The sequence below is a fragment of the Aquitalea aquatica genome (assembly GCF_013911085.1).
GTDB classification, from domain to species: domain Bacteria; phylum Pseudomonadota; class Gammaproteobacteria; order Burkholderiales; family Chromobacteriaceae; genus Aquitalea; species Aquitalea aquatica.
This window is the reverse complement of the sequence record NZ_JACERN010000001.1, coordinates 1-57097: the sequence shown is the minus strand read 5'-3', so window position 1 is coordinate 57097 and position 57097 is coordinate 1. Positions and strand designations below refer to the sequence as shown.

Annotated in this window: 52 protein-coding genes and 2 rRNA genes (1 of these 54 cut by a window edge); 18 read left to right on the top strand and 36 right to left on the bottom strand. The window is 59.6% G+C overall.

Annotated features, from left to right (window positions below; genetic code table 11):
- From H2Z84_RS00270 to H2Z84_RS00200, 15 genes are all read right to left on the bottom strand, one after another.
- Positions 1–406: the 5' portion of an FkbM family methyltransferase gene (locus tag H2Z84_RS00270; protein WP_181834194.1), read on the bottom strand. It extends 302 nt beyond the left edge of the window; only the first 406 of its 708 coding nucleotides appear in the window; it begins with the start codon at positions 404–406; the stop codon falls past the left edge of the window.
- A gap of 49 nt (positions 407–455) precedes the next feature.
- Positions 456–1619 (bottom strand): FkbM family methyltransferase, encoded by a 1164-nt coding sequence (locus tag H2Z84_RS00265; protein ID WP_181834193.1) that lies wholly within the window; start codon positions 1617–1619, stop codon positions 456–458.
- On the bottom strand, positions 1601–2905 hold the full coding sequence (locus tag H2Z84_RS00260; protein ID WP_181834192.1) for a glycosyltransferase family 4 protein: 1305 nt from the start codon (positions 2903–2905) through the stop codon (positions 1601–1603). Before H2Z84_RS00260 ends, H2Z84_RS00265 begins: the two co-directional genes overlap by 19 nt.
- Positions 2906–3931, bottom strand: a complete 1026-nt coding sequence (locus H2Z84_RS00255) for a radical SAM/SPASM domain-containing protein (protein ID WP_181834191.1) — start codon at positions 3929–3931, stop codon at positions 2906–2908.
- A gap of 10 nt (positions 3932–3941) precedes the next feature.
- Complete coding sequence (locus H2Z84_RS00250) at positions 3942–4793, bottom strand: NAD-dependent epimerase/dehydratase family protein (protein ID WP_181834190.1); 852 nt, start codon at positions 4791–4793, stop codon at positions 3942–3944.
- Positions 4790–5347 carry a dTDP-4-dehydrorhamnose 3,5-epimerase family protein gene (locus tag H2Z84_RS00245; protein WP_181834189.1) on the bottom strand — a complete coding sequence of 186 codons (558 nt, stop codon included), beginning with the start codon at positions 5345–5347 and terminating at the stop codon, positions 4790–4792. Before H2Z84_RS00245 ends, H2Z84_RS00250 begins: the two co-directional genes overlap by 4 nt.
- 26 nt (positions 5348–5373) lie before the next feature.
- Positions 5374–6438: a CDP-glucose 4,6-dehydratase gene (rfbG, locus tag H2Z84_RS00240; RefSeq protein WP_181834188.1), complete on the bottom strand. Its 1065-nt coding sequence runs from the start codon at positions 6436–6438 to the stop codon at positions 5374–5376.
- Positions 6435–7208, bottom strand: a complete 774-nt coding sequence (gene rfbF, locus H2Z84_RS00235; RefSeq protein WP_181834187.1) for a glucose-1-phosphate cytidylyltransferase — start codon at positions 7206–7208, stop codon at positions 6435–6437. Before rfbF ends, rfbG begins: the two co-directional genes overlap by 4 nt.
- A 31-nt stretch (positions 7209–7239) precedes the next feature.
- Positions 7240–8205, bottom strand: coding sequence for a glycosyltransferase family 2 protein (locus H2Z84_RS00230; RefSeq protein ID WP_181834186.1), 966 nt, complete (start codon positions 8203–8205; stop codon positions 7240–7242).
- A gap of 42 nt (positions 8206–8247) precedes the next feature.
- Positions 8248–9804 (bottom strand): lipopolysaccharide biosynthesis protein RfbH, encoded by a 1557-nt coding sequence (gene rfbH, locus H2Z84_RS00225; protein WP_258869240.1) that lies wholly within the window; start codon positions 9802–9804, stop codon positions 8248–8250.
- Between the two features lie 73 nt (positions 9805–9877).
- Complete coding sequence (locus H2Z84_RS00220) at positions 9878–10603, bottom strand: S-methyl-5'-thioinosine phosphorylase (protein ID WP_181834185.1); 726 nt, start codon at positions 10601–10603, stop codon at positions 9878–9880.
- Between the two features lie 181 nt (positions 10604–10784).
- Positions 10785–11252 (bottom strand): DUF3592 domain-containing protein, encoded by a 468-nt coding sequence (locus H2Z84_RS00215; RefSeq protein ID WP_181834184.1) that lies wholly within the window; start codon positions 11250–11252, stop codon positions 10785–10787.
- A complete protein-coding gene (locus H2Z84_RS00210; protein ID WP_181834183.1) occupies positions 11245–11757 on the bottom strand; it encodes a DUF3592 domain-containing protein in 513 nt (170 codons plus the stop codon). The genes H2Z84_RS00215 and H2Z84_RS00210 overlap by 8 nt, the downstream gene beginning before the upstream one ends.
- 11 nt (positions 11758–11768) lie before the next feature.
- On the bottom strand, positions 11769–12206 hold the full coding sequence (ruvX, locus tag H2Z84_RS00205; RefSeq protein WP_103522786.1) for a Holliday junction resolvase RuvX: 438 nt from the start codon (positions 12204–12206) through the stop codon (positions 11769–11771).
- A complete protein-coding gene (locus tag H2Z84_RS00200; RefSeq protein ID WP_181834182.1) occupies positions 12190–12750 on the bottom strand; it encodes a YqgE/AlgH family protein in 561 nt (186 codons plus the stop codon). The genes ruvX and H2Z84_RS00200 overlap by 17 nt, the downstream gene beginning before the upstream one ends.
- A 105-nt stretch (positions 12751–12855) precedes the next feature.
- Here H2Z84_RS00200 and smc point away from each other — a divergent pair, with 105 nt between their 5' ends.
- From smc to H2Z84_RS00185, 3 genes are all read left to right on the top strand, one after another.
- Positions 12856–16371: a chromosome segregation protein SMC gene (gene smc, locus H2Z84_RS00195; protein WP_439823294.1), complete on the top strand. Its 3516-nt coding sequence runs from the start codon at positions 12856–12858 to the stop codon at positions 16369–16371.
- 124 nt (positions 16372–16495) lie between these two features.
- Positions 16496–17875: an MFS transporter gene (locus H2Z84_RS00190; protein WP_181834180.1), complete on the top strand. Its 1380-nt coding sequence runs from the start codon at positions 16496–16498 to the stop codon at positions 17873–17875.
- 8 nt (positions 17876–17883) lie between these two features.
- Positions 17884–18561: an energy transducer TonB gene (locus H2Z84_RS00185; RefSeq protein ID WP_181834179.1), complete on the top strand. Its 678-nt coding sequence runs from the start codon at positions 17884–17886 to the stop codon at positions 18559–18561.
- A 264-nt stretch (positions 18562–18825) separates the two neighbouring features.
- Here H2Z84_RS00185 and H2Z84_RS00180 read toward each other — a convergent pair whose 3' ends face one another.
- Genes H2Z84_RS00180 through H2Z84_RS00165 form a run of 4 tightly spaced genes read right to left on the bottom strand, consistent with a single transcriptional unit; the run spans position 18826 to position 20995 of the window.
- Entirely contained in the window at positions 18826–19398 is a 573-nt protein-coding gene (locus H2Z84_RS00180; RefSeq protein ID WP_124644412.1) for a YceI family protein, read from the bottom strand.
- A gap of 20 nt (positions 19399–19418) precedes the next feature.
- Positions 19419–19970, bottom strand: a complete 552-nt coding sequence (locus H2Z84_RS00175; RefSeq protein ID WP_258869239.1) for a YceI family protein — start codon at positions 19968–19970, stop codon at positions 19419–19421.
- 25 nt (positions 19971–19995) lie between these two features.
- Complete coding sequence (locus H2Z84_RS00170) at positions 19996–20541, bottom strand: cytochrome b (protein ID WP_181834178.1); 546 nt, start codon at positions 20539–20541, stop codon at positions 19996–19998.
- Entirely contained in the window at positions 20528–20995 is a 468-nt protein-coding gene (locus H2Z84_RS00165; RefSeq protein ID WP_181834177.1) for a MarR family winged helix-turn-helix transcriptional regulator, read from the bottom strand. The genes H2Z84_RS00170 and H2Z84_RS00165 overlap by 14 nt, the downstream gene beginning before the upstream one ends.
- A gap of 257 nt (positions 20996–21252) precedes the next feature.
- Here H2Z84_RS00165 and moaA point away from each other — a divergent pair, with 257 nt between their 5' ends.
- The 6 genes from moaA to H2Z84_RS00135 all read left to right on the top strand — a co-directional run bounded on the left by moaA (position 21253) and on the right by H2Z84_RS00135 (position 29005).
- The gene (moaA, locus tag H2Z84_RS00160; protein ID WP_181834285.1) at positions 21253–22227 is read left to right on the top strand and encodes a GTP 3',8-cyclase MoaA; all 975 of its coding nucleotides are present in this window, start codon (positions 21253–21255) and stop codon (positions 22225–22227) included.
- Positions 22228–22324: 97 nt separating this feature from the next.
- Positions 22325–23506 carry a cell division protein ZipA C-terminal FtsZ-binding domain-containing protein gene (locus H2Z84_RS00155; RefSeq protein WP_103522793.1) on the top strand — a complete coding sequence of 394 codons (1182 nt, stop codon included), beginning with the start codon at positions 22325–22327 and terminating at the stop codon, positions 23504–23506.
- Positions 23507–23561: 55 nt separating this feature from the next.
- On the top strand, positions 23562–25997 hold the full coding sequence (gene ligA / locus H2Z84_RS00150) for an NAD-dependent DNA ligase LigA (RefSeq protein WP_181834176.1): 2436 nt from the start codon (positions 23562–23564) through the stop codon (positions 25995–25997).
- Between the two features lie 9 nt (positions 25998–26006).
- On the top strand, positions 26007–27446 hold the full coding sequence (locus tag H2Z84_RS00145; protein WP_181834175.1) for a tetratricopeptide repeat-containing glycosyltransferase family protein: 1440 nt from the start codon (positions 26007–26009) through the stop codon (positions 27444–27446).
- An 80-nt stretch (positions 27447–27526) separates the two neighbouring features.
- Positions 27527–28396 (top strand): UTP--glucose-1-phosphate uridylyltransferase GalU, encoded by an 870-nt coding sequence (gene galU, locus H2Z84_RS00140; protein WP_181834174.1) that lies wholly within the window; start codon positions 27527–27529, stop codon positions 28394–28396.
- Positions 28397–28462: 66 nt separating this feature from the next.
- Positions 28463–29005, top strand: coding sequence for a hypoxanthine-guanine phosphoribosyltransferase (locus tag H2Z84_RS00135; RefSeq protein WP_103522797.1), 543 nt, complete (start codon positions 28463–28465; stop codon positions 29003–29005).
- An 80-nt stretch (positions 29006–29085) separates the two neighbouring features.
- On the opposite strand, the gene H2Z84_RS00130 is transcribed toward H2Z84_RS00135, so the two are convergent.
- From H2Z84_RS00130 to H2Z84_RS00085, 10 genes are all read right to left on the bottom strand, one after another.
- Positions 29086–30552: an amidase gene (locus H2Z84_RS00130; RefSeq protein WP_181834173.1), complete on the bottom strand. Its 1467-nt coding sequence runs from the start codon at positions 30550–30552 to the stop codon at positions 29086–29088.
- Positions 30549–31880: an MFS transporter gene (locus H2Z84_RS00125; protein ID WP_181834172.1), complete on the bottom strand. Its 1332-nt coding sequence runs from the start codon at positions 31878–31880 to the stop codon at positions 30549–30551. Before H2Z84_RS00125 ends, H2Z84_RS00130 begins: the two co-directional genes overlap by 4 nt.
- Before the next feature lie 335 nt (positions 31881–32215).
- A complete protein-coding gene (locus H2Z84_RS00120; protein ID WP_181834171.1) occupies positions 32216–32569 on the bottom strand; it encodes a DUF2834 domain-containing protein in 354 nt (117 codons plus the stop codon).
- A gap of 353 nt (positions 32570–32922) precedes the next feature.
- Entirely contained in the window at positions 32923–33870 is a 948-nt protein-coding gene (gene ylqF, locus H2Z84_RS00115; protein ID WP_181834170.1) for a ribosome biogenesis GTPase YlqF, read from the bottom strand.
- A 4-nt stretch (positions 33871–33874) separates the two neighbouring features.
- The gene (locus tag H2Z84_RS00110; RefSeq protein WP_059285267.1) at positions 33875–34087 is read right to left on the bottom strand and encodes a DUF3820 family protein; all 213 of its coding nucleotides are present in this window, start codon (positions 34085–34087) and stop codon (positions 33875–33877) included.
- Between the two features lie 352 nt (positions 34088–34439).
- Positions 34440–34778: a DUF4870 family protein gene (locus tag H2Z84_RS00105; RefSeq protein WP_181834169.1), complete on the bottom strand. Its 339-nt coding sequence runs from the start codon at positions 34776–34778 to the stop codon at positions 34440–34442.
- 22 nt (positions 34779–34800) lie between these two features.
- A complete protein-coding gene (locus tag H2Z84_RS00100; protein ID WP_181834168.1) occupies positions 34801–35412 on the bottom strand; it encodes a hypothetical protein in 612 nt (203 codons plus the stop codon).
- A gap of 329 nt (positions 35413–35741) precedes the next feature.
- Positions 35742–37361, bottom strand: coding sequence for an electron transfer flavoprotein-ubiquinone oxidoreductase (locus tag H2Z84_RS00095; RefSeq protein WP_181834284.1), 1620 nt, complete (start codon positions 37359–37361; stop codon positions 35742–35744).
- A 105-nt stretch (positions 37362–37466) separates the two neighbouring features.
- Entirely contained in the window at positions 37467–38657 is a 1191-nt protein-coding gene (locus tag H2Z84_RS00090; protein WP_181834167.1) for a CaiB/BaiF CoA transferase family protein, read from the bottom strand.
- 181 nt (positions 38658–38838) lie between these two features.
- On the bottom strand, positions 38839–40026 hold the full coding sequence (locus tag H2Z84_RS00085) for an acyl-CoA dehydrogenase (protein ID WP_103522807.1): 1188 nt from the start codon (positions 40024–40026) through the stop codon (positions 38839–38841).
- Between the two features lie 191 nt (positions 40027–40217).
- Here H2Z84_RS00085 and H2Z84_RS00080 point away from each other — a divergent pair, with 191 nt between their 5' ends.
- A complete protein-coding gene (locus tag H2Z84_RS00080; protein ID WP_181834166.1) occupies positions 40218–40991 on the top strand; it encodes an IclR family transcriptional regulator in 774 nt (257 codons plus the stop codon).
- 60 nt (positions 40992–41051) lie between these two features.
- On the opposite strand, the gene H2Z84_RS00075 is transcribed toward H2Z84_RS00080, so the two are convergent.
- Both H2Z84_RS00075 and argB read right to left on the bottom strand, forming a co-directional pair.
- Positions 41052–41486 carry a CBS domain-containing protein gene (locus H2Z84_RS00075; RefSeq protein ID WP_181834165.1) on the bottom strand — a complete coding sequence of 145 codons (435 nt, stop codon included), beginning with the start codon at positions 41484–41486 and terminating at the stop codon, positions 41052–41054.
- 174 nt (positions 41487–41660) lie between these two features.
- Positions 41661–42533, bottom strand: coding sequence for an acetylglutamate kinase (gene argB / locus H2Z84_RS00070; protein ID WP_103522820.1), 873 nt, complete (start codon positions 42531–42533; stop codon positions 41661–41663).
- 139 nt (positions 42534–42672) lie between these two features.
- Here argB and H2Z84_RS00065 point away from each other — a divergent pair, with 139 nt between their 5' ends.
- The 6 genes from H2Z84_RS00065 to gabD all read left to right on the top strand — a co-directional run bounded on the left by H2Z84_RS00065 (position 42673) and on the right by gabD (position 51894).
- Positions 42673–43341, top strand: a complete 669-nt coding sequence (locus H2Z84_RS00065) for a TetR/AcrR family transcriptional regulator (protein WP_258869238.1) — start codon at positions 42673–42675, stop codon at positions 43339–43341.
- A gap of 14 nt (positions 43342–43355) precedes the next feature.
- Entirely contained in the window at positions 43356–44441 is a 1086-nt protein-coding gene (locus H2Z84_RS00060) for an efflux RND transporter periplasmic adaptor subunit (RefSeq protein WP_181834163.1), read from the top strand.
- A complete protein-coding gene (locus tag H2Z84_RS00055; protein WP_181834162.1) occupies positions 44441–47503 on the top strand; it encodes an efflux RND transporter permease subunit in 3063 nt (1020 codons plus the stop codon). The genes H2Z84_RS00060 and H2Z84_RS00055 overlap by 1 nt, the downstream gene beginning before the upstream one ends.
- Positions 47500–48804, top strand: coding sequence for a TolC family outer membrane protein (locus H2Z84_RS00050; protein WP_181834161.1), 1305 nt, complete (start codon positions 47500–47502; stop codon positions 48802–48804). The genes H2Z84_RS00055 and H2Z84_RS00050 overlap by 4 nt, the downstream gene beginning before the upstream one ends.
- A gap of 272 nt (positions 48805–49076) precedes the next feature.
- Positions 49077–50342: a 4-aminobutyrate--2-oxoglutarate transaminase gene (gene gabT, locus H2Z84_RS00045; RefSeq protein WP_181834160.1), complete on the top strand. Its 1266-nt coding sequence runs from the start codon at positions 49077–49079 to the stop codon at positions 50340–50342.
- A 91-nt stretch (positions 50343–50433) separates the two neighbouring features.
- Positions 50434–51894 carry an NADP-dependent succinate-semialdehyde dehydrogenase gene (gene gabD, locus H2Z84_RS00040; protein WP_181834159.1) on the top strand — a complete coding sequence of 487 codons (1461 nt, stop codon included), beginning with the start codon at positions 50434–50436 and terminating at the stop codon, positions 51892–51894.
- Positions 51895–51965: 71 nt separating this feature from the next.
- Here the strand turns inward: gabD and H2Z84_RS00035 are convergent, their stop codons facing one another.
- The 3 genes from H2Z84_RS00035 to H2Z84_RS00025 form a co-directional block, all read right to left on the bottom strand.
- A complete protein-coding gene (locus H2Z84_RS00035; protein WP_181834158.1) occupies positions 51966–53405 on the bottom strand; it encodes a hypothetical protein in 1440 nt (479 codons plus the stop codon).
- A 92-nt stretch (positions 53406–53497) separates the two neighbouring features.
- On the bottom strand, positions 53498–54253 hold the full coding sequence (locus H2Z84_RS00030; protein ID WP_181834157.1) for a GNAT family N-acetyltransferase: 756 nt from the start codon (positions 54251–54253) through the stop codon (positions 53498–53500).
- An 8-nt stretch (positions 54254–54261) separates the two neighbouring features.
- Positions 54262–54651 (bottom strand): rhodanese-like domain-containing protein, encoded by a 390-nt coding sequence (locus tag H2Z84_RS00025; protein WP_181834156.1) that lies wholly within the window; start codon positions 54649–54651, stop codon positions 54262–54264.
- A gap of 48 nt (positions 54652–54699) precedes the next feature.
- Between H2Z84_RS00025 and pdxR the strand changes: the two genes are divergently transcribed.
- Positions 54700–56208, top strand: coding sequence for a MocR-like pyridoxine biosynthesis transcription factor PdxR (gene pdxR, locus H2Z84_RS00020; RefSeq protein WP_220272636.1), 1509 nt, complete (start codon positions 54700–54702; stop codon positions 56206–56208).
- Positions 56205–56705 (top strand): 2-thiouracil desulfurase family protein, encoded by a 501-nt coding sequence (locus H2Z84_RS00015; protein WP_181834155.1) that lies wholly within the window; start codon positions 56205–56207, stop codon positions 56703–56705. The genes pdxR and H2Z84_RS00015 overlap by 4 nt, the downstream gene beginning before the upstream one ends.
- Before the next feature lie 75 nt (positions 56706–56780).
- Here the strand turns inward: H2Z84_RS00015 and rrf (H2Z84_RS00010) are convergent.
- Positions 56781–56895, bottom strand: a 5S ribosomal RNA gene (gene rrf / locus H2Z84_RS00010).
- Between the two features lie 97 nt (positions 56896–56992).
- Positions 56993–57097: ribosomal RNA gene (gene rrf, locus H2Z84_RS00005) — 5S ribosomal RNA — on the bottom strand; the annotation flags it as partial.

The window sequence follows — 57097 nt, the reverse complement described above, 5'->3', positions numbered from 1 at the left end:
AGCTGCTTAATTGGCTTAGCTGTTTTAAAGCGAGATAATCTGCCCCTTCGATATCAATTTTCAGATAAAAAGGCAGGCCGAAACGCGCAGTAATATCGGCCAAACTGGCTGAATCGACTTCAACCTCATCAATAGAGTCGGTCTCGCGGTTGGCCCAGTCCAGATACAAGCTGGCCAGATTCTCGAAATGACGTGGAATATAGAAAGTCTGAGGTCCCGGCACATCAGAAATGGCCAGATTCAAGATAACCAAGCGCTCATTTGCCAGGTATTCGGCAAACTTCACTCGCCCCTGACGGCACAACTCCGGGTTCGCATCGATAGCCACAACGCGATAGCCTTTGCGCAGGTAATACTCGGTATCACTGCCATCATGCATACCCAAATCGAAAATCAGTTTTTCCATATCACCGCTCCGGGCCATCCGGTAGGCCTCCGCTAAAAAGTACGACGATTCAGCAGCATGCTGCCGCATATCGCTCTGCAGGAATGCAATAAATCAGGGCAGCGGTGCCGCACCAGCCATGCAAACGGAACAGCAAACGATAGTCGGGCAGATGTGCCGCGAGCCATGCTGGCAGCTCGGCCATGCCCTGACGGTTATGATAGGCAGTAATCATGAGCACGGGTCTTTGCTGTATCAAGGTTTGCTGCGCACCACGCAAAGCCGCCAGCTCATGTCCTTCCAGATGCATTTTGATGATGCTGGCTGGCAAGTGGAGGCTGTCGAGCGTGACTTGCTGCAGCTGTTCGCTTGCCAACGCCGTCACTTGCGAGGCATAGCCTTGACCGCCCAGAAAGGGCTGTGCACGGTTGCTGTCGCCCACGCAAAGGGGCAATAGCTCAAACGACGGGCATTGCTGCCGGATGACTTGTGCATTGGCCGGATCGGCCTCGATCAGGATAAAGCGGTCGTCCGCGCCCTGGCGTTCCGATTGGATGCGCAGGCTGACTTCACCGTGATGCGCCCCCACATCCAGCCAACATTCCCGTGGCTGCCAGCAGGCACGCAGCTCGGGAATGAAATAGCGCTGTTCTGGCTGCACGGGATAGCTGGCATCAACCCAATCTTCGCGCAAACAGCGCCAGGCAAGAAACTGCAGATAATGTGCACGCGAGTGTGCATCGTCCCATCGTGCCAACGCTTGCTGCATGCCCTGTATTTCCTGCGGACTCAGCCTGTCGGCAAACCAGCCATTGCTTAGCGGATGCCGGTCGCGATAGGCCTCGGCCACATCATAAAACGGCACTACATCGTTCCAGCCGGCTGCCAATAATTGCTGTTGCAACACGCTGAAGGACAATGTGGAAATGGTTACGGCCAGCAGCCCTTGCTGCTGATCGGTATCGCTTAGCTCATCAGGTGTATATAGGGCGATTCCCTGCCAATCATCCTGCCCGCGCCAGTGTTCGGCCTGGCGGTCGACAACACCGGCCACCGGGATGCCCAGCCACTGCAGATAGGCATAGGCCATCCGCCCCAGATTACCTGCGCCATAAAGCCATAGCGGCTTGTCCACCTTGCGCGGGGCGGCAGGCACGACGCCGCGGCAGATCTCGCGCAGTAGCTCCTGCGCATGAACCAGGTCATCCACGCCACTCAATTCGCGCTGATACATGCCAATGCCTTACTCCAGCAGCTCAACTGCTCATTATCGGGAAAACAGTCATGAAAATGAAAAACACTTCCCTTGGTTTGCTCCAGCACGGCATAGCGTCCATCTCCACTTAGCAGCTGACCCCATTGCTGCTGTAGAAATTGCTGAGGCTGCGGCTGGCAACTGAGAAACCACTGTGCGGGCTGGCTGCCGATAGCCTGGGAAAATGCATGTGTGCTTTTGTCTTGCGACAGCAGGTCCTGATAACACGCAGCAAAGGCTTGTGCCATGGCCTGATCGGTGAACTGTGCGCGCACCTGCCGGGCTGCAGCCAGACCCATTTCGAGCCGCCGTTCCGGATTCTGCTGCAGCAAGTGCAGTACGTCGGCCATGTCCTGGGCGCTCTCGATGACAAAGCCGGTCTGGCCGTGCTGCACAATCGCCTGCTCTGCCGCATTGGCCAACACGATGGGCAGCACCCCCATGGCCATGGCTTCCAGCAAGGCATTTTCTGCTGTGCCGTAATGCGTGGGATTCAACAAATAGGGCAGCACGTTGATTTGGGACAGGAATTCACCGGGGCGGCTGGTAAACCCTTCGAACTGCAACAAACCCGGCCGGCCAATGCTGGCGGCCTGCGCTTGCAACAGCGTCTGATTCAAGACATCGCCCGCCATGCGGATGGCCAGCGTTTGGTCGGCCACCAGATGGAAATACTCGACATAGCGCGGATGCAGTTTGGAAAAATTGAGGCTGCCCAGATAACCGGCGCGCAAGGGCTGATTGGCCGAGCGCTGCGGTACGGCCTGATTGGCCAGCCCGCTACCGCTCGAGATCACTCTAAACCGATGTGGGCGCTCGGCCTGCAACTTGGCAACCCCCTCTGCCTGCAGCGAACAGGCTGATGTCAGCACCACCTGATCGCACACCTCCAGCAAACCCAGCGGCAAGACCGGGTTGAACAAGCCAGACACATGACACCAACTCACCAGCCGCATCGGGATGGCATCCAGGCCAGCGAGGCAGTGCAGCGTAGCCGGATGATTCCACCACTCCAGCTGTACCACGTCCGCCTGCTGCAGAATGTGCACCAGTTGCTCCCGGTCCGGACAAACCGACACCAGCGCCCCCAGCGCGCGCAACTGCTCAATCCACACTTGTTTTTCCGGGCGTTCCAGGCAAAGAAAGTGGTGCTTGACCCCCTGCCCGCTCCCGGCGACCAGACTGCACATGGCCTTGCCAACCCCGCCCCCAAGATGGGCAGTAAGATGCACGATGGTCAGCATGTCGCTAACAGCACGGGACAATTACTGGCTCCGCCCCAGAAAACGCTGCATGCGCTCCAGCAGCATCGGCGCGTGGGCATCGATATTATCCGGCAGGCAATGCGATAGCTGACCACACTTGCCGCACACCGGATGTTCCTTGCGCTTTCCTTCCAGATGCAGAATGCGCAAATCGTTCATCGCGGGCGAATTCCAGATATCCACCAGCGCTTGCTCGCGCACATCACCAATCAGCAGCTTGCGCCCCCAATCCAGGAAGCAGGAGCTGACCTGACCATCGGCATTCACCGACATGGAATAAAAAATGTAGGGGCAGGTATTGGTTTCACTCACATCCTGGTCGTAAATACCGCGGCTGATCTGGATGCCGGTACGGGCCTCGACATCGAACTCCGGCCAGCACGGGGCAAAGTTCTCGATATAGATGCGGTCGGCGATCTCGCCAAAAATATCCAGAAACTGCTGGCGCTGCGCGGTGGTGATCAGTTCCGACGGAATCTTGATGAACACCTCGCAATCGCCGCGGTTCTCATACAAATGGCGGATATTGGCCACCATCTGTTCGAAATCGATATCAAACTTGGTAAAGCGCAGGTATTGCTCGCGGTTCATGCCGTCAATGGAGATATTGATACGGTCCAGACCAGCCTCGATGACCGGCAACACACGTTCGGGCTCCAGCAAAGAACCGTTGGTGGTGGTGTCGATATAGGCGGCGCGGCCACTGCGCCGCGCATAGTCCACCATCTGCGCCAGATTCTTGTTGAGGAAGGGCTCGCCATCCTTGTACAGCCGCAGCACTTTCAAGGGCTGGGGGAAGGCCGCCAGGTCGTCGATGATCTTCTGGAACACTTCCAGCTTCATCCGGCCCTGAAAGCGGCCAGTGTCCTTGATCAGGCTGCGGTCTCCAGTGGGGCAGAAGGTGCACTGGAAATTGCAGGCACTGGCCGGATCGACATTCAGAATAAAGGGGGTGGATAACGGGATCACCGTTTCCAGTGGGGTTCTGTCATCCAGATGGATGCGGGGTTTGACCACGGCTTTCACGGCACACTCCTCATATATTCTCGGGCCCGAACCTGGCCGGGACACCCCAGAAGGCCATTGGCTCATGTTGCGGATAAGGGTAATGACCCAGGTTCAAGTCTATGTTCCAGCCCTGCTCGGCAATCCAGCCTTCGACCAGGCGCCTTACCGATACCGGCTGGCCGGAACAGATATTACACAGCGCCGGCTGGCCTGGCGTGCGGGTCAGCATCAGCAGCTGCCGGGCAACTTCGCCCACCGGCAGATAGTCCCGCAGTTGCTCGCCACCCGACATATTGAAACGTGTCTCGCCTCTTGCCACCGCGGCCTCCAGCTGTGACCACAAGGTCTGCGGCGGCTGGCCACTACCATGCATGTAGAACAAGCGCGCCCAGCTCAGGGCTACCCCGGTTTGCTGCGCCAGAAAACACAGCTGCTGATGCAGGACATGTTTGGCCAGCGCATAGGGCGTCGCTGGTTGCGGCCACTGCGCCACGGACAGCGCGCCTGACTGCAAGCCGTACTCGAAGCAAGTGCCGGCCACCACCAGCGCCGGCAGCCCCTGTGCGATCAGCTGGCTTAAAAAAGCATATTGCCGTGGCAGCTCCTGCTCGAAATGGTGCAAGGACTGATAATTGGGCAAACCCTGCCATGCCAGGTGCAGCAAGACATCCGGTCGGCCCATCTGCTCATAGGCATCGGCGGGGGGATTGGCGTGATCCAGCTGCAGTACTTCCACCCGTGGCTGCCACTGCTGCAGCCGGGCAGGATCACGGCACAACGCAACAATCTCGTCATCGCCATGCTGCAAGGCGGCCAGTACGTGCTGGCCAATAAAACCACTGGCACCGCTAATCGCGATGCGCCGCACGGCCTTGCTCATAAGCACACCGCCTGAAAGTCTGGCAGCAGCGGGTAAGTGCGGTCACGTTCCGACATTTCGCTGACAGGCAATGGCCAGTCAATCGCCAGGGCCGGATCGAGCGGGTTCAGGCCGGCATAATGTTGCGGATCAAAAAATTCGTCCACGAAATACAAGGTTTCTGCATCATCAACCAGGGTCTGGAAACCATGGGCGAACCCCTGCGGCACAAGCATGCAGGCATGGTTCTGTTCACTCAGAATCTCGCCATGCCATTGCAGATAAGTTGGCGAACCGGCACGGATATCGACGATCACATCGAAAATGGCACCGCGCAGGCAGGACACCAGCTTGACCTCAGCCCGGGGCTGATACTGAAAATGCATGCCACGCAGAGTGCCGGCACGGGTGCTGAGCGAGCGGTTGATCTGGGCAAGCGGCCTGCCAATCAATGCTTGCAGCTCATCGGCACAATACAAGCGTTCAAACAAACCCCGATTATCAGCGACTGGCTGGCGACTTAGCCGGTAAGCGCCCGCCAGCGGCAGGGCCTGGATTTCAAATTTGCTGCTCACGGTATTCCTTGCTACCCGGTCAGCGCTCAGCTGCGGGCTGACAGGACGAGATAATCTGCGATCTGCTGTTCGGTGAGAACGCGTGCCAGATCAGGTGCTGCAACGGCCTGGCGGTACCAGTCGGCAGTCCACTGCAAACCCTGCTCCAGGCTCAAGGCCGGCCGCCAAGCCAATTGCAGATTGGCCCGCGTGGCATCCAGTGCCAGCAGCGCGGCTTCATGCAAGGGCGATTCGTCGCCCAGCTCCCAGCGCAGTGCCGGCCAACTGGCCTGCAAGGCCTGCAAAACATGCAGCACTGTTAGGTTATCGGCAGCAGCAGGGCCAAAGTTGAATGGCTGGGCCAGATTTCTTTCTCCAGCCAGCAAGCGCTCGGACAGGGTAAGGTAACCATCCAGGCAGGAAAGAACATGCTGCCAGGGCCGGGTGGCACCAGGAAAGCGAATGCGCGCCGGAGTGGAGTGCTGCATGCCGCGCACGATATCAGGGATCAGGCGGTCCTCGCTCCAGTCGCCACCGCCGATGACATTGCCCGCACGGGCAGTGGCCAGCAAGGGGCCTGTCGTCTCGAAATAACTTTGCCGATAGCTCTGCACCACCAGTTCGGTAGCGGCCTTGCTGGCACTGTAGGGGTCATGGCCACCTAGCGGATCCGACTCGCGATAGCCCCATTGCCAGTGCTGGTTTTGATAGCATTTGTCCGAGGTCACCACCAACACAGCTTGCACCGAAGGACAATGGCGCGCTGCCTCCAGCAAATGGGCGGTTCCCATCACATTGCTTGACCAGGTTTCCAGCGGCTGGGCGTAGCTGCGCCGTACCAGCGGCTGGGCCGCCAGATGAATCACCAACTCGGGGCTGAATTGCTGCATCACCTGCGCCAGCATGGCGGGATCGCGCACATCCTGCTCGGCATGCAGCTCGAACAAAACGTCCAGCCCAGCCTGACGAAACAGGGAAACCGGCTCTGCCGGCAGGGCATAGCCGGCCAGCCGGGTGCCAAAACCAGCCAGCATCAGGCTAAGCCAACTGCCCTTGAAACCGGTGTGCCCGGTCAGCAAGACCTTGCGGCCGTGCCAGAACTGCGGATTCATTGCCAGACTTTCCACGGGGCTCGACCCGAGCGCCACAAATCATCCAGCTGCGACTTTTCACGCAGGGTGTCCATCGGCTGCCAGAAGCCATTATGCTCAAATGCCATCAATTGCTGATGGCGGGCCAGTTCGGCCATGGGCTCGCCTTCCCAGCTGGTTCCATCGTTGTCGACAAAGTCGATGGCCTCTGGCTGCAAGACAAAGAAGCCACCATTGATCCAGCCGCCATCACCTGGTGGTTTTTCGCGGAATCCGGTCACCATGGCGCCATCCGTCAGCAAAGCACCATAGCGTCCGGGAGGCTGTACGGCGGCCACCGTGGCCAGCTTGCCGTGCTGGCGATGAAAAGCGACCTCGGCGGTAATATCGATATCGGCCACCCCATCGCCGTAGGTGAAGCAGAAGCTTTCGCCCGCAGCCAGATAATTGCGCACCCGCTTCAGCCGTCCACCAGTCATGGTGTCTTCTCCGGTATCCAGCAAGGTGACACGCCAGGGCTCGGCATGTCGTTCGTGCACTTCCATCTGGTTATTGGAGAAATCAATCGTCACGTCTGACATGTGCAGGAAGTAATTGGCGAAATACTCCTTGATGACATAGCCCTTGTAGCCCAGGCAAATGATGAAGTCATTGATGCCATGCGAAGAGTAGATCTTCATGATGTGCCACAAGATCGGCTTGCCACCGATATCGATCATCGGCTTGGGCTTCAAATGGCTTTCTTCGGATATTCTCGTCCCCAGGCCACCCGCCAGAATCACTGCTTTCATTGTTGTTCTCCATCAGCCATAGCTGTTGACCTCAGGCGATGTGGCCGTAGCGCTCGCCGAGCAGGATATCCACGAAATTGGCCATGTCTTTTTGCACTGTCAGGTACTGCGCCAGGATTGGCGAGGTCTGTTCGCCGATCTGGGAGAAATCGAGTCCATAACATTGCAGGGTATTGCGGTATTTGAGCAGGCAGCAGTTCACCACGTTATTGATGAACATGTCGCGATCAATCCCCTGCGGCAGGTTGCGCCGGATGACATCCACGTAGGCATTGATCTGGTTTTCGAAACTCTGGAATCCATCCACGCCGTCCAGCATCAGCTTGCGCTTGTAGGCTTCCGGATCACCAAAGTCGTGTGCCTGGCGCAGGAAAAACAGCACTTCCGGATTGTGGGCAAACTCACCCAGGCTGGCCATTTCAAACAGCATGACGTGATCGATCCCCATGATGGGCATTTGCACATCGCGATACTGCACCTGGCGGAAGGCCGACATCCGGTTCAGGCCATACAGCTGGTAGGCAAAGGTCAGGCCCCATACCACCACGGTCATGCGGGAAAGCTTGTCGACGCCACGGGTATCGTAAGCACCGCCAATCACCGAACCTACGCCACTCTCGTTGAACCAGGCCGTGGCGGCGGTAGCCAGCACCACGTTGGGATTGTCATCCAGCTGCTGTGCACAGCGCTCGATGAAACTGGCGTGATACAGGTCATGGCCGGCAGCAAACATCATGTATTCGCCACGCGCCCGTTCAAAAATGCGGTAGAAATTCTGCGGGGCGGCAATGGTCTGCTCGGTACGCAGCAACTGGATACGGCTATCCATGCTGGCATAGCGCTCGGCGATTTCGTAAGTACCATCATCCGAGCAATTGTCGGAGATGATCAGTTCAAAATCGCCGAATGTTTGTGCCAGCAGCGACTGGATGGTCATGTCCAGGTAGCGGGCTTCACGGTAAATCGGCATCCCGATGGTGACACGTGGAGTCGTCATGCAGTCTTCCTTGAAACGAAAACGGTTGAGTTCTGGCCCGGACTAGTCGAATACACCCAGATAGCTGTGCAACTGCTGCACCGTCCAGTCCAGCGCAGCCGTACCCAGGCCAGGATACAGTCCGATCCAGAAGGTATCGTGCATGACGGTATCGGTTTGCTCCAGACCACCACTGACGCGATGCGGCACGCCTTTCATATAGGGTTGACGCAGCAAGTTGCCACCAAACAGCAGACGGCTGCCAATCTTCTGGCTATCCAGATAGGCCAGCAAATCCACCCGCGCCACCCCGGCTTCCGGGCGCAAGGTCAGCGGGAAACCAAACCAGGACGGCTCACTGCCCGGCGTGGCTTGCGGCAGGATCAGGCGATCGGCCAGTGGCTGCAGCGCCTGGCTCAGGTAGTCAAAATTCTGTTGGCGCGCAGTAATGAAACCTGGCAGACGCTCCATCTGCGCCAGCGCACAGGCCGCCTGCATATCGGTAATTTTCAGGTTATAACCGACATGGGTGTACACGTATTTGTGGTCGTAGCCGAAGGGCAGATCGCCAAACTGCCAGCCAAACCGCTTGCCACAGGTATTGTCACAGCCGGTTTTGCAATAGCAGTCGCGGCCCCAGTCGCGGAAGGATTCGACAATGGCCATCAGCTCGGCCGATTGGCCAAACACCGCCCCGCCCTCGCCCATGGTGATATGGTGCGCCGGATAAAAGCTGACCGTAGCCAGGTCGCCAAAAGTACCGACATGCTGGCCATTAAAGCGCGCCCCCAGGGCATCGCAGCAGTCTTCCACCAGCCACAGGCCATGCTTGTCGGCCAGCGCCTTCACCGCCGCGACATCAAACGGGTTACCCAGGGTATGAGCCAGCATGATGGCGCGGGTTCTAGGGGAAATGGCCGCCTCGATACGGCTGACATCGATATTGTAAGTAGGCAGCTGGATATCGACGAAAACCGGAATGGCACCAAACTGGATGGCCGGATTGACCGTAGTCGGGAAGCCGGCAGCCACGGTAATCACTTCATCGCCCGGGCGGATGGCACGCTCACCCAGCCGTGGCGAGGTCAGGGCCATGAAAGCCAGCAGGTTGGCCGAAGAGCCCGAGGCGGTGGTGAGCACGTGCGGCACCCCGACAAATTTCCCCAGTGCCTGCTCGAAGCGGGTATTGAAGCGGCCGGTGGTCAGCCAGCCATCCATCACGGCATCGGTCATGGCCAGCAGCTCCGGCGTGCCAATCACCTTGCCGGATGGCGGAATCGTCGTTTGCCCGGCGACAAAAGGCGGGGCCTGGTCGAACTTGCTGGCACCATGCCGCGCCACCCAGTAGCGGGCCGCCCAGCGGTGCACTTGTTCCAGCTGCTGCTGTGTCAGGGCATGCAAGCCCTGTAGTTGCGAGGAATCCAGCTGAAATAGTTCGGCCAGCGCGGGGGCAGTGCCGGCAGACAGGCTGGCCAGCAAATCGACCAGCGGCAATGGCAATTTCATGACCTGACATTGCTGACCGACCTGCTCCAGCACCAGGACTTCCGCTTCTGTCGCGCGCCCATTGACCGGATCAAAATACCGCGCCAAGGCCAGTTGCCCTGCAAACTCACTCATTGTTTACCTTTCAATCCATCCATGCTTGCCGTGGCTACAGCAAACCGCTTTGCGGTGATGGCCAGTACCGTGCTTAACGCAGCATGGCCAGCAGCACCGCCGTGACATCGCTAATGCCAGCCTCGGCCGTGGCCGGATCGAAATCTACCGTGGCGCTGCCACCCTTGCCGGCGGCCCAGTTCACCACCAGGCACAGGTGGGCATAGGGCAGGTTCATTTCGCGGGCCAGGCAGGCTTCAGGCATGCCGGTCATGCCGACTATATCGGCACCATCGCGCTCCAGCCTGAGGATTTCTGCTGCGGTTTCCAGCCGAGGGCCTTGGGTACAGGCATAGATACCTTGGCTCACTGCCTGCTTGCCAGTGGCATTGACGGCCTCAATCACCTTGCTGCGCAGGGCGTCGTCGTAGGGATTGCTGAAATCCACATGCACGACAGGCCGCTCCGGGCCATCAAAGAAAGTGTGCTTGCGGCCCCAGCTGTAATCGATGATGTTGTCCGGCACCACCAGCGTACCTGGCCCCATGTCGGCGCGGATGCCGCCGACCGAGCCGATGGACAGAATGCCTTTCACACCCTGGTTGTGCAGGGCCCAGATATTGGCGCGGTAATTGATTTCATGTGGTGCCAGCGAGTGGCCATGGCCGTGGCGGGCAATGAACACCACGTTTTGCTCACCGATGCGGCCGAAAGTCAGCGCGCAGGATGGATCACCGTACGGCGTTCTCACCACTTGGCGATGGGTTACTTCCAGAACCGGCAGCTTGGCTAGACCGCTGCCTCCGATAATGGCCAACATAGTCGATCCCCTTGTTATGGCACGGCATGGATGCAAATGCCATGCAGCTTGGTTTTGCAGGCATTATGGCTTAATCGGGCGGGGGGATAAATTGCTTTATCCGGTAAGACAGTCGATTTGCATGGAAAAACCTGATGGCAAGGGTCGTGGTGGTCCGATGCCCGCTGTCAGCGCAGGCGCTTCAGCTTTGTCCGCGCCACAACAAGCAGGCCGCCACGACAACCATCAGCAGCGCAATCGCCTTGCCCACCCAGGCCGTCCAGTGCTGGCCGGTTTCCAGACAGGCTTCTGCCGGCTTGGCCGGGTTGTAATACACCCGGACCTGCGCACCGGCCGGATAGCGCGCCAGGATGTCCGCCACTTCCTGCTGGCTGCGGCTGTAACCGGGGTTGGGGAAGCGCCGGTTGGCGGATTGATAGTCCTGCCCCTGCACCTGGTAGTGGTAGCTGATGTGGGGGAAGTATTCCCAGGTATTATCGCGATCACCACCGGCATTGACCTGGCGCTGCTCCAGCCGGCTTTGCTGCACGATGCCGACGGCACTGGGCCAGCTGCTCGAGGCATCGCCCTTGGCCCCCAGCCACCACAGATAGCCGAAGGCGGCCAGTCCAGCCAGCAGCATCAGGCTTTGCAGCAGTTTTTCAACCATGCGATACCACCCGTTTGCCACGCCCCAGCCGCCAGCGCTGCAGCAATCGATCCAGCAAGGCCCAGCCAAACAGGGTGCTGAGCGCCGCCAGAATGAACTGACCGCTGCCGATGCTGCTGTCACCTGCACGCATCAGCACGGCGCGGGTTGGTTCTTGCGGGTTGTAATACACCACCACCGCCTTGCCGGCGGGAAAGCGGCGGGTGATGTCTTCGGCACTGCTGTGGTCGCCAGGCAGGCCGGCAGCCACTGCATACAACTGGTCACCGTGGTAAAGCTCACCGTTTACCGTGTACAGGTATTGCACATAGGGCTCCCAGTGGATCTGGTCGGGATGCTCGGGCGGGCTGCTCACCAGGATGCGGCTGGATTCGACATGCCCTGGGGCCGGCTGCCAGTGGCTGACACTGCGCGCCGGGTCCAGCAGCAGGTAGACCAGCCCGGACAGACTGAGCAGGAAGGCCAACATCAGGATGGATGTCTGCAAACGGGGGGATAGATGCATGATGATGGGATTCAGACGGCGATGCCGGGGCTTTCAAACCAGGTAGCGAGAATAGCCTGGGCAGCCACTTGGTCCAATGCCGGTTTTTGCTTGCGGCCTCGGACACCAGCCTCTTCCAGCATGGATTCGGCGATCACCGAAGTCAGCCGCTCGTCCACCAGCCATACCGGTAGGCCGAAGCGACCCTTGAGACGGTTGGCAAAGCGGCGCGCCAGCTGGGTCATCTGGTGTTCGGTGTCGTCCTGGTGCATGGGCAGGCCCACCACTAGTTGTGCCGGCCGCCACTCGTCGATCAGCTTGCCGATAGCGGCGAAGCGGGCGTCGGTGATTTCGGTATCGATGGTCAACAGCGGATGGGCAATGCCCAGCATGGTTTCACCCATGGCCACGCCGATGCGCCGTTCGCCAAAATCAAAAGCCAGTACGGTTCCCTCAGGCATGGCCGACATCTCCCGACAGCAAGGAGGGATCAAATCCCAGCAAGGACATGGCGGCGTCGTAGCGCAGCTCTGCCGCCAGTTCAAACAGGATGGAAGGCTCGGCCTTGACGGTCAGCCAGCTGTTGTCGCTGATTTCCTGCTCCAGCTGCCCGGCGGTCCAGCCGGCATAGCCCAGGGTAATCAGCATGCGCTCCGGCGCCCTGCCTTCGGAAACGGCAATCAGCACATCCTTGGAGGTGGTCAGCGCCATGCCATCCTTGACCTGCAGGCTGGACTGCCAATGCCCGGCCGGCGCATGTAGCACAAAGCCGCGGTCGGGCTGCACCGGCCCACCGAAGTACACCGACTCGCCACGTAGCGGATCTGTCTCCAGCGGCAGGTCGATCTGCTCGAACAACTGCGCCATGGCGATGCCGGATGGCTTGTTGACAATCAGGCCCATGGCACCGTGTTCGCCGTGTTCGCACAGGTATACCAGCGAGCGGGCAAACAGCGGATCAGCCATATTGGGCATGGCAATCAGAAAGTGATCGGTCAGCGATAACGGTTCCATGCGGGCATTATGGCACAACAAAGTTGACAACAGCGCTTACAACTCTTGACGCAGATTGACGCTTGATCTGCAGCAAATCCGACCAAATGGCGCCACCCTGATAAAATGCCGCCGTTGCTTCATTCACCCTGCGAGGACGCCTTGCGCCTGACCCACGTCAAACTCTCCGGCTTCAAGTCATTTGTCGACCCCACCAGCATCCCGGTCCCCGGCCAGCTGGTAGCGGTGATCGGCCCCAATGGCTGCGGCAAATCCAATGTGATTGACGCGGTGCGCTGGGTGCTGGGCGAATCCAGCGCCAAGCAGCTGCGTGGCGAGTCGATGCAGGACGTGATCTTCAACGGCTCGTCCACCCGCAAGCCGGTCAGCCGTGCTTCGGTAGAACTGGTGTTCGACAATGCCGACGGCCAGCTCACCGGCCCGTGGGGCCAATATGCCGAGGTGGCCATCAAGCGCGTGCTCACCCGCCAGGGCGAATCCAGCTACTACATCAACAACCAGCAAGTGCGCCGCCGCGACATCACCGACCTGTTCCTCGGCACCGGCGTGGGCGCGCGCGGCTATGCGGTGATCGAACAGGGCATGATCTCGCGCATCATCGAAGCCCGCCCGGAAGAGCTGCGCGCCTATCTGGAAGAAGCCGCCGGCGTCTCCAAATACAAGGAACGCCGCCGCGAAACCGAACACCGTATCGCCGACACCCGCGCCAATCTGGAGCGCATTGAAGACCTGCGCCAGGAGCTGGAACGCCAAGTCGAGCGCCTGAGCGAGCAGGCCGAAGTGGCCGCCCAGTACCACGACCTGCGCGGCACCCTCACCCACAAGCAAAACCTTCTGGCGCTAGCCCGCCGCGAAGAAGCCAGCCGCAACGAAGCCTACGCCCGCGCCGAGCTGTCGCGCATCGAAACCGAAGAAGCCGCCATGGAAGCGGCGCTCACCCATCTGGATACCGAGCTGGAAACCGTGCGCGAAAGCCACTACGCGGTGAGCGATGCAGTGCACGAGGCCCAGCAGCGGCTGTTCGAAGCCAATGCGGCACTGGCACGACTGGAAGAACAGCAACGCCACCGCCAGCAAAACCAGGTACGGGTGGAGCGTGAACTGGCCGCCGCCCGCAGCGAACGCCAGCAATTGGCCGAAAACCGCCGTCAGGCCGGCATGGAGCTGGACGACTGGCTGCCACGGCGCGAAGAAGCGCAGATGCGGCTGGAAGAAGCACAAATGGCACTGGAAGACGGTGCCGACCAGCTGCCCATGGCCGAAGCCGAATTCCGCGCCCGCGACCAGCTGCAGGCACAACTGCTGGCACAGCAGGCCAACCTCACCCGTGAACGCGACCTGGCACGGCAAAAGGCCGAACACCAGCGCCGGGCACTGGAGCAACTGGCAGGTCGTGAGCAATCACTACAACGTGAACTGACCGAACTCAACCTGCCCGACCACGCCCAGCAGGCAGCAGCACAAGCCGAAGTGGAGCGGGCGCGCTCGGCGCTGGAGGCCGTACGCGCCCGCGTGGTGGCCGACGAAGCCAAGCTGGCTGATCTGGCCTCGGAACGGGAAAAGCTGGACGAACAACTAGCCAGCCAGCGTGCCGAACTGGCGCGGGCAGAAGCCGAAGTCGCCGCCCTCACCGCCGTACTGGAACGTGAAGCCGCCGGTGAAAAGCTGGCTGACTGGCTGGAACAACAAGGCCTGAGCCACAGCGCACAGCTGTGGCAATCGGTGCAGATCGATCCGCAGTGGCAAGGCGCACTGGAAGCGGTATTGGGTGAGCGGCTCACCGCCCGTGCCGCCCATTGCACAGAGCAGCCACCGGCAGCGCTGACCGTGGTGGATGGCCAACAGCCCGCGGCCACGGCCACCCAGCCCTGGCCGCGCCTGCTAGACAAGATCAGCGCCAGTGCGCCCTTTACCGCCGCGCTGGCCGACTGGCTGGACGGCGTGTATCTGGCCGATGACCTGGCCCAGGCCATCGCCCGCCGTGCGCAGCTGCTGGCCGGCCAGTGCCTGCTCACTCCGCAGGGCCACCGGGTCAGCGCCAGCAGTGTCAGCTTTCACAGCGAGGCCAGCGGTGCCGGCGTCATGCTGCGCAAACAGCAACTGGAAGCGGCCCACAGCCGCCAGCAGCAATTGGCACCCGACATCGACAAGCTGCAAAAGCGCCGTGAATCACTGCAAAGCATGAACGGCATGCTGTCCGAAGCCGTGCGGGCGCAGAAAGGCTCACTCACCCGGCTGGAAGCCGAGCTCAACGCGGTGACGCTGGAGCACGTGAAGCTGGACCAGGCGGCCCGCCAGGGGGCGGCACGCTTGTCCTTCATCGAAGCCGAGCGCTTGCGCATCCGCCAGGAGCAACAGCAAGCGGCGCTGGAAATTGAAGAAGGCGAACTGCTGAGCGAAGAGTCGGCCATGACACTGGAAGAGCTGACCGTGCAGCTGGAAGAGGTGCGGCTGGACCGCCTGAATGCCGAAACCGGCCTGCAACTGGCCCGCAACAAAACCCGCGATGCCGAACGGCAACTGCATGAAATCCGCCTGGAACTCAACACCGCGGAACAGAAAGCCGGCGAACTGGCGCGCCGCGCCCGCGAGCTGGACGAACGCGACCAGCAGTTGGCCGAGCGGCTGGAGACCCTGGCCGAAGAAGCCGAGACGGTTGACGACACCGTACCGGAAGAGGCCATGCAGCAAGCGCTGGAACTACGCGAACAGCACGAAGCCGCACTGGCAGCCACCCGCGACCGCCTGAACGGCATGACCGAGCAGCTGCGCCAGTTGACCCAACGCCAGCACGAGGTCAACGCCGCCCTACCCGCCCTGCGCGAGGGGCGTTCCGACTGGCTGCTCAAACACCAGGAGGCCCGTCTGGCGATGGAGCGTTTTGCCGAAGAACTGAAAGAAGCCCAGGCCGACGAAGCCGTGCTGCTGGCCGACCTCACCGACGCCATCAAGCCTAATGCGCTGGCGGCGGAAATCGCTCGCCTGGCACGCGCACTGGAAGGCTTGGGGGCGGTCAATCTGGCTGCGCTGGAAGAACTGGAAGAAGCCCGCAAACGCGGCGAGTATCTGGGCAGCCAGGCCGAAGACCTGAACCAGGCCATGGCGACGCTGGAAGAAGCCATCCAGAAGATAGACGGCGAAACGCGCCAGATGCTGCAAAGCACCTACGAAGCGGTCAATGGCAAGATGCGCGAGTTTTTCCCCACCCTGTTCGGTGGCGGCCGCGCCGAGCTGGTATTGACCGGCGAAGACCTGCTGGACTCCGGCATGCAGATCATCGCCCAGCCGCCGGGCAAGAAAAACAGCACCATCCACCTGCTGTCCGGCGGTGAAAAGGCGCTGACGGCGATGAGCCTGGTGTTCTCGCTGTTCTCGCTCAATCCGGCGCCGTTCTGTCTGCTCGACGAAGTCGATGCGCCACTGGACGATGCCAACACCAGCCGCTTCTGCGATCTGGTCAAGCAAATGTCCGAACGCACCCAGTTCCTGTACATCTCGCACAACCGCCTCACCATGGAAATGGCCGAGCAGCTGGTGGGCGTCACCATGCAGGAACAAGGTGTCAGCCGCATCGTGGCGGTGGATATTGTCGAGGCACTGAAGATGCGCGAAATTGCATGACGCATCTACGCAAGTTTCAACATGGCGCAGTTGATGCATCGCAATCTATGCTCGACAGGTGGCGCTCATACTGCGCGACTTGCGTCGAATCGGCGCGTCATTCTTCGCAATCAGGACATCGGGCATGACGGTAAGCATCAAACGCTGGGAACCGGAAAACATCATTTTCTGGCTGACTCGCGGCCGCAGGATTGCCAATCGCAATCTGCTCCTTTCCACCCTCGCCCTGCATCTGAATTTCAATGTATGGATGATGTGGAGCATCGTGGTCAGCAATTTGCCAGCAGTCGGCTTTGCCATGACCGGCCAGCAGCAATTTCTGCTGGTTTCCATTCCGCCACTGGTCGGCGCCATCATGCGGCTGTTTTATGCCTGCATCTGGAGCTGGGTGGGCGGTGGCACCTGGCTGGGCATTTCCACCTTGTTCCTGCTGATTCCCGCGCTGGGCGTGGGCTGGCTGGTGCAGGACATCAGCGCACCCTTCCCCTTGCTGTTGCTGGTGGCCGCCTGCTGCGGCATTGGTGGCGCAGCGTCTTCGTCACACTTGTCCAACACCAGCTTTTTCTTTCCCAAGTCGGCCAAGGGCTTTGCCATGGGGCTGAATGCCGGCATGGGCAATCTGGGGGTCTCCGTGGTGCAGATCGTAGTGCCCTTGGCCATTGCCGTCCCCATGTTTGGCAGCCTGGCCGGCGAGCCGCAAATCTGGGGCCGTGGTGCGCAGGTGCATCCGATCTGGCTGCAGAACGCCGGCTATATCTGGATCATTCCCATCCTGCTGATCTCCACGCTCTGCCTGCTGTATGCACACGACCTGCCCAAGCTGCGACTGACCCTGAACGACCAGTGGCTGATGATGAAGGAGCGCCACACTTGGTATATCTGCCTTTTGTATCTGAGCAGCTACGGCACCTTCATCGGTTTTTCCGCCGCCTTTCCACTGCTGGCCCATGCACTGTTCCCGCTGGTCAATGCCACACCCTATCTGTTCATGGGGCCGATGATCTGCGCGCTGGCCCGCCCCATCGGCGGCTGGTGTGGCGACCGCATCGGCGGCGGCATCACCACGCTGGTCTGCAACGCGTTAATGGTGGCCGGCACCCTGCTGATCCTGGCCAGCCTGCCTGGTGAGCTCGACGGCGGCAGCTTCAGCCTGTTTTTGTGTGCATTCTTGCTAATGTTTTTTGCTGCCGGTGTTGGCAATGGTTCGTCCTACCAGCTGTCACCCAAGGTTTTCTTGATAGAAGCAGGCCGGCAGGCCAAGAGCAGCGGCGAGAGCATTGCCACCGCCTATGCCCGTGGCGGACGACGCGGCGTGGCCGCAATGAGCATCAGCTCGGTTTCGGCCACGCTGGGCGGCTTCTTCATTCCTAAGGCCTTTGGCAGCGCACTGGACTGGTTTGCCAGCTTCGTGCCCGCCTTCATGCTGTTCCTGGTTTTTTATCTGGTATCGATGGCGGTGGCCTGGTGGCAGTACGCCCGCCCGACCGCCAGCATGCGCTGCTGAGTAACGGAATGCCGCGACTGTCACACCTGCCCCTGCTCACCGCCCTGCTGCTGTCGCTATTGCTGCATGCCGGGCTGCTGGGTTATGGACAAGCGGTCAGGCCGACAGCAGCCCCGCCAGCCCCGGCCGGCTTGCTGATGCGATTACAGGCAGCACCAGCACAAATACAGCAGACGCAACACAGCAGCATGCCGGTAAATCACGCCCAGACCGCCACGCGCCCCTTGCTTAGCACGGCGGCAGTGCAAACACCCAGCCCACGCTTACCGGTCAACGGCACACCCCAGCCAACAGTAGCCAGCCGGCCAGCGGCGACTCCGGCCAGCAGCCCATCCAGTGACAGCGCACCCACAACTCCGGGCAAAGCCGCCAATACCCAGGCCGCCAGCGGCGCAGAAAATCATCCCGCGCTATATCGCACGGCCTATCTGCACAACCCGGAGCCACCCTATCCCGATCGTTCACGCGAACTGGGCGAACAAGGCAGGGTCGTGCTGCGGGTGCTGGTCAGCGCCGAAGGCCGCGCCAGCCAGATCGACATCGTTGACGGCAGCCACTCGCGCCGGCTGGACGAGGCAGCCCGCACCGCCGTTGCCGACTGGCGCTTTGTCCCGGCCCGCCAGGATGGCACGGCCATTGCATCGCGCATTCTGGTGCCAATCAGCTTCAGCCTGCAGTCGCACTGAGCACCCCACACAATGAAAAAAGCCCGCATGGGCGGGCTCAAATTATTGACAACCTCCTCTCGCTTTCTGGAAAGAAAGCGAGGCTCCCTTCTTCAATTGACAAGACAAGGGCGGGGGAAAGCGGAATAGATGGGAAGGCTGCGGAATCGATAACTTAGCAGAAAGGCCCGGCTTTGCCGGGTCCAGTACAATCGCACCAAATAACTTTGTCAGCAGCAGAAAGCCCGCATATGCGGGCTTTTGCTTGCTATAGCAACCGTTGGATTACTGTGCCTTGACGGCTTCGATGCTCACTTTCAGGGTGACATCGTCGGCAATCGCCGGCAGGAAAGTCTTCATGCCGAAATCGCTACGCTTGATGGTGGTTTCGGCGTTGGCACCGTAGGTTTCCTGGCCGCTCATCGGGTTCTTGCCGCCACCGAAGTTGGTCACGGTCAGGGTAACCGGCTTGGTCACGCCCAGAATGGTCAGGTTGCCGTTAACGGCAGCCAGCTTGTCACCAGCAAATTTCAAGTCGGTCGACTTGAAGGTGATGGTGGGGAACTGGGCCACATTGAAGAAATCCTTGCTCTTCAGATGGGTGTCACGTGCAGCCAGGTAGGTTTGCAGCGAGTTGGTATCAATGGTGATATCTACCGCGCCCTTCTTGGCCTCGGTATCCAGCACCACATTACCGGCAGTCTTGGTGAATACACCGGTTTGTACCGAGAAACCAAGGTGACGCACTTCGTACTGGGCCACGGTGTGGGTCGGGTCCACGCTATAGCTCACCGGAGCGGCCAGGGCGGCACCAGCAAAGGCGGAAAACGCAACGGCGAACAGGGCTTTCTTCATCATGACTTCAACTCTCCTGAGTGTTATTTGCCGGCCGGAATGGCCACTTTGAACTTGATCTGCACTTCATCGGCTACCGTGCCGGTATCGGCCCAGTCGCCCTCACCAATCTTGTAAGCCAGCCGCGATACCGGCAGTACGCCTTCCACCACAGTCAGGGCACCTTCCTGACGCGCCGTGAAGGGAGCCGTCACATCACGGGTATTGCCCTTGATGGTCAGCTTGCCTGCCACCTGCAATTTGCCACCGCCCAGGTTCTTGATGCTGCTGCTGACAAAACGGGCCGACGGGAATTTCGCCACATTAAACCAGTCGGCCTTCTTGGCTTCGCCTACCGCCTCTGCAGTAGGCAGGCTGATGCTGGCGGTGTCGATGCTGATGTCGGCCTTGCCGGTTTCAGGCTTTTTCAGGTCCAGCACCACAGTGCCGCTGAATTTCTTGAAGCTGCCGGTTACCGGTACATTCAGCTGCTTCATGGTGAAATTGATCTGGCTCTTGCCTGTGTCCAGCGGCGCGGCCTGCAACAGCGGGGCAACCAGCAGCAATGCCGCAGGAATCAGTCTCAGTTGTTTCATGCTCGTTCTCACTTCAGGTAAGGGTTTATTGACGCGGGCCACGCAGGCTCATGCGGTACAGCATGCCGTCCTTATCGATGACATGGTGCTTGATGGCGGCCAGCACATGGCCGGCCACACAGGCAGCCATGATCCAGTTCAGGGTTTCATGCACAGTCTTCAGGGTGGCGGCCAACTGTTCGTTCTGGGCGACCAGATCAGGCAGTTGCACCACTTTGAACAGCACTACCGGGAAGCCGTAGGCCGAGCTCATCAACCAGCCGGTCAGCGGCACGGCAAACATCAGCAGGTAGAGGGCCAGGTGGCCGCCATGCGCCAGCACACGCTCAATACCATTCATGTGCGCCGGCAAAGCCGGCGGGCGCTTCAGCAGACGCACCAGCAAGCGCACAGCCACCAGCGCAAGCACGGTGATACCTGCCCACTTATGCCAGGCGATATATTTGAATTTGGCCGGCGACAGCGGCATGTCGGAGACCACCAGTCCCCAAATGAATGTAGCAATGATCAGGCCAGCAATCAGCCAGTGCAATGCAATGGCGGGTGAGGAGTAACGCTCACTCGATTTCATGTTTTTTTTGCTCCAATACCTGGTTAAATGCAGCACGCAGCCGTGCCAGCTGGCAGCACAATTCTTCCATATCCGCCGGTTCCAGCAGATCGAAGGCGGTTTTCATATAGGCGATATGTGCCGGAAACACCTGCTGGAACAAAGCCTCACCCTGCGGTGTCAATGCCACCATGACACTGCGGCGGTCCTGCTCCTGAGCACAACGACTGACCACGCCCTTTTCAATCAGGCGGTCAATTACGCCAGTCAGCGTACCCTTGGTGATCAGTGTCTTTTCCGACAGTTCCTTGCAACTCATGCCGGGCGTATTGCCCAGTGTCGCCACCACATCGAATTGTGGCGGAGTGAGATCCATCTGGCGGATATGAAAAGCCGACAATTGTTCAAACGCCTGGAATGTCCGTGCGAGTTCCCGAATGACCGACAGAGACGGCTCCTTTTTTGCATGACTCATTAGCGTCATCAACCTTTGTTCGAATCAGTATAGTTCACACTAGAACTATACTGCAATTGATGTTGAGAAAAATCCACCTCTTTAACAGACAGAACCGTAGCAGAATGCCGACAAATCAAGACAAAGAGCAGTGGACCACGACAAACGACAATAATTCCTAACGCCTTTTACCCAACAACGTTTGGCGCTATTCTGATCAATATCAACCACCGCGGCAGCCCACCGTGATGACTTAACCTGGTCGCCCCATCATGAATATCCTGCAGGACCGCTTTGGACGCAGCATTGAATATCTCCGCTTGTCGGTAACGGATCGTTGCGACCTGCGCTGCAGCTACTGTATTCCCAAAGGCTTCAAGGACTTCGAAGAACCGGAAAACTGGCTCACCTTCGACGAAATCGAACGCGTGGTGGCAGCGTTTGCCAGCCTGGGTACGCGCCGGGTACGGCTGACCGGCGGCGAACCCTTGCTGCGGCGCGACCTGCCGCAACTGGCAGGTCGCCTGGCTGCCCTGCCGGGCCTGCAAGATCTGTCGCTCACCACCAACGCCACCCAGCTGGCGCGCCATGCTGACGCGCTGTCCCGCGCCGGCGTCAAACGTGTCAATGTCAGCTTGGATTCGCTGCGGCGTGAATGCGTCAATACCATCACCGGCCGCGACAGCCTGCCACAAGTCATGGCGGGCCTGGAGGCGGCCCGTGCCGCCGGCTTGTCTCCCATCAAGATCAATATGGTGGCCATGAAGGATGTCAACGAGGCGGACATCGAAGCCATGGTCGGTTTCTGCATCGCCAACGGTTTTGTACTGCGGCTGATCGAAGCCATGCCAATGGGCGACAGCGGGCGCAATACCGCCTATCTCGATTTGCAGCCGGTGCTGGAACAATTACGACAGCGTTTTGGTCTGTTGCCACAAAGCAGCGAAATGGGTGGCGGACCGGCACGTTACTGGCGCAGCGCGGATGGCGCATTCACGCTGGGGGTGATCACCCCCATTTCCCAGCATTTTTGTGCCACCTGCAACCGCGTCCGCCTGTCGGTCGACGGCACGCTGTATATGTGTCTGGGACAGGAGGAAAGTTTCGAACTGCGGCCCTTGCTGCGTAACGGGATCAGCGATGAAGGCTTACGCGCGGCCATCCGCCAGGCCATCGAGCTGAAGCCGGAACGGCACGAATTTCGCGAAAATCCGGGCAAACTCATCCGCATCATGTCGATGACTGGCGGTTAATGCGGCCAAAAGCAGCTAGTTTGTGCCGGCCATAGCCTGCAACAGCCCGCTTTCGTTATACTATTGGCAAATTATTCGCCTTAACGCGGACGGCCTAATGAGCGAATTGCAGATTGGTGTACTGATATTGGGCGTTGCAGTCATTGCCCTAGTGTTCGGATTCAATGTCTTTCAGGAGTGGCGCTTTCGCAAGAAAACCAGCCAGGCTTTCGCGCGCCCTCATGACGACGTCCTGCTGAATGTCCCTAAAAACAATGTCAGGGATGGCGTGCGTGCTGACCGCATGGAACCAGTGCTGGTCGACAGCGCCCACTTGCCAGCCGGCTACGACGATGAGCCATTCGAACCGGAAATCCCGGAAGACACCACCCTTACCCTGCCGCCGACAGTAGAGCGCCCGGCACCAATACCCGAGCCGATGCCGCAGCGCGAAGACGAAGAGTCCGGTCAGTTTGAATCGGCCGATCATCAGGCGCTGGTCGCCGCCCTGCTCGACCCCTCGCTCGATTTCATCGCTGAAGTCGTGTTCCACGAGCCGCACGAGCTGGCCGCCATGCCACGTTTCAACGTCGGCAAGCGCACCCACATCATTGGCCGCACCGAAAAAGGCTTGTGGAAACCAGCCGAAGCCGTGCCTGGCACCCGCTACAAGCAAATCAACATCGGCATGCAGATGGTGGATCGCAGCGGCTCGGTCACCGAACCGGAACTGGCTGGCTTCTGCCAGCAGGTGTCGCGCTTCGCCGAAGAACACGATGCCGCAGTCAGCTTTCCGCAGCGCCAGCAAAAACTGGTGGCAGCACGCGAACTGGATCGCTTCTGTGCCGACGTCGATGTGCTGATCGGCATCAATGTCGTCCCGCGTGAGGCCGTGGAAGGTAGCCGCCTGCGCAGCTTTGTCGAGGCCGGCGGCCTGCAACTGGAGCCGGATGGTGCTTTCCATTACCTGGCTGATTCCGGCAATACCCTATACTCGCTGATGGCAGCCGACCAGATGCCGTTTACCTTCCATACCCTGCTGGACAAGTCCTTCCCGGCGCTGACGCTACTGTTTGATGTACCGCGTGTCGCCGGTGGTGTGGAAGTATTCGACCGTGCCGTACTGTTTGCCAAGCAGCTGGCCGCCGAATTCGACGCGCAACTGGTGGATGACAACCGCCGCGTCTTGTCCGACGTCGGGCTGTCGCGTATCCGCGACCAGCTGGTACATATTTACAGCAGCATGGACGACCGCGGCATTGCGCCAGGCAGTGTCGCCGCACTCAGGCTGTTTGCCTGAATCCACAGCGCGCAGGCCGGCACATGCCGGCCTTTTTCCGTTTTGAGACTATCCGATGACCACCAACGACCTCGCCGCCCGCGCCCATGCCCTGCGCCAGCAGCTGACCCGCTATGGCCATGAATACTATGTGCTGGATGCTCCCAGCGTGCCGGATGCCGAGTACGACCGGCTGTTCCGCGAACTGCAAGCGCTGGAAAATGCCCATCCAGAACTGAAAACTGCCGACTCCCCCACCCTGCGCGTGGGCGGCATGCCGCTACCGGAATTCAGCCAGATCACCCACAGCGTACCCATGCTGTCGCTGGGCAATGCCTTTTCCGATATGCAGCAGGACGATTTTTCCCAGCGCCACGCCGAGCTGGTGCAATTTGACGAGCGCATCCGGCGCGAACTGGCCGAAGCCCCCATCCGCTATGCCACCGAACCCAAGTTTGACGGCCTGGCCATCAGCCTGCTTTACCGTGCTGGCGTACTGGTGCAAGCCGCTACGCGCGGCGATGGCATTAGCGGTGAAAACGTCACGGAGAATATCCGTACCATCCATGCGATTCCGCTCAAGCTGGAACTGGCACAGCCGCCCGCGCTGCTGGAAGTGCGTGGCGAAGTACTGATGCTCAAGCGCGACTTCGAGCGCCTGAATGCCGAACAACTGCAACGCGGCGACAAGCCGTTTGCCAACCCGCGCAATGCAGCAGCAGGCAGCCTGCGCCAGCTGGATTCGCGCATTACCGCACAACGGCGGCTGTCCTTCTACGCCTATGCCATCGCCCAGGTGGAGGGTGCCGACTGGCCACTGAGCCATGCCGGAGAAATGGATTGGCTGCAGCAGCTGGGTTTTCCGGTCGTCGAAGCCAGCCTGCGCCCTGTCGTCACTGGCGCGGATGGTCTGGCAGACTATTACGAAAGCGTGCTGCAGCGTCGCGCTGCCCTGCCCTTTGAGATTGACGGCGTGGTGTACAAGGTGAACAGCCGCGCCCAGCAAGAAGAACTGGGCTTCGTCTCGCGCGCACCGCGCTGGGCCATCGCCCACAAATTCCCCGCCGAAGAAGCGCTGACTCTGGTTGAGGCCATCGAAGAACAAGTAGGTCGCACCGGTGCCATCACCCCGGTGGCCCGCTTGCAGCCGGTATTCGTTGGTGGCGTTACCGTCACCAATGCCACCTTGCACAATGAAGACGAAGTGCTGCGCAAGGATGTGCGCGTAGGCGACACGGTGATCGTGCGCCGCGCCGGCGACGTGATTCCGGAGGTGGTCTCCGTGGTACTGGAGCGCCGCCCAATGCGCCCTGCCGCTGGCGGCGATTTGTTCAGCCAGGGCGAGGAAGCACAGTATCCAGCCTATCGCCTGCCCAGCCACTGCCCGGTATGTGGCAGCCATGTGGTACGCGAAGAAGGCGAAGCGATTGCCCGCTGCTCCGGCGGGCTCAGCTGCAAGGCACAACGCAGCCAGGCCATTCAGCACTTTGCCGGCCGCCGCATGATGGATATCGATGGTCTGGGTGAACGCTATATCGACAAGCTGGTGGAATATGGCTATGTCCATGGTGTGGCCGATCTTTACCGCCTGACGCTGGACGACTTACTGGAGATGAAGCGCCGGGCCGACGAAGACGAAGACGAAGGCATCACGCCGGAAACCGTCAAGGCCGGCAAGGTCGCCAGCAAATGGGCGGAAAATCTGTTGCAGGCCATCGCGGCCAGCAGCCAGCCACCACTGGCACGCCTGCTGTTTGCGCTGGGCATCCGCCATGTCGGCGAATCCACCGCCAAGACCCTGGCCGACTGGCTGGGCGCACTGGCGCTGATCCGCCGTACCCCAGCAGCCCTGTTTGCCGCCCTGCCGGATATTGGCGGTGTGGTAGCCCAGTCGCTGGCAGATTTCTTTGCCGAAGAAAACAACGAAGCGGCACTGGACGCGCTATTGCACTATGTCGCTCCGGCCGACGAGCATGCGCCTTCAGCCAAGCTGGCCGAGCGACTGGAGCCCGCAGTCCTGCTGGCGCGACTGAACATTCCGCGCCTGACCGAGGTACGCAGCCAGCAACTGGCAGCACAAATCAGCGGACTGGAACAACTGGCGCGCATGGAGCGCCGCCAGCTCTTGCTGCTGCAGTTGCCGGCCGAGGTCATCAATGCGCTGGCCGACTGGCTGGACGAGGCGGCCAATCGTAGCGCCCTGCAACAACTGGCTGAACTGCGCACGGAAATTCTCAACAGCCTGCCGCAAGACACCGTGGCAGCCCACCCGCTGTTTGATGGCAAAACCTTTGTCCTGACCGGCACCCTGCCCACCCTGTCACGGGATCAGGCCAAGGCACTGATCGAGGCAGCAGGTGGCAAGGTGGCTGGCAGCGTGTCGAAGAAAACCCATTTTGTGGTGGCCGGTGCCGATGCTGGCAGCAAGCTGGCCAAGGCTCAGGAACTGGGCGTGGCCGTACTGGATGAAGCCGCCCTGCAAGCCATGCTGCAGCAGACTGCGGGCGAATAAGGAACGATGATGAGCGAAACGGCATTCGAGCGCGGCAACCGTCTGGCGGCAGCCAATCAGCATGAACAGGCCATCGCCGCCTTCAGCGAATGTCTGCAGCGCAATCCCCAGGATTGGCAGGCCCTGTTCAACCGCGGCACGGCACAGATGCGGCTGAAGCACTATCCACTGGCGCTGGAAGACTATCTGGCTGCTGCCGCCCTCAACCCATCGTCCAGCAATATCAAATGCAATCTGGCCGTGCTGCTCAAGGAGCTAGGCGAGCTGGCTCTGGCGGAAAACCTGCTGCTCGAAGTACTACAGGCGGAACCTGAGCATGTCGATGCCTGGAGCAATCTGGGCGTGGTACTGCAATATGCCCTGCGCTATGACGATGCGGCTATCTGTCACCAGAATGCACTGCAACTGGCGGGTAGTAGTACGGGAAGACTGAACAATCTGGGCAATGCACTGACCTGCGCACTACGACTGGACGAGGCGGTCAGCGCCTACCAGCAGGGCATGGACTTGCAGGCCGACGATGCCTTCCTCGGCTTCAACCTGTCGGTGGCCCTGCTGCTGCAGGGCCGGTATCGTGAAGCCTGGCCGCTGTACGAACAACGCTGGGGCACCATCATGCAACCGCGCTACCGCGAACGGGCCTGGCAAGGCCAGGATCTGGGCCAGCAAAGCCTGCTGATATGGGCCGAACAGGGCCTGGGCGACACCCTGCAGATGGTACGTTTCCTGCCCGAGTTGCAGCGCCGCCATCCCGAGGCCCGGCTGATCCTCGCCTGCCAGAATGCCTGCCTGCGGCTATTTGCCCAATTACCCGGCATTGAACTGGTGCCACTCGAGGACACACCTCCAGCACATGACTTGCAATTACCGCTGATGTCGCTACCGCTGCTGCTGGATGTCACGCTGGAGACCCTGTCTGATCAGCCTTATTTGCAAGCTGACGCGGCACTGGCGGCCAGCTGGGATGCCAAGCTGCCAGCACGCCAAAGAGGCCGGCTGCGCATCGGCATTGTCTGGGAAACTGGCAGCTGGGGCGTAGGCATTGCCGACCATGGCCGGCAAAACAAATCAGTGCCGCTGACTGATTTCCTGCCGCTGCTGGACGATATGGCCGCTGACTTTGTCTCGCTACAACTGGGCGAGCTACCTGCCGTGCTGCAAAACAAGGTATTTGCCCCAAGTATTGGCGATTTTGCCGATACCGCAGCCATCATCAGCCAGCTGGACCTGGTGATCAGTGTGGATACCTCGGTCGTCCATCTGGCGGGTGCACTGGGCAAACCGGTATGGGTATTGATGCGGGCGGAAAGCGCCCCCTTCTTCATGGCCCAGGGAGAAACTTCGCCCTGGTATGCCAGCATGCATATCTGGCGGCAGGCCACCCCTGGTGATTGGCCACCCCTGATCGCTAGCGTGGCAAAAACGCTGCGGCAATGGCCCCAGGATTGAGTTGTTGTTTGGTGCGGCGCGCAAGACAGGATAGAATGCGCGCCAGTCAGAAATATTTTCAATTGAAGACTTCTACGACGATGAAAAAAATCAGCAAGGCGGTATTCCCGGTAGCCGGACTCGGTACGCGATTTTTGCCCGCCACCAAGGCTAGCCCGAAAGAAATGCTGCCAGTAGTGGACAAACCCCTGATCCAGTACGCCGTGGAAGAAGCGATTGCCGCTGGCATCACCGAGCTGATTTTCATTACCGGCCGTAACAAGCGTTCCATCGAAGACCACTTCGACAAGGCCTACGAGCTGGAAACCGAGCTGGAAAACAAGAACAAGCAGAAGCTGCTGGACACCGTGCGCGGCATCATTCCGCCCTCGGTCAGCTGCATCTATATTCGCCAGACCGAAGCGCTGGGTCTGGGACATGCCGTATTGTGTGCCCGCCCGGTGGTGGGTAATGAGCCTTTTGCCGTCATTCTGGCCGATGACCTGATCGATGGCGAGCCGGGGGCGATGGAGCAGATGGTCAGCTTGTTTGATACCACGCACAGCTCGATTCTGGGGGTGGAAACCGTGGCGCGCGAGGAAACCGGCTCCTACGGGATTGTCGAAACCGGCAGCAACGCCCAGGGCCTGCAGCAAGTATTGAGCATTGTGGAAAAGCCGCACCCGGATGTGGCGCCGTCCAATCTGGCCGTGGTGGGGCGTTATATTCTCACCCCGCGCATTTTCGACAAGCTGCTCAACACCAAGCCGGGGGCAGGTGGTGAAATCCAACTGACCGACGGCATCGCCGCCTTGCTGAAAGAAGAGGCGGTACTGGCCTTGCCATTCAAGGGAACCCGCTACGATTGCGGCGCCAAACTGGGCTATCTTAAAGCTACCGTCAGCTATGGTTTGAAGCACCACGAAGTGGCCAAGGAATTTTCGCAGTTTCTGCAAAACCTGCAGAACTGATCTACCAATTTTCCATTACGCCGCTCTGTAGACGGAGCGGCGTTTGTATTTTCTCAAGGAGTCAACATGCCCAACATTGCCGAAGCTCGCGGTCTGATCAATAGCTCGGACATTCTGTTCACCGCAGAAGAGGTGAGCGCTGCCGTCGATCGCATGGCAGTGGAGATCACCGAAAAACTGGGTGAAACCTATCCGCTGGTGCTGTCCGTCATGGGTGGTGCCGTGGTGTTTACCGGCCAGTTGCTGCCGCGTCTGAATTTCCCGCTGGATTTCGACTACGTCCATGTATCCCGTTATGGCGACAAGACCCATGGCGGCGAACTGGTATGGAAACAAGCCCCCAAGGAAGATGTACGCGATCGCGTGGTACTGGTACTGGATGACATCCTGGACGAAGGTCATACCATGGCCGCCATCCGCGACAAAGTCATGGGCATGGGCGCCAAGGAATTCTACAGCGGCGTGTTTGCCAACAAGCTGATCTCCAAGGCAAAACCGATCGCTTGTGACTTTGTTGGTCTGGATGTACCCGACCGTTATGTATTCGGTTACGGCATGGACGTGCGCGGTGCCTGGCGCAATCTGCCGGCCATTCACGCCCTGAAGTAAGCCGCCAGCTGCTGGCAGGCAAAAGAAACCGCGAGTGGCCCAGCCCCTCGCGGTTTTTCATGGACCAACACCCACCCAGACTAGCGGGCTGTCGCCTGCAACAGCTCAGGCAGGATGCTCTGCACCCAACGCCGCTGCCCATCGTAAGCATGGGCCAGCTGCAATACTTCGATATCTGCCCGTGGCCGTCCGATGATTTGCAAACCCATCGGCAAACCATTGCTGCCAAAGCCAGCCGGCACATTCATCACCGGCAAGCCGGCCATGGTCGGCCCGATCACCACCTCCATCCAGCGGTGATAGCTACTCATGACGCGGCCCCCCACCATGCGCGGCCAGTGCTGTTCCAGGGCAAAGGGATAAACCTGGGCGCTGGGCAATAGCAGAAAATCGAATCGCTCGAATAGCTGCAACACGGCACGATACCAGTCGCTGCGTATGCGCGATGCACGGTAGACATCCAGCGCAGTCAGTTGCAGACCACCCTCGATCTCCCACTGTAATTCAGGCTTGAGCTGCTGGCGACGCAGCGGATCCTGATAATCCGCCAGCAGGCTACCTGCCATCAGCCAGTGGCGATGGACCTCCCAGCTTTCCCACAGTAAGGACGGATCGAAATTCACCGTGCACGCCTCCAGCTGGCAGCCCAGAGCAGCAAAATCGGGTAAGGCCTGCTCACACTGCTGCAGCACCCCCTGCTCCATAGGCAGATAGCCATTCCAGTCGCCTAGCCAGCCCAGTCGCCAGCCACTGACATCACGCTGCAGCGACTGCTCCAGCCCGGCAATGGCACCATGTGCAAGTGGCGCCCGGGTATCCGCACCGGCCTGAGTGCGCAATAGCGCCAAAATATCCGGCACGGTACGCCCCATCGGCCCTTCGGTCGCCAGTTGCTGCAAGAACAGCTCCGGGCTTGGCCCCAGTGGCACCGCTCCCCAACTGGGGCGAAAGCCGAATACATTGTTGAATGCCGCCGGATTACGCAGCGAACCCATCATGTCGCTGCCATCGGCCACCGGCAGCATACGCAAAGCCAGGGCGACGGCAGCCCCTCCCGAGCTACCACCAGCACACAACTCCGGCTGATAAGCATTGGCGGTGGCACCGAATACCGCGTTATAGGTATGCGAACCCGCACCGAATTCCGGGGTATTGCTCTTGCCAATGAAGATGGCCCCCGCCTTGCGCATGCGCTCCACCATGATGCCGTCACTGGCAGGCTGATGCTGGCGATACAGGCTTGAGCCCATGGTCGTCGGGATGTCACGCGTGGCAGAAAGATCCTTGATGGCCTGCGGTATGCCATGTAACCAGCCACGAGATTCGCCATGGGCTAATTCAGCATCACATTGCGCAGCTTGCCGCAGCAACAAAGCTTCATCCTGCAGCGACACCAGCGCATTAACCTGGTGGTTCACTCGGTCGATGTGCTGCAGATAGCTGCGCATCACCTCGACACAAGACAGCTTCCGCTGGTGAATTGCCTGCGACAGGGGAAGCGCATCCAGCGCCACAATCGGATCAAGACCAGTATTAGGCGTATTCATGACGGCTCCCCGGAGGCTGCGTTGGAAGTGGCAAGTGATGCCGACACGATTGCGGCGGTCTCAGGACGGCCTCGCGGCAGAAAATAGCAAGCGATCACGCCCAATGCGGTGGAGAGCAAGAGATAGTAAACCGGTGCAATCGGCGAACCCGTACTACCGGCCAGCCAGGTGACGATAAAGGGCGCGAAGCCTCCAAAAATCATCACCGCCAGATTGTAGCCAATGGAAACGCCGGTGGAACGCACCCGTACCGGGAACAGCTCAGACACCGCCGTTGGAGCCGGTCCGAAAGCCAGCCCCAGCAGAGTACAGAACAATAGCTGAACCACCAGCAGCCGGCCCATGCTCGGGGCATCGGCCAGCCAGGCAAAGCCGGGGTAAACCATCAGCAAGAAAATGAAATAGGGCCATAACAGCAAGGGCCGTCGGCCTATCCGGTCGGACCATGCCCCGGAGAAGGGAATCAGGACGGTCATCCATGCCACGGCCAGCATCTGGATAGCAAAGGCCTGATCCAGCGGCAAGCCGAACTGGCGATGCACATAGCCCGGCATATTCACCAGCAGGACATAAAAACCTGCCGTACCGGGAATGGTCAGGCCGATGGTCAACAGGATATTGCGCCGGTTTTGTTGCAGCTGCCCACCCAGACCGGGGGCCGTCGCCTGCGGCTGACTGGCTTCGAGAAAGGCCTCTGTTTCGTCCATGTGACGGCGCACCCACCAGCCCACCGGGGCAATCAGCAAACCAATCAGAAAGGGAATCCGCCAGCCCCAGCTTTCCAGTTGCCCCTGATCCAGATTATGCGTGATCAGCGCGCCCATGCCGGCACCGCCCAGAATGGCCAGCATCTGCCCCACCAGTTGCCAGGAGCCATACAGGCCGCGCTGGTCAGCGGGTGCGGCCTCCACTAGAAAGGCCGTGGCACTGGCATATTCGCCACCAGTTGCAAAACCTTGCAGCAGGCGCGCCAGCACGATCAGCAGCGGAGCAGCCACCCCGATAGCCGCATAGGGTGGCGCGCAGGCAATCAGCAAGGACACCAGGGCCATAATGGCCATGATCAATTGCATGGCTGCCTTGCGCCCCTTACGGTCGGCATAGATGCCCAGCAGCACCCCCCCCACAGGCCGCATGAAAAACCCAACGCCAAAAGTAGCCGTTGCCATCAGCAGAGAAATGAATTCATTGCCGTCTGCCGGGAAAAACAGCTTGGAAATAATGCTGGTCATGAAGCCGTAGACGATGAAGTCGTACCATTCCAGCGTATTGCCAACGACTGCAGCAATAATCTGCCGCCGCCGGGAAATTGATTTATTAGTCGTCATGCCCTGCCACCTCTAGCCGCCAGATAGGATTGCCCAACCGTTCCGCGAGCAACACAACGGGCTTGCCATGCGGACGAAACAGAGGAGCAAGGTAGGGCCGTGGACATGCGGCAGCTACTGTCCGCTATGGCAGTACGCTGGCATAGCGATCCGCACAATCCACACCACAGCGGGCGGGCAGGCTGCAAACAAAGAATGAGTAAAGTGGGAAAACCAGACCATTGGACATGACGCGGCCATGGTCAACAGCAGTCCAGAATCAGGCGACTGATTGATGACAGGCAGGTTTGCAGCCAGCAAGCTTGCGCTGTAAATACCGAAGCACCAACGCCGCCTCAGGGCTTGGTAGAGCAGGTCTTAATTTTTGCCAGTTCTCGAAACGCCAAGTACAAGGGGAAGGCTACCGCCAAGCCAATCGAAAAACAGACAAGGATATAAACCCATGGCCACTTAAGCTGTGATTGCCGTGAATCACTGATAACCCAAGCGGAAAATACAATGGCTGACAGATAGACATCAATGGTGATGGCTGTAGTGAGAGAATTGGCGAAGGCAGCCACAAAGAATTCGCTTGGCACCAGACCACCCCCTTGCATCAGGTACTGCAAGTTGTAGTACCAGGTAATGACAAAACCAAGGATGGCGAGAACAAAGAATGCCAGGACAGTATGATCTTGCTTCAAGCTCATGACACACCTCCGGCAGGGATGGGCGAATGTCTGGTTGAGAGAGGACAGTGCACCGCAAAGTAGCAGTTTGGTGAACTATCGGCCTCCTGTGGAATCTCGTCGGAAGCCAAACTGTCGAGCAAGGTAAAGAGAAGAGGACAGTCACGCTACTGTCCATTTAGTGGGCAGACCCACATTTTCTGGCCGAAGTATTTCAGTCAAAAGCATAATATATGCCACCATGACGCCGCTCTAGACAAGACTAGCGCACAAGCATGTACTGGTGATCATGAACTTCAGAACAAACATCGAAACAGGATGGCGCAATGCTCTTGGCTGCATTCTGCGCGATCCTGTTATCGACAAAACCGATATCAATCTTGTGAGCCGCGCGAAGCGTGCTTGCGCTTGTCCTTTTCGCTCATCATGGCTTCGCGGGCAGCCGCTTTCTGTGCGGCCAGTTCCTTGGCGCGCTTTTCCCAGACTACCCATTCCTGCGGGCGCTCCAGGGTGATGCGGCCGGTATTGCCATCGCGGAAATCGGTGAGCACGATTTCAGCAGCTTTCTGGATGTTGACGCGACCACCACCCAGCATGGCACCACGCTTGCGGCCTATCATTTCCAGTACCTGCCAGTCTTGCAGGCCGTCTACCTCGTCCAGGCGATAGCGGGCAGTCAGTTGTGGCACGTAGTGTTGCAGCAGGTATTTGAGCAGCTCCAGCGAGACTTCTTCCTCATCCATGGCATTGCGGCCAACGGCACCGCTGGCGGCCAGATTATAGCCCCCCTCTTCCACTTCGATCTTGGGCCACAGCATGCCGGGCGTATCGTATAGCTCAACATCATCGTCCAGGATGATACGCTGCTCGTTCTTGGTCACCCCCGGCATATTGCCGGTCTTGGCGATCTTGCGGCTGCTCATGCTGTTGATCAGCGTGGACTTGCCCACGTTGGGGATACCACAGATCAGCACCCGCAACGGCTTGTCCAGACCGCCGCGATTGGGGGCCAGTTCGCGGCAGGCAGCTACCAGCTTTTGCGATGGCGCACGCTCTCCGGCATCCAGGCCAATGGCCTGGGTCTGCTTTTTGGCGCGATACCAGTCCAGCCACTGCGTGGTGATGGCCGGATCGGCCAGATCCTGCTTGTTGAGGATCATCAGGCGCGGCTTGCCTTTGGCCATGCGCGCCAGCATCGGATTGGCGCTGGACGCCGGCAAGCGCGCATCCAGCATTTCGATGACCACATCGATGTCTTTCAGGCGCTCCATCACATCTTTGCGCGCCTTGTTCATGTGGCCGGGAAACCATTGAATTGCCATGCTTTTAACGCTTTCTTAACGGGTCCAGTAAATAGCTCAGTCCATTGTGGTCGATCTCTTGCATCAATTGCAGCAGACGGCCAATTTCGCTCTTCGGAAAACCCTCGCGAGCAAACCAGTTGAGATAGTTGCCGGGCAAATCGCAAAGCAGGGTGCCCTGGTGTTTGCCAAAAGGCATGGTCGTGCTGACCAGCCGTTGCAGATCTTCTTGTTGCATGATTTCACATCGGACTGAAGGTTGCGCATTGTGCCAAAGCCGGAGCCATTACGCCACAGCCTTGTTTTGTCGGGCTTTTGTTCTGCCGTGGTAGAACTTGACCTACGACAAGTGACGTTGTCATTTTGCTATCAGCCAAGACCGCCCGGAGCTAGCATGGTTGCGCTTCGTCTGGGGTGACAATCCGCCTTGCACACCAGCCAGACCTAGTCAGTTTAGTGATAGCGACGTAGGCCCTACAGCACAAAAACCGTGTCAGCACACGGTTTTTCATTGGGACGGATGACAATCCGGCAACCGGCTCAGGGCCTTTTGGGGCAGCCGGCAATGGTTGCCCGTCTTTTTTCCTGCCTTACAGCGGCAGCCCCTTGCCATCATTGAAAGCCAGAAAACCGCGCAGCACACGGTACAAGCACCACAGCCAGGTCAGGCCCAGAATGGCAAAGCCGACCAGTATCCATACCAGGGCATAGCCCAGCACAGTGCCGAGCAGCCCTACCCAGAAGGTCTTGATCTGCCAGCGGAAATGGCTTTCATACCAGCTACCACGGCTATCATCCAGCTTGAGATAGTTAATGATCACGCCGACCAGCATGGGTACGCCGGTAAACAGGCTCAAGCCCTGCAGGATATACACCACCAGGGTCAGATTATTCAGTTTGCGCTCATCATCACGCGTTTGTAGTTGCATCGTCTTTCCGCTTATCGATGTATTAGCCGCGGCGCGCAGCCTGCAGGCCGTGCCAGAAGGGTTGCAGCCGCTGACGACATTGCTGCGCCACCAGACGCGAGGCCATCAGCATGGATTGCATGCCATGCACCGTGCCCACCATGCCGCTCTGCCGCTGTCGGCTCCAGCCGCGCAGTACACCGGGCTCGGCCTCAGGCGCGGTCAGCAGCACCGGGGCTGCCGGCGACAGTTTAAGCTGCAACTGTTCCGACAGCAGCTTGAGACGGCGGTTCGCCTCGTCCAGCTGCGTCAGTTCGGGCAGGGTAACGGCAACATGGCTGAGTTCGAGCACAACAATACGGGCCGCCAGCCAGTCTGTCGCATCGGTAAAACGTTCGGGCGAACAGCGGTGATGCTGGCGCGTGGAAGCCAGCAACATGGCAAAGGCACGAATGTCCGGCAGCAGGGATTCCAGCAGCGGTGTGGCCGCTGTCTGGTCTTGCTGCAGGTAGCGATACAGGTGGTCCGCTTGCGGTGCGACAGCATTGGCCAAGGCCTCGCCATCGGTCAACAGGGTAAGGGACCATGCGGCACCGTCCAGCGCCAGACTGGCGCTTTCTCGGGCTATCTGCCTTGCATCACTGACTTCATTCATGACCTGCATCTCCAGTCGGGCTTGCCTGGGTGGGTCCGGAGCTGATTTGTCTGCTGAAAAAACAAATGCCGCCGGATTGACCGCGGCGGCATTTATCGGGTTTGTTCGTTCTCTTGTACTTTTTCTTAGTCCAGAGACGCCCCTTGGAGCCGCCGTGAGCTGCGGTACCAATAAAAATAGGCGTTAAAGACTGCGGAGAAAGTAATCATGTTGACCATCCTGCCAACAAGGCCTGCTACCTGTCAAGGCAGACAGGTAAAAAACATTGCATTGCACAAAAAAGCCCGGCTGTATGCCGGGCTTTTGCAACAAGCAGCGACAAGGGCCGCTTACATATTGGGATAGTTGGGACCACCACCGCCTTCCGGCGTGCACCAGTTGATGTTCTGGCTGGGGTCCTTGATATCACAGGTTTTGCAGTGCACACAGTTCTGTGCGTTGATCTGCAGGCGCGGGCTGCCTTCTTCCTGACCGACAATTTCATACACGCCGGCCGGGCAATAGCGCTGCTCCGGGGCATCGTACTTGGCCAGATTGAAGCTGATCGGCACCGCAGCGTCCTTCAGCTTCAAGTGCGGCGGCTGGTCTTCGCTGTGGTTGGTGTTGGAGATGAACACCGAGGACAGGCGGTCGAAGGTCAGCACCCCGTCCGGCTTCGGATAGTCGATACGGCTGCACTGGCTGGCGGGCAGCAGTGTTTCGTGGTCGGCATGCTTGTGTCGCAGCGTCCACGGTGCCTTGCCACGGAACAGGAAGGTGTCGATGGCCGAATAGATCATCGCCGGCCACAGCCCCCAGCGGAAGGACGGGCGAATATTGCGCACCTGGTGCAGCTCTTCACGCAGCCAGCTTTGCTTGAAGCTGGCGGAATAGCCAACGGCTTCCTGTCCCTGTACTTCCGGATTGGCCTGCAGCAGCTCGAATACCGCATCGGCAGCCAGCATGGCCGACTTCATCGCGGTATGGGTACCCTTGATCTTCGGCACATTGAGGAAGCCGGCAGTATCACCGATCAGCGCGCCACCCGGGAAGGTGAGTTTGGGCAGACTCTGGATGCCGCCTTCGGACAGGGCACGCGCGCCATAGGACAGGCGACGGCCGCCTTCAAACACGCCCTTGATAGCCGGGTGGGTCTTGAAGCGCTGGAACTCTTCGAACGGCGACAGATAGGGGTTGGTGTAATCCAGACCCACCACATAGCCCACCACCACCTGGTTGTCTTCCAGGTGATACATGAAAGAACCACCGTAAGTGGCGGTGTCCACCGGCCAGCCCACGGTATGGGTAATGGTGCCCGGCTTGTGGTGCTCCGGCTTCACTTCCCACAGTTCCTTGATGCCGATGCCATAGGTTTGCGGGTCGGCACCATCACGCAGCGCAAAGCGTTCGAACAGCATCTTGGTGAGCGAACCGCGACAGCCTTCGGCAAACAGGGTTTGCTTGGCCCACAGCTCCATGCCGGGCTCGCCCGGCTCATCACCATTCTTGCCGGTGCCCATGGCACCGGTGGCCACGCCCTTGACCGAGCCGTCGGCGTGATAAAGCACTTCGGCAGCGGCAAAGCCAGGGTAGATTTCCACGCCCAGCGCTTCGGCCTGCTCACCCAGCCAGCGGCAGAAATTGCCCAGGCTGACAATGTAGTTGCCGTGATTGTGCATCTGCGGCGGGGTGGGCAGCTGGATGGATTCGGTTTCCGTCAGGTAGAGGAAACGGTCGGACAGTGCCGGGGTATTGAGCGGCGCGCCCTTTTCTTTCCAGTCCGGTATCAGCTCAGCCAGTGCACCGGTTTCAATCACGGCACCCGACAGGATATGAGCGCCGATTTCCGAGCCCTTTTCCAGCAGACAGACACTGATTTCCTGGCCCTTGGCCTCGGCCACTTGTTTCAGGCGAATCGCGGCAGACAGCCCGGCAGGGCCGCCACCGACGATTACTACGTCGTATTCCATATAATCGCGTTGCACCACATCTCCTTTGCGCCCGGTGGGCTGTCCTTATTGGCTGGCAGTCATCATGCAATGAAGCGGCCTCGCTCGTCAAAATCAAACAAGCGTTTAAACGGTGCCTTGCTCACGCAGTGTGGCAATCCTGGCAGCGTCGTAGCCCAGCGCGCGCAGTACGTCGTCGGTATGTTCACCCAGTTTGGGAGGGGCCTGATTGTACTCGACTGGCGTGCCGGAAAGTTTGATCGGACACCCTACCAAGGGCACATTTTGCCCTACGCTGTCCTGCAAGTGTATTTCCATGCCGCGGTGTTGAATCTGCGGATCGCGGAAGGCTTCATCCACGGTATTGATCGGACCGCAGGGCACACCGGCTTCATCCAGCCGTTTCAACCATTGTTCGCGGGTACTGCCCATGAAGGCTTCGGCCAGCACGGGTACCACGCTTTCGCGATGTTTCACCCGCAGCGGATTGCTGGCAAAGCGCTCGTCGTCGGCCAGTGCCGGCAGGCCAATCACCTGGCACACCGCACGGAATTGCTTGTCGTTGCCGCAGGCCAGGATGAAATGCCCATCAGCACAGGCAAACACCTGATAGGGCACGATATTGGCATGGGCATTACCCAGCCGAGGCGGCACTTGCTGGCCGATCAGCCAGTTCATATTGATGTTGGCCAAAGACGCCAGCGCGCAATCAAACAGCGCCATGTCGATGTACTGCCCCTTGCCGCTGCTCTGACGCGCGATGATGGCCGCCAGAATGGCATTACTGGCGTAGATGCCGGTAAAGAGGTCGGTCACCGCCACACCCACCTTGTGTGGTTCGCCGTTGGCCGGGCCGGTAATGCTCATCAGGCCGGACATGCCCTGCACGATGTAGTCGTAGCCGGGCAGTTCGGCATAGGGGCCATCCTGACCAAAACCGGTAATGGAGCAATACACCAGCCGCGGATTGAGCTGGCTGAGGCTGTCGTAATCCAGCCCGTATTTTTTCAGGCCGCCCACCTTGTAGTTTTCAATCACCACGTCGGCATCGCGTGCCAACGCACGCACAATCTCCTGCCCTTCCGGCTTGGTGATATCCACCGTCACCGAGCGTTTGCCACGGTTGGCGCACAAAAAATAGGCCGCCGTGCCATCCGGCAAGCTGGGCGGTGCCCACTGCCGGGTATCGTCGCCGGCACCGGGCCGCTCGACCTTGAGCACTTCGGCACCCAGGTCGGCCAGCAACTGGCCCGCCCAGGGGCCGGCCAGTACACGGGATAGATCCAGAACCTTGATGCCTGCGAGTGCGCCCGCCATGTTGCTCTCCTGATTGGTTTGATGGCCGCTGCAACAGCAACCGGATGGACAGAGTGATGCTGCCGCCACGGCAGCCGCATTACGCTGTGCACCAAAAAAAGGGCCCGGTACTCACCGGGCCTCACAAGGACAGACAGGAACCAACAACAGGGGCAGGTGGAGCCATGCCCCCGCTGTGCTATCAGGCAAATGCCTGAATACCGGTCTGGGCTCGGCCCAGAATCAGGGCATGCACATCATGCGTGCCCTCATAAGTGTTGACGGCTTCCAGGTTCATCACATGGCGGATGACGTGGAATTCGTCGGCAATGCCGTTGCCACCGTGCATATCGCGAGCGATACGGGCGATGTCCAGCGACTTGCCGCAATTGTTGCGCTTGATCAGCGAAATCATTTCCGGCGCCGCCTTGCCTTCGTCCAGCAGACGGCCGACACGGATGGCTGCCTGCAGGCCTAGGGCAATTTCAGTCTGCATATTGGCCAGCTTGAGCTGGATCAGCTGGGTGGCAGCCAGCGGGCGACCAAACTGCTTGCGATCCAGCGTGTACTGGCGGGCAGCATGCCAGCAGAATTCGGCAGCCCCCATGGCGCCCCAGGCGATACCGAAGCGCGCCTTGTTCAGGCAGCCGAACGGGCCTTTCAGACCCTTCACACCAGGCAGGATGGCATCTTCCGGCACCAGTACTTCGTCCATGACGATTTCACCGGTGATGGAAGCACGCAGGCTGAACTTGCCGTGAATCTTCGGGGCCGACAGGCCCTTCATGCCTTTTTCCAGCACAAAGCCGCGGATTTCGCCTTCATCATCCTTGGCCCATACCACGAATACATCGGCCACCGGGCTGTTGGTGATCCACATCTTGCTGCCGGACAGCACATAGCCGCCGTCTACCTTGCGGGCGCGGGTTTTCATGCCGGCCGGGTCGGAGCCGGCATCCGGCTCGGTCAGGCCGAAACAGCCCACCCATTCACCAGTGGCCAGCTTGGGCAGGTATTTGTCTTTCTGTGCTTCCGAGCCATAGGCCCAGATCGGGTGCATCACCAGGCTGGACTGCACGCTCATGGCCGAGCGGTAGCCGGAATCGACACGCTCCACTTCGCGGGCTACCAGGCCGTAAGCCACGTGGCTGAGACCGGCACAGCCGTAGCCGTCGATGGTGCAACCCAGCAGGCCCAGTTCGCCCATCTCGCTCATGATTTCGCGATCGAAGCGTTCTTCACGATTGGCCGTCAGCACGCGCGGCATCAGGCGATCCTGGCAATAGGCTTCGGCGGTCTGCTGGACCAGACGTTCTTCTTCGGTCAGCTGATCGGCCAGCAGGAAGGGATCTTCCCAGGCAAAGGGTGCGCGGCTGTTGGATGCGGCCATCGAGAGTTCTCCTTGGTTTTGCTTGTTCCGCATTGCGGAATTGCGTTTTACATTGCAGAATAGACTAACAACTCCAAATTCGGCTGTAAAGCGTTTTGTTTGATCCTGGCCACAAGCAGGCTATGCTTGCCGCTCGCGCCGCAGCGCCAGGCTGGGAAATCCAGGCCATCAAGATAGAAATGAGGAATGCAATGCAGGAAGAGGATGACAAGGACCGGCTATTCGTCACCGCGCTGGCGCGGGGTTTGCAGGTATTGGCGGCGTTCCGCCCCGGCGAATCGGCGCTGTCCAACCTGGAAATCGCCAAGCGTACCGGTCTGCCCAAGTCCACGGTGTCACGCCTGACTTACACCCTGACCAAGCTGGGTCATTTGTCGCAGGATGAACACAGCGGCTTTTACCGCCTGGGCGTAGCGCTGCTGGCACTGGGCTCGGTAGTGCTGGCCAGCTATGACATCCGCCAGGTAGCCGGCCCGCTGATGCGGGAATTTGCCCTGGAAAACAATGTGTCGATCAGCCTGGCCATGCGCGATGGCACGGATATGGTTTACCTGGAAACCTGCCGCAGTCAGTCACGGGTCAGCGTACAGCTGACCGTGGGCTCACGCGTACCGATTGCCACCACCGCCATTGGCCGGGCCTTTTATGCCGGACTGCCGGATAGCACACGCAGTCAGCTGGATGGCGAACTGGCTGCACGCTATGGCGAACGCTGGCCGGCCTTGCAGCAGCGTCTGCAACAGGCCAGCGCGGAATATCAGCACTGCGGCTACTCGGCATCGTTTGGCGAATACGAACCGGACGTGATGGCCGTGGGCGTGCACCTGCCCTCACCCAACCCGGGCCAGCCGCCAATGAGCCTGAACGCCAGCGGCCCGGCCTTTGCCTTCACAGCAGGAGTGATGCAGCAGCAAGTAGCGCCGGCGCTGATTGCCCTGCGCCAGCGCATTGTGCCGGTGGCCTGATCAGCCGCGCCAGATAGCAAAAAGCCGCCAACAGGCGGCTTTTTTCTTGCACGCAGGGACTCAAGCACTCTGAATGTAATGCACCAGCTGATTGATCACCTGCTCTTGTTCCTGAATGGTGGCATGTACCAGGTCGCCAATGGACAACATGCCCTGTACCGTCTTGCCCTCCAGCACCGGCAAGTGGCGGATGTGTTTTTCGGTCATCAACGCCATACATTGATCGGAGTTCTGGTCTGGTGTGACATACACCACCTTGCTGGTCATGATGTCACGGATGCGGGTGCCAGCAGAAGTACGCCCCTGCAGCACGATGCGCCGCGCATAGTCGCGCTCGGAGAATATCCCCACCACATCGCCGCCCTCCATCACCAGCACGGCACCGACATCATGCTCCGCCATCACCTGCAAAGCCTGAAACACGGTACTTTCCGGCGATACCGTCACCAGTACACGCCCGGACTTCTGCTCCAGCAACTGTCTGACTGTCTGCATTGCACCCTCCTTGTTCGGCCACGAGAACCTGAAACAACCTGTTTCAATACTATAGAACAAGACTGATCAACGAAATGGCAGAAGGTATGCCGCACAGCAGACAGACTTCTACACGCAAATGAAAAAGGCCGGTCAACATCGCTGTTGCCGGCCTTGCTTATTGTGTGCTGACGCCTAGCTGGCGCGAATCATGGTGCCAACACCGTCGTCAGTCATGATTTCCAGCAGCAACGCATGCGGCACACGGCCATCGATGATGTGCACGGTATTCACGCCGCTGCGTGCCGCATCCAGCGCCGAGCTGATCTTGGGCAACATGCCGCCGTGGATGGTGCCATCGGCAAACAGGCTGTCCACCTGCTCGGCGGTCAGCCCGGTCAGCAGCTTGCCTTCCTTGTCCAGCACGCCTGGGGTGTTGGTCATCAGGATCAGCTTTTCGGCATTCAAGGTTTCGGCCAGCTTGCCGGCTACCAGGTCGGCATTGATATTGTAGGCCTCGCCCTTGCTGCCCACGCCGATAGGGGCCACCACCGGAATGAAATCCTGGCGATCCAGCAGCGACACCAGCGCCGGATCGATGCTGGAGATCTCGCCGACCTGGCCGATGTCGATCTTGTCTTCACTCTCATCGCTGAGGAACATTTTTTCCGCGCGGATGAAGTGGCCATCCTTGCCGGTCAGGCCCACGGCCTTGCCGCCATGGGTATTGATCAGCGACACGATTTCCTTGTTCACCAGGCCGCCCAGCACCATCTCCACCACATCCATGGTTTCCTGGTCGGTCACCCGCATGCCCTGGATGAACTTGCCTTCCTTGCCCACGCGCTCCAGCAGTTCGTTGATCTGCGGGCCGCCGCCATGCACCACCACCGGGTTGATGCCCACCAGCTTGAGCAACACGATGTCCTTGGCAAAGCCTTCTTTCAGCGCATCGTCGGTCATGGCGTTGCCACCGTACTTGATCACGATGGTCTTGCCGGAAAAACGGCGGATATACGGCAGGGCCTCGGCGAGAACCAACGCTTTTTCAGCGGCATTTACAGACACGACAATCTCCTTCTGAGGATAAGGACCGGAGCCATTCCGGCCACTGGCGACAATGTGTTGCATTCTAATCAATCAAGCTAATGAACAGTGATTTATTAATTGTCATGACAAGGCGATTGCACTACATTGCAGGGCATTAATGAATATGAATTCAGTTAAATCCATGACCGAAAACTGCCCTATCGCCCGCTGGCGCAGGAAAAAAGAAGCCAGACCCACAGAAATATTGGATGCCGCACTAGGCCTGTTTGTAGAAAAAGGCTATCGCGCCACCAAGATGGAAGACATCGCCCGCGCCGCCGGCGTAACCAAAGGCACGCCGTATCTGTATTTTCAGAACAAGGAAGAAATTTTCAAGGCAATTGCCCGCGGCACCATCGTCGCCAATCTGCAGCAACTAGACCAGATTGCCCGCGACTTTGACGGTTCGGCCAGTGTCTTGTTGCACCGCATGGTGGAACAGTGGTGGCAACAAGTAGGCAGCGCCCAGTCCGCCGGGCTGTGCAAGCTGATGATTGCCGAAGCTGCCAATTTCCCGGAACTGGCCCAGTTTTATTTCGATGAGGTCATCGCCCCCAGCAACCAGATGTTGAGCATGGTGCTGCAACGCGGCATCGACAGTGGTGAATTCCGCGCAGTGCCGCTGGTGCACACCGTGGATGCGCTATTGGCTCCCTTGCTGACCACCATGATTTTCAGCCACTCCTTCGGCCAGTTGCCTGGCTGCTGCATCGGCTCCACCAAAGACCCGCTCGGCTTTCTCAAAGACGCGCTGGATCTGGTGCTGCACGGCCTGAAAAACAACTGACAGGAAACACGCCCATGTCCACCTCTCCCCACCTCTGGCGTTTTGCCCTGCTTGGCTTGCTGCTACTGGCTGGCTGCAACAAGCAGCAGGCCCCCAGCGAAGAAGTCCGCCCGGTACGCGTGGTCAGCGCCGGTCAGCACGGCATCGACAACGGCAACAGCTTTGCCGGACAAGTCCGCGCCCGCACTGAAACCGATCTGGCCTTCCGCGTCGGCGGCAAGGTTATCGCCAAGCTGGTCAATAGCGGCGAACACGTCAGGAAAGGCCAGGTACTGGCCCGGCTGGATGCCAGTGACACCAGCCTGGACATCAGCGCCAAGCAGGCACAACTGGCCGCGGCAGAATCCGACCTTGCCCAGCAGCAGCTCAACCTGAAGCGTTACCAGGAGCTGCTGGCCAAGCAATTCATCAGCCAGGCGCAGGTGGACAGCCAGCAAAATGGCGTCAACGCCGCGCGCGCCAAGCGCGACGAAGCCCGCGCACAACTAACCGCCAGCAGGAACCAGGGCAGCTACACCCAGCTGGTCGCCGATGCAGACGGCATCGTCAGCCAGATGCTGGCCGAGCCGGGACAGGTGGTCGCCGCTGGCCAGGCCGTGGCACGGCTGGCGCATGACGGCGAGCGCGAAGTCGCGATCCAGATTCCGGAAAATGCCCTGGCCAGCGTGCGTCAGCAAAAGAACTTCACCATCAGCCTGTGGGCCGGCAAACAGCAGTACCAGGGCCAGCTACGCGAACTGGCCGGCGATGCCGACCCAGCCACCCGCACCTATGCTGCACGCATCACCCTGCCGCAAGCCGACGACCTGGCGCTAGGCCAGACCGCAACGGTTTCCTTGCCCACAGCCAGCCATAACGACAGCGCCGCCATGCGTCTGCCGCTGACCGCACTGCTAGATGAACAGGGCAAGCATTCACTGTGGATTGTCGATACCAAGACACTACGCGTCAGCCGCCGCACCGTCAGTGTCCTCAATATGGACAGCGACAGTGTCACCGTGCGTGGAGCACTGCAGCCAGGTGACAAGGTGGTCAGTGCCGGTGTGCATCTGCTGCACGAAGGCCAGCGTGTGCTCCTGCTGCAGCAAGGCGAACAGTGATGAAGAAAATCAATCTGTCGGAATGGGCGCTTCGCCACCAGGCGCTGGTGTTCTACTTCATGGTGATGCTGATGGTATCCGGCCTGTGGGCCTACACCCAGCTGGGGCAGAAGGAAGACCCGGAATTCACCTTCAAGGCCATGCTGGTGCAGACTTACTGGCCAGGGGCCAAGGCCGAAGAGGTGGAGCAGCAGATCAGCGACCGGCTGGAAGAAAAGCTGCAGGAAATGCCGGAAATCAAATACGTGCAAAGCTACAGCAAGCCCGGCGAATCGCTGTTGCTGGTCACGCTGCGTGAGGATGTTCCGGCCAAAAACGTGCAGGGCCTGTGGTATCAGGTACGCAAAAAGCTGGGCGACGTGCGCAGCAGCCTGCCAAGTAGTGCCCTGGGGCCCTATTTCAATGACGAGTTCGGCGATACCTTCGGCAATATCTACGCCTTTACCGGCGACGGCTTCAGCGCCGAAGAACTGCGCCGCTACGTCGACCGCGCCAAGGAAGAAATCCTGCGCGTACCGGATGTAGGCAAGGTCAGCCTGGTGGGTGAGCAAAGCGAAAACATCTATATCGATCTGTCCAGCAGCAAGCTCGCTTCACTGGGACTGGACACCAGCACCATCTGGACCGCGCTGCAGCAGCAGAATGCCATGCTGCCGGCAGGAAGCTACGAAACCGCCAGCGACCGTATCTGGGTACGCCCTACCGGCAATTACAGCACGGTGGAGGCCGTAGCCAACACGCCCATCGTGGCCAATGGCAAGACGCTGCGCCTGGGTGATATCGCCAACATTCACCGCGGCTTCATTGACCCGCCTTCCTTCCGTATGCGCTTTAACGGCCAGCCGGCACTGGGCCTGGCCATCAGCATGAAAAGCGGTGGCGATGTACTAAAGCTGGGCGAGCATCTGGACGCCACCCTCAAGCAGATCCAGGCCAAGCTGCCGGTGGGTATTCAAATCCATGCGGTATCCGACCAGCCCAAGGTGGTCAAGGGCGCCGTCGGCGAATTCATGAGCTCGCTGATCGAGGCGGTACTGATCGTGCTGGCCGTCAGCTTCTTCAGCCTGGGATTGCGTACCGGGGTGGTGGTGGCGCTGTCGATTCCGCTGGTGCTGGCGATGACCTTCCTCGCCATGTACTTCTTCAAGCTCGATCTGCAACGCATCTCGCTGGGCTCGCTGATCATTGCGCTGGGCCTCTTGGTGGACGATGCCATCATCGCCGTGGAAATGATGGCGCTGAAACTGGAACAGGGCTGGAACAAGTTCCAGGCAGCGACTTATGCCTACACCAGCACCGCTTTCCCCATGCTCACCGGCACGCTGATTACCGCCGCCACCTTTCTGCCGGTGGGGCTGGCCAAGTCCGATGCCGGCGAATACGTGTTCAGCCTGTTTGCCGTGGTCGGGCTGGCACTGATCCTGTCGTGGATTGTTGCCGTGGTATTTACGCCGTTTCTGGGTTACAAGCTGCTACCGGAACAGGCCATGCATCATCAGACGCATGATGTTTACCAGAAGCCCTTCTACATCCGTTTTCGGGCGCTGCTGGAATGGTGCTTGCACTACCGCAAGACGGTCATCGCCACCACGCTGGGCGTTTTCGTCCTGTCCTTGCTGGCCTTCCGCCTGCTGGTGGCCCAGCAGTTCTTTCCTTCATCCAACCGGCCGGAGCTGATGGTGGACATGTGGCTGCCACGGGGTGCCAGTTATGCCGCCACCGAAGGTGAAGTGAAAAAGCTGGAAACGCTGATCAAGCAGGACAAGAACGTGCTCAGTGTCACCAGCTATGTCGGCAGCGGCAGCCCGCGCTTCTATCTGCCGCTCGATCAGCAGCAACAGCATCTGAACTACGCCCAGCTGATGGTGATGACCGGCGACGAGCATGTGCGCGAACTGGTCAAGGCAAGGCTGGAGTCCATCTTCGACCACGACTTCCCGCTGGTGCGCGGCCGGGTCACCCGGCTGGAAAACGGGCCGCCAGTAGGCTACCCGGTACAGTTCCGCGTGATGGGGCCGGATCACGACAAGATCCGCGCCATTGCCGCGCAGGTAGAGCAAAAAGTGCGCGCCCATCCGGCCAGCCGCCACGTCAACATCAACTGGGGCGAACAGCTGAAGGCGCTGCGCATCACACTGGACCAGGACAAGATCCGCCTGCTGGGCATCAACAGCCAGTCCTTGTCACAGCAGCTGCAGATGCTGATTTCCGGTGCCACAGTCACCGACTATCGGGACGGTAACCGTACCGTCGGGATTGTCGCGCGGCTGAACAAGCAGGAGCAGAGCGATGTGGCGGCACTGGGCAATTTGCAGGTACAAACCGCCAGTGGCCGCTTTGTGCCAGTCTCCCAGTTGGGCAAGATCGAATATCAGCCGGAAGAATCCATCATCTGGCGGCGCAACCGCCTGCCCACCATCACCGTCAATGCCGATGTGGCCGACGGCGTACAAGGGGACGATGTGTCCGCGGCGCTGTGGCCGCAGATGCAGCAGCTGGAGGCTACCCTGCCGCTGGGCTATCACATCGAGCTGGGTGGTTCGATGGAGTCCAGTGGCAATTCGCAGACCGCCATCGCCGCCGTCGCGCCCTTCATGATCGTGGTGGTGCTGACCCTGCTGATGCTGCAACTGCAAAGCTTCCAGCGCACCCTGATGGTCTTGCTGACCGCACCGCTGGGCATGATAGGTGTCACGCTGACGCTGATCATCTTCCATTCGCCCTTTGGCTTTGTCGCCATGCTGGGGGTGATTGCCCTGTCCGGCATGATCATGCGCAATTCGGTGATTCTGGTTGACCAGATCGAACAGGACATCCGCGAAGGCATAGACCGGCACGAAGCCATCATCGGCTCGACGGTACGGCGCTTCCGCCCCATTATGCTGACGGCACTAGCCGCCATCCTGGCCATGATTCCGCTCACCCGCAGCACCTTCTGGGGGCCGATGGCCGTGGCCATCATGGGCGGCCTGCTGGTAGCTACCGTGCTGACCCTGCTGTTTTTGCCTGCCCTGTACGCCCAGTGGTTCAGGGTGGAAAGCAAACCGAAGAGAACATCATGAAGACATACGCCCACTGCGCACCGCTGCTGAGTGGACTGGCCCTGCTGCTGGCCAGCACGGCCACGCCGGCCTTCGACCTGAACCAGGCCTGGCTGGCCGCCCGCGATTACAATAGCGACTACGCCGCCTCGCGTGCCGACCTTGGTGCCGGCCGCGAACAGGCAGTACAAGGCCGTGCCCAGTTGCTGCCACAAGTGGCGCTGACCGGCAGTTACAGCCACACCAACCCCACCCAGCCGGCCGGGCAGTCCACTTACGACAGCTCCGGCTATGGCGTGCAGCTTAGCCAGCCCTTATTCGACACCAGCAAGTACAGCGCCTATCAGAAAGGCAAGATCGCCAGCCAGCAGGCAGAAACCGCCTTCAGCGCGGCGGAGCAGCAACTGATCGTCGACATCGCCCGCGCCTATTTTGATGTTCTGCTGGCCGAAGACACCCTGGCCGCCACCCGCGCCAGCAAAAAGGCCTATCACACGCAGCTGGAACAGGCGAAGACCGCCTTTGAGCTGGGTACAGCCACCATCATCGATACCCACGAAGCCCAGGCCGGCTTCGATGCCGCCAGCGCCAAGGAAATCGTTGCACTGAACCAGCAGGAAATCAGCCAGAACAATCTGCGTCGGCTGACCGGCCTGGATGCCAGCGCCATCCAGCCCTTGCAGCAACAACTGCCACCACCGCCCGCCGGCACCTTGCAAGGCTGGCTGGAGCAGGCGGCCAGCCATAGCCGCAGCTTGCAGGCGGCCGAACAAGCACTGGCCTACGCCAGCCAGACCGTAACGGAAAAGCGCGGCAACCAGCTGCCGGTACTTGCCCTGAATGCCGGCTACAACGACAACCGCAACAACCAGCCCGGCAATGTACCCGTCACCCGTGGCAGTAGCATCGGCCTTTCTGTCAGCCTGCCGCTGTTTGCCGGCGGCGGCATCAACTCGCAAATTCGCGAAGCACTGGCTCGCGAAGAGTCCGCCCGCGACAAGCTGGAATCTGCCCGCCGCCAGCTCAAGGAAGATGTCCGCAAAAGCTGGCTGGGTGTAACCAATGGCGCGGCGCTGGTGCGGGCGCAGCAACAGCTGCTGGTATCAGCCAAAAGCAAGGTCGATTCCACCAAGCTGGGCAAGGAAGTGGGTATTCGTACCAACCTGGACGTGTTGCAGGCAGAGCAGGCTTACTACGATGCGCTCACCAGCCTGGCTACCGCCAAATACGATTACCTGACGGCACGCCTGCAACTGGGACAGGTGGCCGGCACGCTGGATGAGGCGCTGCTGCAGGAGGTGAATGCGGCAGTGCGGCATTAAGAAAATTTGTTGCTTTTGATCAAATGGAGCTACTGTTCGCACAGCGGCTCCATTTTTCATGGTGTGCTGGTCTTGCAACAAGTGTTTAACTTTTTGTAGCAAGTGTAGCTTTTTGCTAAACACCTGATTAGAATCAAACGACTCTGGAAGCCGCCGAATTATCGCACCGGCAGCTGGTTGACCCGGCAAAAAAGCACCGAAAGTGCTGCCACCCAACCAGCCCTTCCGTCCAGGACATCGCCGCCAGGCACCCCAATCTTAGGAGAGATGGAATGAGCAACAAGGATCTGATGCAACGCAAGGCCGAGGCTACCCCGCGCGGCGTGGGTGTAATGTGTACTTTCTTTGCCGACAAGGCCAAGAACGCCGAAGTATGGGATGTCGAAGGCAACCGTTACATCGACTTTGCTGGCGGTATCGGCGTACTGAACACCGGCCACCTTCACCCCAAGGTACAGGCTGCCGTTGCCGAGCAACTGAACAAGTTCAGCCACACCTGCTACCAGGTTGTTCCCTACGAATCCTATGTTGACGTGGCCGAAAAGCTGAACAAGCTGACCCCGGGCAACTTTGCCAAGAAAACCGCCTTTTTCAGCACCGGTGCCGAAGCCGTCGAGAACGCCATCAAGGTAGCTCGCGCAGCCACCGGCCGCCCGGGTGTGATCGCATTTGGTGGTGCCTTCCACGGCCGCACCATGCTGGGCATGGCGCTGACCGGCAAGGTAGCCCCCTACAAAATCGGCTTTGGTCCGTTTGTTGGTGAGATCTACCACGCTGCCTACCCGAATGCCCTGCACGGCGTATCGGTGGAAGATTCGCTGGCCAGCATCGAAAAACTGTTCAAGTTTGATATCGAAGCCAAGCGCGTTGCCGCCATCATCTTCGAACCGGTACAAGGCGAAGGTGGTTTCTACTCCGCTCCGGCCGAATGGGTACGTGCCATCCGCAAGCTGTGTGACGACAACGGTATCGTGATGATTGCCGACGAAGTGCAAGCCGGCTTTGCCCGTACCGGCAAGCTGTTTGCCATGGAACACTACGATGTAACCCCGGACCTGACCACCATGGCCAAGTCGCTGGCTGGCGGTTTCCCGCTGGCAGCCCTGGTCGGCAAGGCCGAACTGATGGACGCACCGGCACCGGGCGGCCTGGGTGGCACTTACGCGGGTAGCCCGCTGGGTCTGGCCGCTGCCAGCGCCGTCATCGACGTGATTCAGGAAGAAAAGCTACTGGAACGCTCCAACAAGCTGGGTGAGCTGCTGAAAGAAAAGCTGCACAGCCTGAAGAAAGACATCCCGCAGATCACCGACGTACGTGGTCTGGGCGCGATGGTGGCCGTCGAATTCAACAAGCCGGGCACCCACGAGCCGGATGCCGAATTCACCAAGAAGGTACAGACCAAGGCACTGGAATCCGGCCTGATCCTGCTGACTTGCGGCGTGTACTACAACGTGGTGCGCTTCCTGTTCCCGCTGACCATCGAAGATGAAATCTTCGCTGAAGCGCTGACCAAGCTGGAAGCCGCCCTGAAGGCCTGATCGCTTAACGGCTGATGGCAACGGCCAATCCCGGCAGCGGGGTTGGCCGTCTGCACAAACAATATCCTCCGCCCACCTTCTGGAGAGAGACATGCTGAACCTGAAAGATCCTTCCCTGCTCAAGCAGCAGTGCTATATCAACGGCCAATGGCTGGATGCCGACAATGGCGAAACCATCCCGGTCACCAACCCGGCCACTGGTGAAGTGATTGCCAGCGTACCGAAAATGGGCAAGGCCGAAGCCGAACGCGCTGTAGCTGGTGCTGCCGAAGCCTTCAAGAGCTGGAAAAAGAAATCCGCCAAGGAACGTGCCACCATTCTGCGCCGCTGGTTTGACCTGATGATGGCCAACCAGGACGACCTGGCTGTGATCCTGACCTGCGAACAGGGCAAGCCGCTGGCCGAAGCCAAGGGCGAAATCGCCTATGGTGCTTCCTATATCGAATGGTATGCCGAAGAAGCCAAGCGCCTGTACGGCGACACCATCCCGGCACCGGCTGCGGACCGCCGCATTCTGGTAACCAAAGAGCCGATCGGCGTGACCGCCGCCATCACCCCGTGGAACTTCCCCAACGCCATGATCACCCGCAAGGCTGCTCCGGCACTGGCGGCTGGTTGCCCGATGGTGGTACGCCCAGCCAGCCAGACCCCGCTGTCGGCCCTGGCCATTGCCGTGCTGGCCGAACGTGCCGGCATCCCGGCAGGCGTGTTCTCGGTACTGACCGGTGGCTCCAGCGAAATCGGCAGCGTGCTGACTGGCAGCGACACCGTGAAGAAATTCTCCTTTACCGGCTCCACCGAAGTGGGTCGCAAGCTGATCGCCCAGTGTGCAGATACCGTCAAGAAAGTATCGATGGAACTGGGCGGCAACGCGCCGTTCATCGTGTTTGACGATGCCGATCTGGATGCTGCAGTTGAAGGCGCCATGATCTCCAAGTACCGCAATGCCGGCCAGACCTGCGTCTGCGCCAACCGCCTGCTGGTACAGGATGGCGTCTATGATGCCTTTGCCGAAAAATTTGCGGCTGCAGTAGCCAAGCTGAACGTGGGCAATGGTCTGGAAAACGGCGTTACCCAAGGTCCGATGATCGACACCAATGCCGTAGCCAAGGTGGAAGAGCACATTGCCGACGCGCTGGCCAAAGGCGGCAAGCTGGTAGCCGGTGGCAAGCGCCACGCTCTGGGTCACAGCTTCTTCGAACCCACCGTGATTACCGGCGTGACGCCGGCGATGAAAGTGGCCAAGGAAGAAACCTTCGGCCCGCTGGCACCGCTGTTCCGCTTCAGCACCGAAGAAGAAGCCATCCAGATGGCCAACGACACCGAATTCGGTCTGGCCAGCTACTTCTATGCCCGCGATGTGGGTCGTATCTTCCGCGTATCGGAAGGCCTGGAGTACGGCATGGTCGCCGTCAACAGCGGCATCCTGTCCAATGAAGCGGCACCCTTCGGTGGCGTAAAGCAATCCGGCCTCGGCCGCGAAGGCAGCAAGTACGGTATTGAAGACTATCTGGAAATCAAATACGTACTGCTGGGCGGCCTGGACAAGTAAGTCAGGCAAGTCCAGCCACCAACAAAAAAGGCCGCGTTTGCGGCCTTTTTTCTTATTGCACCAGCGGCAACTCAGTGCAGCTTGACGATGGTTTCCGAGAGTGGAATGTCAGCTTCGCGCAGGCAATCGCACAAGTCCTGCCAGGTGGCATCCTTGTCCGGCGCCACGTCCGGCACCATCAGCCAGGGCGAGCGCGCCAGCAGTTCCTCGCTGCCACGCAGCTTGAGGCCCACCTCATAACCCTGCATTTCCGGCTGATATTCGGCCACGGCTTCCAGGTCTTGCAGCCCGCCAACCCGGGTCGCAATCAGGGCCACGGTCAGTCCCAGCCGCTTGCGGTTCCAGGCGCGTACGCCCGCCTGCAAGGACTCCCACCACGGCAGCGGCGCAAACAGCTCGGCCTCGCCATATTCCATCTCGGCCCCGATGGCCTGTTGCACCAGCGGCATTACTGCATCCAGCGCCTTGCGCGACAATTGCCGCGCCTGTTCCACCGGCAAGGCACCACGCTCCACCAGGAAAGGCAGCCAGGAAATCACCAGTTGCGGCTCCTGCGTCTTGCGCGCCGCCTCGTAAGTGGCGCGGGAGGAGTCTGGATCAAGCGGCGCAAAATCACAACCGGCATCCATCACACCGGCCAGATGCATCAGGTTTTGGCAGGCTCGCTCATTCAACATGTCCACGGTAAACAGCGTGGGAGAAATCCACAGAATGGCTTTTTCCGGCACATCCAGCGCATCAGCCAGCGGGGTTTCCAGCCGTTCCAAGAGAGGGAAGTGCCACCACACCCCACCCTGTGCCCGGGAAAAGGCAAACGGCAAGGCCCACAATTCGAAAGACATCACCGAGCCATCCGCCCGCACTACCTCAGGAAAGGCGATGGCATCACGTGCACTATTCACCAGCAAGGCACGCGCCGCTGGCTCACCTAGCAGGGATAGCTGGGCTTCGGTGAATACCGCCTGGTCACCGCCCATCAACGCCTGCTGTACCTGGGCGGCAAAACCGGCGCGATGAATCGGGTCTTGCGCGGCGGCACGCGCCGCCTCCCGCAAGGTGCGGATGGCGCGGCTACGCTCGGCTGGCGGCAAGGGTTCGGTTGGCCCCTGGCGCATTTCCCTGGCCTTGGGCCCGACTTCACGTTCGGCATAGGCCTCATGCAAGCGCTGATAGCAGGCAATGGCTTCGTCACAGATGGCCTGCAAACGGGCCGCTGTCGGGGCCTCGCCAGTGAAGGTGAAATCAAACAGGCGCAAGCCGCGGTTGCATACGTAAACGCTGCGGTTGCCAGCCACGTCGAATAACAGCGCGCTGGCGAACTCCTCTTCATCACGACCGGCAAAGTCGGTGAAGTCATTGCCAACCAGTCGGCAGACAAAGGCCGGGGCAGCGGTATGCACCAGATACTCGGTCGCTTCCAGACCGGACTCGTCCACGGCGTCGCCAAAAATGAAGCGATTGGGCAGTTGCGGCTCGCCCTTGATATGGGCATTGCGGGGATGAGGTGTCATCAGTCAACCAGAAAAATCAGCAAAAACATCCCATTGTACCCGCCAGCCTACCCGAGGTGAAACCTCGGGAGGCCCAAATGCCGCAATTAGGCTTATTGCTGCGCTTGTCTCCAGCTTGTCATCATCGCGGCCAAAGCCTGGCGCTGCTGTCCGGCTGCATCGAAATTGTCGCTGGACAGCCATTGCTCCAGCTTCTGGCGCACCATCGGCCACTCGCCATCGAGTATCGAATACCAGGCGGTATCGCGGTTACGCCCCTTGCTGATCATCGCCTGCCGGAACAAGCCTTCAAACAGAAAACCCAAGCGCTCGGCCGCGCGGCGTGAAGGCAGGTTGAGGGCATTGCACTTCCACTCATAGCGCCGGTAGCCCAGCTCGAAGGCATGGCGCATCAGCAGATACATGGCTTCGGTCGCCGCTGGCGTGCGTTGCAGCAAGGGCGAGAAATTAAGATGGCCCACTTCGATCACCCCATTGGCCGGGTCGATGCGCAAATAGCTCGCCAGGCCAACAGCCTGCCCCGACCCCGCGTCCACGATGGCGTAAAACTGCGGATCAGCCAGACCTTCCTTGCTGCTCAGCCATTGCTGATAGCTTGCCAGATCACCAAACGGGCCATAGGGCAGATAGCTCCAGTTTGCGCCCGCGACATCTCGCTGCATCGCTGCGTAGAGCGCCTCACCATGGCGGGCCACCGACAAGGGCTCCAGCTGGCAATATTGTCCTTGCAACACCACGGGCTGCGGCTGCGGACAGGGCTGCCACGCGGGCAACGGCAGGCCATGCAATTGGCCCAGGGCATTGACCTCGCCAGCAGCCAGGCGCTGCGCGATAAAAGCATCAGACATAAGCACTCCTAACAGGCACAGTGAATGGAAGAGGCCGCCACCGCATGGCTGCCAACGGTGGCGTAGCCATCACGCTTCCACCAATCCAGCCCACCCTGCAGCTCTTTTACCCTAAACCCCAGCTGCAACAGCTTGATCGCCCCATTGGTTGAGCCATTACAGCCGATGCCATCACAAAACGGCACCAGCAAGGCATCATGCGGCAGAGCTGCAGTAGTTTCTACCGACATGGTCCGGTGCGGCAGCGACAATGCACCAGGAATGGTTTCCCGCTCAAATGCACTGGTAGCACGGGTATCGATCAGGATCAGCTTCTCCCCGGCATCCAGTGCAGCCTTTACATCAGCGGCATCGATTTCATAGGCCAGCTTGGCCTGATAGAACTCCAGCTGTGTCATCAGCCTCTCCTTGTGCATGCATTGCAATATCAGCAGATTACGGGCAAATTGATTCCTCTAAAAGAACCACTTACTACCCTCAAGCAGGAACCACTCACCATCGTGCAAACCGACTGGATTATCGAACACCTGCAGCGTTGCTTGCTGCGCGACGGGCAGGCCACACTGGGGCAGCAGTTATACCGTCTGCTACGCGAAGCCATACGCAGTCAGCAACTGAAAGGCGGCACCGCCCTGCCCGCCAGCCGCGCCCTGGCGCAGGCGCTGCAAGTCGGCCGCAATACCGTGCTGGCCGCCTACGACCAGTTATTGGCAGAAGGCTATCTGCACAGCAAGCAGGGAGCCGGCACTTTTGTCAGCGGGGTGTTTGCCCAGCAAAGCGCCCATACGCCACTAACCATGCCACATGCCGGCCTGTCACAGCGTGGGCAGCAACTGACCGCGCAGTGCCGCTTGCCCACCGGGCTGACTGGTGCTTTTGCGCCTGGCCTGCCGGAATTACAGCAGTTCCCGCATCACACCTGGCAGCGACTGCAGCAAGTTCGCAGCAAACAGGCTCCTGCTCACTGGTGGCATTATCAGCAACAAGGCGGCCTGCCAGAACTCAGGCAAGCGGTATGCGACTATCTGCAGCTGTCGCGCTCGGTGCGCTGCCAGCCCGAGCAGATCCTCATCGTGCAAGGCGCCCAGCAGGCACTGGAGCTTACCGCCAGGTTGTTGAGCGATGCCGGCGACTGCGCCTGGATAGAGGACCCGGGCTATGTTGGCGCCCAGGCAGCACTGCAAGCTGCCGGGCTGCAGCTCACTCCCGTAGCTGTAGACGACGAAGGCCTGAATCCGGCTGCAGCACCTGCCGGCAGCACGCCACGGCTGATCTACATCACCCCTTCCCACCAATATCCCAGTGGCGTGGTAATGTCGCTGCAACGGCGCTTGGAGCTGCTGCAGTTGGCCGAAACCTGCAATAGCTGGATCATCGAGGACGATTACGACAGCGAATTCCGCTATGATGCTCAGCCCATCGCCTCCTTGCAGGGCTTGGCCAGCAGCGAGCGGGTCATCTATGTCGGCACCTTCAGCAAGGTGATGTTTCCGGCATTACGGCTAGGCTATCTAGTCATCCCACCCGCCTTGATTGACAGTTTTCGTGCAGCCTATGCCCGCCTCTACCGCGAAGGCAGCTATGCCCAGCAAGCGGCGCTGGCCGACTTTATCGAACAGGGGTACTTTGCCCGACACATCCGCCGCATGCGCGAGCTGTACCGCATACGCCAACAACTGCTGCGCCATACACTGGACCATGCCCTGGGCACGGCCCTTCCCTTATCCGCAGGCCAGGCCGGCATGCATCTGGTGGCCCGGCTGCCAACCCATGTCGACGACCAGCAACTGAGCAATCATGCCGCCCAGGAACAGCTGTGGCTACGTCCGCTATCCGGCCATTACCTGGAACAAGCACAGCAACAAGGGCTGGTGCTGGGTTATGCTGGCGTGGAAGAAACCATGATCCGCCAGTCTGCCCTGCGACTGGCACAATTGCTGGAGCCCATGCTGTGAGCCATCACAAACCACCATTGCTGATCAGCGCCTGCCTGCTGGGACAGCCTGTGCGCTACGATGGCCAGTCAAAGAGCCAGGATGCCGCATGCCTGACACAACTGGCGGCACATTACCAGCTACTGCCCGTCTGCCCCGAATGCGCTGGCGGACTGCCTGTACCACGCCCAGCCGCTGAAATCATCCATGGCGATGGCCGGCAGGTGCTGCTCGGCCAGGCCTGGGTGGTTACGGCCAGTGGCGAAGATGTCAGCCAGCCATTCAAGGCTGGTGCCGAGCTCACTCTGCAGCTGGCCAAGCAATATGGTTGCCAGTTGGCATTGCTTAAAGCCAATAGCCCGTCCTGTGGCAATCACGACATCTACGATGGGAGCTTCAGTCAGCAGTTGCAGCACGGCCAGGGTGTAACCGCAGCGTTGCTGCAACAACATGACTTGCAGGTATTCAATGAAAATGAAATAGACCAACTGCTGGCACTGGTGACCGACATGCGTTGATTTGATGAGATCAGAATGCAAAAAGCCCGGAACAAGTCCGGGCTTTTTGCTAGCCAGCATGCTGGCGAATGGGAAGTTTGGCGGTGTCCTACTTTCACATGGCGAATGCCACACTATCATCGGCGCTAAGGCGTTTCACGGTCCTGTTCGGGATGGGAAGGCGTGGGACCACCTCGCTATGGCCACCAAACACAAGCTGTCATCTGCTTTCCTGCCGGAATGACTCAACAGTCAGGAAAACAGCTAAATCAAAGCCCAGCTCGGATGAGCTGGGCTTCTAATGGGGAGTCTGGCGGTGTCCTACTTTCACATGGCGAATGCCACACTATCATCGGCGCTAAGGCGTTTCACGGTCCTGTTCGGGATGGGAAGGCGTGGGACCACCTCGCTAT

What these genes read in the sequence shown, in the direction of transcription:
- H2Z84_RS00265 (WP_181834193.1), bottom strand. Translation starts at nt 1,619, where the DNA reads ATGTATCAGCGCGAATTGAGTGGCGTGGATGACCTGGTTCATGCGCAG.
- H2Z84_RS00250 (WP_181834190.1), bottom strand. Translation starts at nt 4,793, where the DNA reads ATGAGCAAGGCCGTGCGGCGCATCGCGATTAGCGGTGCCAGTGGTTTT.
- rfbG (WP_181834188.1), bottom strand. Translation starts at nt 6,438, where the DNA reads ATGAATCCGCAGTTCTGGCACGGCCGCAAGGTCTTGCTGACCGGGCAC.
- rfbF (WP_181834187.1), bottom strand. Translation starts at nt 7,208, where the DNA reads ATGAAAGCAGTGATTCTGGCGGGTGGCCTGGGGACGAGAATATCCGAA.
- H2Z84_RS00230 (WP_181834186.1), bottom strand. Translation starts at nt 8,205, where the DNA reads ATGACGACTCCACGTGTCACCATCGGGATGCCGATTTACCGTGAAGCC.
- rfbH (WP_258869240.1), bottom strand. Translation starts at nt 9,804, where the DNA reads ATGAGTGAGTTTGCAGGGCAACTGGCCTTGGCGCGGTATTTTGATCCG.
- H2Z84_RS00220 (WP_181834185.1), bottom strand. Translation starts at nt 10,603, where the DNA reads ATGTTGGCCATTATCGGAGGCAGCGGTCTAGCCAAGCTGCCGGTTCTG.
- H2Z84_RS00215 (WP_181834184.1), bottom strand. Translation starts at nt 11,252, where the DNA reads ATGGTTGAAAAACTGCTGCAAAGCCTGATGCTGCTGGCTGGACTGGCC.
- H2Z84_RS00210 (WP_181834183.1), bottom strand. Translation starts at nt 11,757, where the DNA reads ATGCATCTATCCCCCCGTTTGCAGACATCCATCCTGATGTTGGCCTTC.
- ruvX (WP_103522786.1), bottom strand. Translation starts at nt 12,206, where the DNA reads ATGTCGGCCATGCCTGAGGGAACCGTACTGGCTTTTGATTTTGGCGAA.
- H2Z84_RS00200 (WP_181834182.1), bottom strand. Translation starts at nt 12,750, where the DNA reads ATGGAACCGTTATCGCTGACCGATCACTTTCTGATTGCCATGCCCAAT.
- smc (WP_439823294.1), top strand. Translation starts at nt 12,856, where the DNA reads ATGCCGCCGTTGCTTCATTCACCCTGCGAGGACGCCTTGCGCCTGACC.
- H2Z84_RS00190 (WP_181834180.1), top strand. Translation starts at nt 16,496, where the DNA reads ATGACGGTAAGCATCAAACGCTGGGAACCGGAAAACATCATTTTCTGG.
- H2Z84_RS00185 (WP_181834179.1), top strand. Translation starts at nt 17,884, where the DNA reads ATGCCGCGACTGTCACACCTGCCCCTGCTCACCGCCCTGCTGCTGTCG.
- H2Z84_RS00180 (WP_124644412.1), bottom strand. Translation starts at nt 19,398, where the DNA reads ATGATGAAGAAAGCCCTGTTCGCCGTTGCGTTTTCCGCCTTTGCTGGT.
- H2Z84_RS00175 (WP_258869239.1), bottom strand. Translation starts at nt 19,970, where the DNA reads ATGAAACAACTGAGACTGATTCCTGCGGCATTGCTGCTGGTTGCCCCG.
- H2Z84_RS00170 (WP_181834178.1), bottom strand. Translation starts at nt 20,541, where the DNA reads ATGAAATCGAGTGAGCGTTACTCCTCACCCGCCATTGCATTGCACTGG.
- H2Z84_RS00165 (WP_181834177.1), bottom strand. Translation starts at nt 20,995, where the DNA reads ATGAGTCATGCAAAAAAGGAGCCGTCTCTGTCGGTCATTCGGGAACTC.
- H2Z84_RS00155 (WP_103522793.1), top strand. Translation starts at nt 22,325, where the DNA reads ATGAGCGAATTGCAGATTGGTGTACTGATATTGGGCGTTGCAGTCATT.
- ligA (WP_181834176.1), top strand. Translation starts at nt 23,562, where the DNA reads ATGACCACCAACGACCTCGCCGCCCGCGCCCATGCCCTGCGCCAGCAG.
- H2Z84_RS00145 (WP_181834175.1), top strand. Translation starts at nt 26,007, where the DNA reads ATGAGCGAAACGGCATTCGAGCGCGGCAACCGTCTGGCGGCAGCCAAT.
- galU (WP_181834174.1), top strand. Translation starts at nt 27,527, where the DNA reads ATGAAAAAAATCAGCAAGGCGGTATTCCCGGTAGCCGGACTCGGTACG.
- H2Z84_RS00135 (WP_103522797.1), top strand. Translation starts at nt 28,463, where the DNA reads ATGCCCAACATTGCCGAAGCTCGCGGTCTGATCAATAGCTCGGACATT.
- H2Z84_RS00130 (WP_181834173.1), bottom strand. Translation starts at nt 30,552, where the DNA reads ATGAATACGCCTAATACTGGTCTTGATCCGATTGTGGCGCTGGATGCG.
- H2Z84_RS00125 (WP_181834172.1), bottom strand. Translation starts at nt 31,880, where the DNA reads ATGACGACTAATAAATCAATTTCCCGGCGGCGGCAGATTATTGCTGCA.
- H2Z84_RS00120 (WP_181834171.1), bottom strand. Translation starts at nt 32,569, where the DNA reads ATGAGCTTGAAGCAAGATCATACTGTCCTGGCATTCTTTGTTCTCGCC.
- ylqF (WP_181834170.1), bottom strand. Translation starts at nt 33,870, where the DNA reads ATGGCAATTCAATGGTTTCCCGGCCACATGAACAAGGCGCGCAAAGAT.
- H2Z84_RS00110 (WP_059285267.1), bottom strand. Translation starts at nt 34,087, where the DNA reads ATGCAACAAGAAGATCTGCAACGGCTGGTCAGCACGACCATGCCTTTT.
- H2Z84_RS00105 (WP_181834169.1), bottom strand. Translation starts at nt 34,778, where the DNA reads ATGCAACTACAAACGCGTGATGATGAGCGCAAACTGAATAATCTGACC.
- H2Z84_RS00100 (WP_181834168.1), bottom strand. Translation starts at nt 35,412, where the DNA reads ATGAATGAAGTCAGTGATGCAAGGCAGATAGCCCGAGAAAGCGCCAGT.
- H2Z84_RS00095 (WP_181834284.1), bottom strand. Translation starts at nt 37,361, where the DNA reads ATGGAATACGACGTAGTAATCGTCGGTGGCGGCCCTGCCGGGCTGTCT.
- H2Z84_RS00090 (WP_181834167.1), bottom strand. Translation starts at nt 38,657, where the DNA reads ATGGCGGGCGCACTCGCAGGCATCAAGGTTCTGGATCTATCCCGTGTA.
- H2Z84_RS00085 (WP_103522807.1), bottom strand. Translation starts at nt 40,026, where the DNA reads ATGGCCGCATCCAACAGCCGCGCACCCTTTGCCTGGGAAGATCCCTTC.
- H2Z84_RS00080 (WP_181834166.1), top strand. Translation starts at nt 40,218, where the DNA reads ATGCAGGAAGAGGATGACAAGGACCGGCTATTCGTCACCGCGCTGGCG.
- H2Z84_RS00075 (WP_181834165.1), bottom strand. Translation starts at nt 41,486, where the DNA reads ATGCAGACAGTCAGACAGTTGCTGGAGCAGAAGTCCGGGCGTGTACTG.
- H2Z84_RS00065 (WP_258869238.1), top strand. Translation starts at nt 42,673, where the DNA reads ATGAATATGAATTCAGTTAAATCCATGACCGAAAACTGCCCTATCGCC.
- H2Z84_RS00060 (WP_181834163.1), top strand. Translation starts at nt 43,356, where the DNA reads ATGTCCACCTCTCCCCACCTCTGGCGTTTTGCCCTGCTTGGCTTGCTG.
- H2Z84_RS00055 (WP_181834162.1), top strand. Translation starts at nt 44,441, where the DNA reads ATGAAGAAAATCAATCTGTCGGAATGGGCGCTTCGCCACCAGGCGCTG.
- H2Z84_RS00050 (WP_181834161.1), top strand. Translation starts at nt 47,500, where the DNA reads ATGAAGACATACGCCCACTGCGCACCGCTGCTGAGTGGACTGGCCCTG.
- gabT (WP_181834160.1), top strand. Translation starts at nt 49,077, where the DNA reads ATGAGCAACAAGGATCTGATGCAACGCAAGGCCGAGGCTACCCCGCGC.
- gabD (WP_181834159.1), top strand. Translation starts at nt 50,434, where the DNA reads ATGCTGAACCTGAAAGATCCTTCCCTGCTCAAGCAGCAGTGCTATATC.
- H2Z84_RS00035 (WP_181834158.1), bottom strand. Translation starts at nt 53,405, where the DNA reads ATGACACCTCATCCCCGCAATGCCCATATCAAGGGCGAGCCGCAACTG.
- H2Z84_RS00030 (WP_181834157.1), bottom strand. Translation starts at nt 54,253, where the DNA reads ATGTCTGATGCTTTTATCGCGCAGCGCCTGGCTGCTGGCGAGGTCAAT.
- H2Z84_RS00025 (WP_181834156.1), bottom strand. Translation starts at nt 54,651, where the DNA reads ATGACACAGCTGGAGTTCTATCAGGCCAAGCTGGCCTATGAAATCGAT.